This is a genomic window from Lentzea sp. CA-135723 (genome assembly GCF_050936595.1).
Lineage (GTDB): Bacteria > Actinomycetota > Actinomycetes > Mycobacteriales > Pseudonocardiaceae > Lentzea.
This window is the reverse complement of record NZ_JBNJMK010000001.1, coordinates 4,540,543-4,594,511: the sequence shown is the minus strand read 5'-3', so window position 1 is coordinate 4,594,511 and position 53,969 is coordinate 4,540,543. Positions and strand designations below refer to the sequence as shown.

Annotated in this window: 60 protein-coding genes and 1 pseudogene (2 of these 61 only partly in view); 32 read left to right on the top strand and 29 right to left on the bottom strand. The window is 69.8% G+C overall.

Annotation, left to right across the window (positions count from 1 at the left end; all coding sequences use genetic code 11):
- Positions 1-1,030 carry the 5' portion of a PucR family transcriptional regulator gene (locus ACQEU1_RS20690; RefSeq protein ID WP_433204045.1) on the bottom strand. Its footprint begins 179 nt before the window's first position, so the window shows 1,030 of its 1,209 coding nt (coding positions 1-1,030); the start codon lies at positions 1,028-1,030; its stop codon lies beyond the left edge, outside the window.
- A 185-nt stretch (positions 1,031-1,215) separates the two neighbouring features.
- Here ACQEU1_RS20690 and ACQEU1_RS20685 point away from each other — a divergent pair, with 185 nt between their 5' ends.
- The 6 genes from ACQEU1_RS20685 (at position 1,216) to ACQEU1_RS20660 (ending at position 5,722) form a co-directional block, all read left to right on the top strand.
- A complete protein-coding gene (locus ACQEU1_RS20685; RefSeq protein ID WP_433204042.1) occupies positions 1,216-1,512 on the top strand; it encodes a hypothetical protein in 297 nt (98 codons plus the stop codon).
- A 12-nt stretch (positions 1,513-1,524) separates the two neighbouring features.
- Positions 1,525-2,367 carry an NYN domain-containing protein gene (locus ACQEU1_RS20680; RefSeq protein WP_433204039.1) on the top strand — a complete coding sequence of 281 codons (843 nt, stop codon included), beginning with the start codon at positions 1,525-1,527 and terminating at the stop codon, positions 2,365-2,367.
- Positions 2,368-2,437: 70 nt separating this feature from the next.
- Positions 2,438-3,328 carry an ABC transporter ATP-binding protein gene (locus tag ACQEU1_RS20675; protein ID WP_433204036.1) on the top strand — a complete coding sequence of 297 codons (891 nt, stop codon included), beginning with the start codon at positions 2,438-2,440 and terminating at the stop codon, positions 3,326-3,328.
- Positions 3,325-4,062 (top strand): ABC transporter permease, encoded by a 738-nt coding sequence (locus ACQEU1_RS20670; RefSeq protein WP_433204033.1) that lies wholly within the window; start codon positions 3,325-3,327, stop codon positions 4,060-4,062. The genes ACQEU1_RS20675 and ACQEU1_RS20670 overlap by 4 nt, the downstream gene beginning before the upstream one ends.
- Positions 4,059-5,123: a sensor histidine kinase gene (locus tag ACQEU1_RS20665; protein WP_433204030.1), complete on the top strand. Its 1,065-nt coding sequence runs from the start codon at positions 4,059-4,061 to the stop codon at positions 5,121-5,123. Before ACQEU1_RS20670 ends, ACQEU1_RS20665 begins: the two co-directional genes overlap by 4 nt.
- Positions 5,120-5,722: a response regulator gene (locus tag ACQEU1_RS20660; protein WP_433204027.1), complete on the top strand. Its 603-nt coding sequence runs from the start codon at positions 5,120-5,122 to the stop codon at positions 5,720-5,722. Before ACQEU1_RS20665 ends, ACQEU1_RS20660 begins: the two co-directional genes overlap by 4 nt.
- An 8-nt stretch (positions 5,723-5,730) precedes the next feature.
- Here ACQEU1_RS20660 and ACQEU1_RS20655 read toward each other — a convergent pair whose 3' ends face one another.
- Together ACQEU1_RS20655 and ACQEU1_RS20650 are read right to left on the bottom strand one after the other, a co-directional pair.
- The gene (locus ACQEU1_RS20655; protein WP_433204024.1) at positions 5,731-6,396 is read right to left on the bottom strand and encodes a DNA alkylation repair protein; all 666 of its coding nucleotides are present in this window, start codon (positions 6,394-6,396) and stop codon (positions 5,731-5,733) included.
- A 69-nt stretch (positions 6,397-6,465) separates the two neighbouring features.
- Positions 6,466-6,987: an RICIN domain-containing protein gene (locus ACQEU1_RS20650; protein WP_433204021.1), complete on the bottom strand. Its 522-nt coding sequence runs from the start codon at positions 6,985-6,987 to the stop codon at positions 6,466-6,468.
- 125 nt (positions 6,988-7,112) lie between these two features.
- On the opposite strand from ACQEU1_RS20650, the gene ACQEU1_RS20645 reads away from it, so the two are divergent.
- Complete coding sequence (locus ACQEU1_RS20645; protein ID WP_433204018.1) at positions 7,113-8,753, top strand: BTAD domain-containing putative transcriptional regulator; 1,641 nt, start codon at positions 7,113-7,115, stop codon at positions 8,751-8,753.
- Here ACQEU1_RS20645 and ACQEU1_RS20640 read toward each other — a convergent pair.
- Positions 8,641-9,366 carry a leucine-rich repeat domain-containing protein gene (locus ACQEU1_RS20640; protein WP_433204015.1) on the bottom strand — a complete coding sequence of 242 codons (726 nt, stop codon included), beginning with the start codon at positions 9,364-9,366 and terminating at the stop codon, positions 8,641-8,643. The genes ACQEU1_RS20645 and ACQEU1_RS20640 overlap by 113 nt on opposite strands.
- Positions 9,367-9,420: 54 nt before the next feature.
- Between ACQEU1_RS20640 and ACQEU1_RS20635 the strand changes: the two genes are divergently transcribed.
- Complete coding sequence (locus ACQEU1_RS20635) at positions 9,421-10,161, top strand: hypothetical protein (protein ID WP_433204012.1); 741 nt, start codon at positions 9,421-9,423, stop codon at positions 10,159-10,161.
- 30 nt (positions 10,162-10,191) lie between these two features.
- Here the strand turns inward: ACQEU1_RS20635 and ACQEU1_RS20630 are convergent, their stop codons facing one another.
- Entirely contained in the window at positions 10,192-10,410 is a 219-nt protein-coding gene (locus tag ACQEU1_RS20630) for a hypothetical protein (protein ID WP_433204009.1), read from the bottom strand.
- Between the two features lie 265 nt (positions 10,411-10,675).
- Here ACQEU1_RS20630 and ACQEU1_RS20625 point away from each other — a divergent pair, with 265 nt between their 5' ends.
- Together ACQEU1_RS20625 and ACQEU1_RS20620 are read left to right on the top strand one after the other, a co-directional pair.
- Positions 10,676-13,390, top strand: a complete 2,715-nt coding sequence (locus tag ACQEU1_RS20625; RefSeq protein WP_433204006.1) for an ATP-binding protein — start codon at positions 10,676-10,678, stop codon at positions 13,388-13,390.
- A gap of 183 nt (positions 13,391-13,573) precedes the next feature.
- Positions 13,574-14,146 carry a dihydrofolate reductase family protein gene (locus ACQEU1_RS20620; protein WP_433204003.1) on the top strand — a complete coding sequence of 191 codons (573 nt, stop codon included), beginning with the start codon at positions 13,574-13,576 and terminating at the stop codon, positions 14,144-14,146.
- Here the strand turns inward: ACQEU1_RS20620 and ACQEU1_RS20615 are convergent.
- Genes ACQEU1_RS20615 through ACQEU1_RS20590 form a run of 6 tightly spaced genes read right to left on the bottom strand, consistent with a single transcriptional unit; the run spans position 14,128 to position 21,400 of the window.
- On the bottom strand, positions 14,128-15,036 hold the full coding sequence (locus ACQEU1_RS20615) for an EamA family transporter (protein WP_433204000.1): 909 nt from the start codon (positions 15,034-15,036) through the stop codon (positions 14,128-14,130). The two genes, ACQEU1_RS20620 and ACQEU1_RS20615, sit on opposite strands and share 19 nt — an antisense overlap.
- Before the next feature lie 13 nt (positions 15,037-15,049).
- The gene (gene upp, locus ACQEU1_RS20610) at positions 15,050-15,715 is read right to left on the bottom strand and encodes a uracil phosphoribosyltransferase (protein WP_433203997.1); all 666 of its coding nucleotides are present in this window, start codon (positions 15,713-15,715) and stop codon (positions 15,050-15,052) included.
- Positions 15,712-16,377: an HAD family hydrolase gene (locus ACQEU1_RS20605; RefSeq protein ID WP_433203994.1), complete on the bottom strand. Its 666-nt coding sequence runs from the start codon at positions 16,375-16,377 to the stop codon at positions 15,712-15,714. Before ACQEU1_RS20605 ends, upp begins: the two co-directional genes overlap by 4 nt.
- Positions 16,374-17,294, bottom strand: a complete 921-nt coding sequence (locus ACQEU1_RS20600; RefSeq protein WP_433203991.1) for a pseudouridine-5'-phosphate glycosidase — start codon at positions 17,292-17,294, stop codon at positions 16,374-16,376. Before ACQEU1_RS20600 ends, ACQEU1_RS20605 begins: the two co-directional genes overlap by 4 nt.
- Positions 17,295-17,301: 7 nt before the next feature.
- Positions 17,302-17,526, bottom strand: coding sequence for a tautomerase PptA (gene pptA, locus ACQEU1_RS20595; RefSeq protein WP_433203988.1), 225 nt, complete (start codon positions 17,524-17,526; stop codon positions 17,302-17,304).
- Between the two features lie 10 nt (positions 17,527-17,536).
- Complete coding sequence (locus ACQEU1_RS20590) at positions 17,537-21,400, bottom strand: amino acid adenylation domain-containing protein (RefSeq protein WP_433203985.1); 3,864 nt, start codon at positions 21,398-21,400, stop codon at positions 17,537-17,539.
- A 252-nt stretch (positions 21,401-21,652) separates the two neighbouring features.
- On the opposite strand from ACQEU1_RS20590, the gene ACQEU1_RS20585 reads away from it, so the two are divergent.
- From ACQEU1_RS20585 to ACQEU1_RS20570, 4 genes are read left to right on the top strand one after another with little or no spacing between them, the layout of a single operon-like run.
- Positions 21,653-22,300 (top strand): ABC transporter permease, encoded by a 648-nt coding sequence (locus ACQEU1_RS20585; RefSeq protein ID WP_433211623.1) that lies wholly within the window; start codon positions 21,653-21,655, stop codon positions 22,298-22,300.
- Positions 22,293-23,408, top strand: a complete 1,116-nt coding sequence (locus ACQEU1_RS20580) for an ABC transporter ATP-binding protein (protein ID WP_433203982.1) — start codon at positions 22,293-22,295, stop codon at positions 23,406-23,408. The genes ACQEU1_RS20585 and ACQEU1_RS20580 overlap by 8 nt, the downstream gene beginning before the upstream one ends.
- Entirely contained in the window at positions 23,405-24,139 is a 735-nt protein-coding gene (locus tag ACQEU1_RS20575; protein WP_433203979.1) for an ABC transporter permease, read from the top strand. The genes ACQEU1_RS20580 and ACQEU1_RS20575 overlap by 4 nt, the downstream gene beginning before the upstream one ends.
- Positions 24,136-25,089, top strand: a complete 954-nt coding sequence (locus ACQEU1_RS20570; RefSeq protein WP_433203976.1) for a glycine betaine ABC transporter substrate-binding protein — start codon at positions 24,136-24,138, stop codon at positions 25,087-25,089. The genes ACQEU1_RS20575 and ACQEU1_RS20570 overlap by 4 nt, the downstream gene beginning before the upstream one ends.
- Here ACQEU1_RS20570 and ACQEU1_RS20565 read toward each other — a convergent pair.
- Positions 25,073-25,498 carry an acyl-CoA thioesterase gene (locus tag ACQEU1_RS20565; RefSeq protein WP_433203973.1) on the bottom strand — a complete coding sequence of 142 codons (426 nt, stop codon included), beginning with the start codon at positions 25,496-25,498 and terminating at the stop codon, positions 25,073-25,075. The genes ACQEU1_RS20570 and ACQEU1_RS20565 overlap by 17 nt on opposite strands.
- Entirely contained in the window at positions 25,495-26,034 is a 540-nt protein-coding gene (locus ACQEU1_RS20560; protein WP_433203970.1) for a hypothetical protein, read from the bottom strand. Before ACQEU1_RS20560 ends, ACQEU1_RS20565 begins: the two co-directional genes overlap by 4 nt.
- 142 nt (positions 26,035-26,176) lie before the next feature.
- On the opposite strand from ACQEU1_RS20560, the gene ACQEU1_RS20555 reads away from it, so the two are divergent.
- Entirely contained in the window at positions 26,177-26,356 is a 180-nt protein-coding gene (locus ACQEU1_RS20555; RefSeq protein WP_433203967.1) for a hypothetical protein, read from the top strand.
- On the opposite strand, the gene ACQEU1_RS20550 is transcribed toward ACQEU1_RS20555, so the two are convergent.
- Positions 26,342-26,635, bottom strand: coding sequence for a SelT/SelW/SelH family protein (locus tag ACQEU1_RS20550; protein WP_433203964.1), 294 nt, complete (start codon positions 26,633-26,635; stop codon positions 26,342-26,344). The two genes, ACQEU1_RS20555 and ACQEU1_RS20550, sit on opposite strands and share 15 nt — an antisense overlap.
- Positions 26,632-27,510 carry a helix-turn-helix domain-containing protein gene (locus tag ACQEU1_RS20545; RefSeq protein WP_433203961.1) on the bottom strand — a complete coding sequence of 293 codons (879 nt, stop codon included), beginning with the start codon at positions 27,508-27,510 and terminating at the stop codon, positions 26,632-26,634. Before ACQEU1_RS20545 ends, ACQEU1_RS20550 begins: the two co-directional genes overlap by 4 nt.
- A gap of 140 nt (positions 27,511-27,650) precedes the next feature.
- Here ACQEU1_RS20545 and ACQEU1_RS20540 point away from each other — a divergent pair, with 140 nt between their 5' ends.
- The gene (locus ACQEU1_RS20540) at positions 27,651-28,691 is read left to right on the top strand and encodes an NAD(P)-dependent alcohol dehydrogenase (protein WP_433203958.1); all 1,041 of its coding nucleotides are present in this window, start codon (positions 27,651-27,653) and stop codon (positions 28,689-28,691) included.
- A 22-nt stretch (positions 28,692-28,713) separates the two neighbouring features.
- Here ACQEU1_RS20540 and ACQEU1_RS20535 read toward each other — a convergent pair whose 3' ends face one another.
- The gene (locus ACQEU1_RS20535; RefSeq protein WP_433203955.1) at positions 28,714-29,088 is read right to left on the bottom strand and encodes a MerR family transcriptional regulator; all 375 of its coding nucleotides are present in this window, start codon (positions 29,086-29,088) and stop codon (positions 28,714-28,716) included.
- A gap of 59 nt (positions 29,089-29,147) precedes the next feature.
- On the opposite strand from ACQEU1_RS20535, the gene ACQEU1_RS20530 reads away from it, so the two are divergent.
- On the top strand, positions 29,148-30,191 hold the full coding sequence (locus ACQEU1_RS20530; protein WP_433203952.1) for an alkene reductase: 1,044 nt from the start codon (positions 29,148-29,150) through the stop codon (positions 30,189-30,191).
- On the opposite strand, the gene ACQEU1_RS20525 is transcribed toward ACQEU1_RS20530, so the two are convergent.
- Positions 30,182-30,769 (bottom strand): TetR/AcrR family transcriptional regulator, encoded by a 588-nt coding sequence (locus ACQEU1_RS20525; RefSeq protein WP_433203949.1) that lies wholly within the window; start codon positions 30,767-30,769, stop codon positions 30,182-30,184. The two genes, ACQEU1_RS20530 and ACQEU1_RS20525, sit on opposite strands and share 10 nt — an antisense overlap.
- A 94-nt stretch (positions 30,770-30,863) precedes the next feature.
- Here ACQEU1_RS20525 and ACQEU1_RS20520 point away from each other — a divergent pair, with 94 nt between their 5' ends.
- Both ACQEU1_RS20520 and ACQEU1_RS20515 read left to right on the top strand, forming a co-directional pair.
- The gene (locus ACQEU1_RS20520; RefSeq protein WP_433203946.1) at positions 30,864-31,241 is read left to right on the top strand and encodes a nuclear transport factor 2 family protein; all 378 of its coding nucleotides are present in this window, start codon (positions 30,864-30,866) and stop codon (positions 31,239-31,241) included.
- Positions 31,238-32,041, top strand: coding sequence for an ergot alkaloid biosynthesis protein (locus ACQEU1_RS20515; protein WP_433203943.1), 804 nt, complete (start codon positions 31,238-31,240; stop codon positions 32,039-32,041). Before ACQEU1_RS20520 ends, ACQEU1_RS20515 begins: the two co-directional genes overlap by 4 nt.
- Here ACQEU1_RS20515 and ACQEU1_RS20510 read toward each other — a convergent pair.
- Together ACQEU1_RS20510 and ACQEU1_RS20505 are read right to left on the bottom strand one after the other, a co-directional pair.
- Complete coding sequence (locus ACQEU1_RS20510; protein WP_433203940.1) at positions 32,013-33,329, bottom strand: hypothetical protein; 1,317 nt, start codon at positions 33,327-33,329, stop codon at positions 32,013-32,015. The genes ACQEU1_RS20515 and ACQEU1_RS20510 overlap by 29 nt on opposite strands.
- A gap of 50 nt (positions 33,330-33,379) precedes the next feature.
- Entirely contained in the window at positions 33,380-34,882 is a 1,503-nt protein-coding gene (locus ACQEU1_RS20505) for a beta-xylosidase (protein WP_433203937.1), read from the bottom strand.
- A gap of 160 nt (positions 34,883-35,042) precedes the next feature.
- Here ACQEU1_RS20505 and ACQEU1_RS20500 point away from each other — a divergent pair.
- Positions 35,043-35,393 (top strand): annotated as a pseudogene (locus ACQEU1_RS20500) (hypothetical protein); the annotation flags it as partial.
- Between the two features lie 40 nt (positions 35,394-35,433).
- On the opposite strand, the gene ACQEU1_RS20495 reads toward ACQEU1_RS20500, so the two are convergent.
- Genes ACQEU1_RS20495 through ACQEU1_RS20485 form a run of 3 tightly spaced genes read right to left on the bottom strand, consistent with a single transcriptional unit; the run spans position 35,434 to position 37,999 of the window.
- Complete coding sequence (locus tag ACQEU1_RS20495) at positions 35,434-36,222, bottom strand: phosphotransferase (protein WP_433203934.1); 789 nt, start codon at positions 36,220-36,222, stop codon at positions 35,434-35,436.
- A 17-nt stretch (positions 36,223-36,239) separates the two neighbouring features.
- The gene (locus ACQEU1_RS20490) at positions 36,240-36,884 is read right to left on the bottom strand and encodes a response regulator (protein WP_433203931.1); all 645 of its coding nucleotides are present in this window, start codon (positions 36,882-36,884) and stop codon (positions 36,240-36,242) included.
- Positions 36,875-37,999, bottom strand: coding sequence for a sensor histidine kinase (locus tag ACQEU1_RS20485; protein ID WP_433203928.1), 1,125 nt, complete (start codon positions 37,997-37,999; stop codon positions 36,875-36,877). Before ACQEU1_RS20485 ends, ACQEU1_RS20490 begins: the two co-directional genes overlap by 10 nt.
- 163 nt (positions 38,000-38,162) lie before the next feature.
- On the opposite strand from ACQEU1_RS20485, the gene ACQEU1_RS20480 reads away from it, so the two are divergent.
- Positions 38,163-38,804, top strand: coding sequence for a DedA family protein (locus ACQEU1_RS20480; protein ID WP_433203925.1), 642 nt, complete (start codon positions 38,163-38,165; stop codon positions 38,802-38,804).
- A gap of 655 nt (positions 38,805-39,459) precedes the next feature.
- On the opposite strand, the gene katG is transcribed toward ACQEU1_RS20480, so the two are convergent.
- The 3 genes from katG to ACQEU1_RS20465 all read right to left on the bottom strand — a co-directional run bounded on the left by katG (position 39,460) and on the right by ACQEU1_RS20465 (position 43,606).
- A complete protein-coding gene (gene katG / locus ACQEU1_RS20475; protein ID WP_433203922.1) occupies positions 39,460-41,691 on the bottom strand; it encodes a catalase/peroxidase HPI in 2,232 nt (743 codons plus the stop codon).
- 18 nt (positions 41,692-41,709) lie between these two features.
- Positions 41,710-42,144 (bottom strand): Fur family transcriptional regulator, encoded by a 435-nt coding sequence (locus ACQEU1_RS20470; protein WP_090068208.1) that lies wholly within the window; start codon positions 42,142-42,144, stop codon positions 41,710-41,712.
- A 67-nt stretch (positions 42,145-42,211) separates the two neighbouring features.
- Positions 42,212-43,606, bottom strand: a complete 1,395-nt coding sequence (locus tag ACQEU1_RS20465; RefSeq protein WP_433203918.1) for a PLP-dependent aminotransferase family protein — start codon at positions 43,604-43,606, stop codon at positions 42,212-42,214.
- A gap of 22 nt (positions 43,607-43,628) precedes the next feature.
- Here ACQEU1_RS20465 and ACQEU1_RS20460 point away from each other — a divergent pair, with 22 nt between their 5' ends.
- From ACQEU1_RS20460 to ACQEU1_RS20445, 4 genes are all read left to right on the top strand, one after another.
- Positions 43,629-44,519 carry a DMT family transporter gene (locus ACQEU1_RS20460; RefSeq protein WP_433203915.1) on the top strand — a complete coding sequence of 297 codons (891 nt, stop codon included), beginning with the start codon at positions 43,629-43,631 and terminating at the stop codon, positions 44,517-44,519.
- A gap of 85 nt (positions 44,520-44,604) precedes the next feature.
- On the top strand, positions 44,605-45,147 hold the full coding sequence (locus tag ACQEU1_RS20455; RefSeq protein ID WP_433203912.1) for a DUF6939 family protein: 543 nt from the start codon (positions 44,605-44,607) through the stop codon (positions 45,145-45,147).
- Between the two features lie 43 nt (positions 45,148-45,190).
- Positions 45,191-45,538, top strand: coding sequence for an MmcQ/YjbR family DNA-binding protein (locus tag ACQEU1_RS20450; RefSeq protein WP_433203909.1), 348 nt, complete (start codon positions 45,191-45,193; stop codon positions 45,536-45,538).
- A complete protein-coding gene (locus ACQEU1_RS20445) occupies positions 45,535-45,894 on the top strand; it encodes a VOC family protein (protein ID WP_433203906.1) in 360 nt (119 codons plus the stop codon). Before ACQEU1_RS20450 ends, ACQEU1_RS20445 begins: the two co-directional genes overlap by 4 nt.
- A 52-nt stretch (positions 45,895-45,946) precedes the next feature.
- Here the strand turns inward: ACQEU1_RS20445 and ACQEU1_RS20440 are convergent, their stop codons facing one another.
- Positions 45,947-46,813 (bottom strand): tat pathway signal sequence, encoded by an 867-nt coding sequence (locus ACQEU1_RS20440; RefSeq protein WP_433203903.1) that lies wholly within the window; start codon positions 46,811-46,813, stop codon positions 45,947-45,949.
- 148 nt (positions 46,814-46,961) lie between these two features.
- On the opposite strand from ACQEU1_RS20440, the gene ACQEU1_RS20435 reads away from it, so the two are divergent.
- The 3 genes from ACQEU1_RS20435 to ACQEU1_RS20425 are packed head-to-tail and all read left to right on the top strand — an operon-like array spanning position 46,962 to position 48,546.
- Positions 46,962-47,384, top strand: coding sequence for a hypothetical protein (locus tag ACQEU1_RS20435; protein WP_433203900.1), 423 nt, complete (start codon positions 46,962-46,964; stop codon positions 47,382-47,384).
- Positions 47,385-47,437: 53 nt separating this feature from the next.
- On the top strand, positions 47,438-47,605 hold the full coding sequence (locus ACQEU1_RS20430) for a helix-turn-helix transcriptional regulator (RefSeq protein ID WP_433211620.1): 168 nt from the start codon (positions 47,438-47,440) through the stop codon (positions 47,603-47,605).
- Positions 47,602-48,546, top strand: coding sequence for an NAD(P)-dependent alcohol dehydrogenase (locus tag ACQEU1_RS20425; RefSeq protein ID WP_433203897.1), 945 nt, complete (start codon positions 47,602-47,604; stop codon positions 48,544-48,546). Before ACQEU1_RS20430 ends, ACQEU1_RS20425 begins: the two co-directional genes overlap by 4 nt.
- Here ACQEU1_RS20425 and ACQEU1_RS20420 read toward each other — a convergent pair.
- Both ACQEU1_RS20420 and ribA read right to left on the bottom strand, forming a co-directional pair.
- On the bottom strand, positions 48,504-49,685 hold the full coding sequence (locus ACQEU1_RS20420) for an amidohydrolase family protein (protein WP_433203894.1): 1,182 nt from the start codon (positions 49,683-49,685) through the stop codon (positions 48,504-48,506). The genes ACQEU1_RS20425 and ACQEU1_RS20420 overlap by 43 nt on opposite strands.
- Before the next feature lie 38 nt (positions 49,686-49,723).
- The gene (gene ribA, locus ACQEU1_RS20415) at positions 49,724-50,356 is read right to left on the bottom strand and encodes a GTP cyclohydrolase II (protein WP_433203891.1); all 633 of its coding nucleotides are present in this window, start codon (positions 50,354-50,356) and stop codon (positions 49,724-49,726) included.
- A 92-nt stretch (positions 50,357-50,448) separates the two neighbouring features.
- Between ribA and ACQEU1_RS20410 the strand changes: the two genes are divergently transcribed.
- The 4 genes from ACQEU1_RS20410 to ACQEU1_RS20395 are packed head-to-tail and all read left to right on the top strand — an operon-like array spanning position 50,449 to position 53,543.
- Positions 50,449-50,859: a 6-pyruvoyl trahydropterin synthase family protein gene (locus tag ACQEU1_RS20410; RefSeq protein WP_433211617.1), complete on the top strand. Its 411-nt coding sequence runs from the start codon at positions 50,449-50,451 to the stop codon at positions 50,857-50,859.
- The gene (locus ACQEU1_RS20405; protein WP_433203888.1) at positions 50,837-51,808 is read left to right on the top strand and encodes a glycosyltransferase family 4 protein; all 972 of its coding nucleotides are present in this window, start codon (positions 50,837-50,839) and stop codon (positions 51,806-51,808) included. Before ACQEU1_RS20410 ends, ACQEU1_RS20405 begins: the two co-directional genes overlap by 23 nt.
- On the top strand, positions 51,805-52,584 hold the full coding sequence (locus ACQEU1_RS20400; RefSeq protein ID WP_433203885.1) for a class I SAM-dependent methyltransferase: 780 nt from the start codon (positions 51,805-51,807) through the stop codon (positions 52,582-52,584). The genes ACQEU1_RS20405 and ACQEU1_RS20400 overlap by 4 nt, the downstream gene beginning before the upstream one ends.
- A complete protein-coding gene (locus tag ACQEU1_RS20395; protein WP_433203882.1) occupies positions 52,584-53,543 on the top strand; it encodes a lysylphosphatidylglycerol synthase transmembrane domain-containing protein in 960 nt (319 codons plus the stop codon). The genes ACQEU1_RS20400 and ACQEU1_RS20395 overlap by 1 nt, the downstream gene beginning before the upstream one ends.
- Here the strand turns inward: ACQEU1_RS20395 and ACQEU1_RS20390 are convergent.
- A protein-coding gene (locus ACQEU1_RS20390; protein WP_433203879.1) for a creatininase family protein crosses the window boundary here: on the bottom strand, positions 53,460-53,969 show its 3' portion. 183 nt of this gene lie beyond the right edge of the window; the window shows 510 of its 693 coding nt (coding positions 184-693); the start codon falls outside the window, past its right edge — the gene reads right to left on this strand; the stop codon is at positions 53,460-53,462. The genes ACQEU1_RS20395 and ACQEU1_RS20390 overlap by 84 nt on opposite strands.

Below are 53,969 nucleotides of genomic sequence, written 5' to 3'. Positions count from 1 at the left end.
GCAACGTGTGCAGCAGGTCAGGGTGCTCGGACAGGCTGTCCATCACGCGTGCCAAGCGTTTGCGGCCGGGGCCCGGGCGGCAGAGCTGGTACTCCAGCAGCACGTCGTCCAGCACGTACGCGCCGGGCGCGCGGCCCAGTCGTTGGGCGAGCTCGGCGATGTCCGCCGCCTGCCTGGCCGCGGCCGGGATCTCCTCGCGGCTCTCCGCCGCCGCGATGCCGCCGGTCAGGCTGGTGCCGGCAGCGGTGAGGAGGTTGCGGACGAGGTCGGCGGCCGCGTCCATCTCCAGGTCCACGGCATCGGCCGTAGTAGGTAGGAGCACGGTGCCGCCGTCGTGGTCCAACGCCGAGAGGGCGTGCTTGGGCAGTTCGGCTCGTAGGCGTCGCACGAGTCCATGAACGGCCAACCGTGCGTCGGCACCATCGGCAACGGAAGGTGCATCGACCCGTACGGCGACGACGACGTGATGCCCGGACAGCTCCAGCCCGATGCGTTCGGCCAACGGCTCGGCTTCCCGGCCGGTCAGCAACGCCGCCACCAGCGCGCGGCCGGCTTCGCGGCGTTCGGCGTGCAGGGCCTGCTGCTCACCGAGGTACGACCCGGCGACGGCGGGCACCGCGACGCTCAGGTACCGCAGCAGCGCGGGCACGGTCGCCAGCAGGTCGGGGATCTCGTCCGGCTCGGCGACGGCGGCCATCGCCTCCCAGCCCACGGTCGCCGCCACGTGGTACGTGCTGAGCACGATGTCGAGCGGAACGCCCTGCTGAGCGCGCCGCACGGCGGTGGCGATCTGCATGTCCAGCTCCTCCGGTGCGGGCGGCCGCTGTTCCCGCAACGCGCGCAGGAAGACCTGCAGGTGCCTGGTCACGGCCTCGGTGATCTCGCGGTCCACGAGCTGGTGCGGCAGCTGCCGGTAGGTGGCGGAACGCGCGAAGAACGCCTCCAGCACCTTCTCGGCGATGCGCGGGATCTGCGTCGCGGCACGGTCGTAGAGCGGGGCGTCGGGCCTCGGGGCGGGGATGTCGACCACCCGCCAGAGGCTTGCGCATCCGGTGGGTGTGCGCGATAGCCCGTTCCGGTCTGGTTCTCTGCACGAAAGAGGGATGGCCCCGTTGTGCACGTGCCCGAAAGTTTTGACCCTATCGAGTGATACACGGTGGGGTGCACGCCTGCGCCCAGGCAGGATCGACGACTGTGAGCAGCGTCGAGGAATGCATGAAGTTGTTGCTGCGTCGCGGGTTTCAGCGGACGGTCGTGCGTGATCACTTCACCTGCGTCAACGCCGTGATGTTCAGACGGGTGTGGAAGGGCACGAACGAGACGGTGCTCGCGTACTCGGAGTCGGAGGCGCTGGCCTACCGCGTCGCCGAGCAGAACGCGGACCCCGCCGATCCGTTCGTCGTGGACCCCGACCTCGCGATGTGGCAGTGCGGCGGTGAGTTCCTGGACGTCGCGAACCAGCTGCTGGAGCTCCCGGTCGCGCCTGGTCACTCCACCTTCGAGAGGAAGTAGTAATCTCGGCGGGTGGGTGAGACCGTCCGGATCGGAGTGTTCTACGACGGCACGTGGTTCGCCTACCTGAGCGATTTCTACGCCACCGCGCACCCCAGGGGAGCGCGCATCTCTCTTGACGGCCTGCACGACGCGTTGCGCTGGTACGTCCACAAGGAGACGGGTCGTCCGCTGGACGAGTGCGTGGTCGCCGAGGCGCACTACGTCCGCGGCCGCATCGACACCCCGGCGGAGTCGTTCGACCGGGCACTGGCCGCCGCCGGCATCACGCGGCACGACCTGCCGTTGCACAACGGCAAGGAGAAGGGCGTCGACGTCCTGCTCGCGCTGGAGGCGTGGGACCGGGCGATGACCGTGCCACTCGACTGGGTGGTCCTGCTCACGGGTGACTCGGACTTCTCGCCCCTGGCCCAACGGCTGACCGGACGTGGCGTGCACGTGATCGTCCCGGTGGTCGACATCCAGACCATCGAGAAGCCTCCCGCGTGGACTCCGCGCACGGCCGCGCCGCTGCGGGCCGCGACCCCGTTCACGCCCGGCTTCGACTCGCTGTTCGCCCCCGGTGACCAGGCCGACTACCCGCTCAGGCGTGCTTTCGTGCGCTCGTCGCAGGCCGTCGCGTCCCCGGTCGGAGCGCCGCGCGGCCGGCGCAAGGGGACCGTCGCCAGCTGGAAGACCGGGCAGGCGCACGGGTTCATCACGGACAGCCGCGGCGGCTCGTGGTTCGTCTCGCGCGACGAACTGCCGAACGGGCTGACGCTGCTGCTCGCCGGCACGCCCGTGTCGTTCACCGGCTCGCCCGCCCCGATCCCCGGCCGCAAGTACCCGAGGGCGCAGGCCGTCCGTCCCGAATGACATTTGTCATCCGGACCTCGTGACTCCGCTTCACTACTGCGCGAAGGCCGCTGCGACCAGGCTTTGAGCCATGGAAACGGTGCTCGAAGTCAGAGGGGCGCGACACAACTACGGCGCCACCAAAGCGTTGGACGGCGTCGATCTCGACGTCGGCGCGGGGGAGTGCGTGGCGTTGCTCGGGCCCAACGGCGCGGGCAAGACGACGCTGGTGAACCAGATCGTCGGACTGTTGCCGCACCACGGCGAGTCAGTGCGCGTCGGAGGAGGAGACCCGCGTGTCGCGGCGACGCGGCGGCAGCTCGGGGTGGTGCAGCAGTCGCTGGGGTTCCCGACCACGCTGAAGGTGTCCGAACTGGTCACGGGGGCCGCGGTGCGCGCGGGCAGGCCCAGGTCGGCGGCCGGCCCGGTGATGGCCGAGCTCGACCTCACGGACCTCGCCGGACGGCGTGCGGTGAAGCTGTCGGGCGGGCAGAAGCAACGGCTGCAGCTCGCGATGGCGCTGGTCGGCGACCCGCGGCTGCTGGTCCTGGACGAACCGACGGCGGGCCTCGACGTGCCGGCGCGCAAGCGGTTCTGGCAGATCCTCGCCGAACGGCGCGAGCGCGGGGTCGGCGTGCTGCTCACGACCCACCTCATCGAGGAGTCGTCGGCCGTCGCGGACCGCGTGGTCGTGCTCGACCGCGGCCGGGTGATGGCCCAGGGCACGCCGGACGAACTCGTCGCGCGGCTGCCGGACCGCACGGTCATCGCCCGGACGGGGCTGGGCTTGGAACGGCTCCAAGCGTTGCCGGGTGTCGTGTCGCTGCGCACTGACGGCGACCACGTGCACCTCGGCACCCGCACGCCGGAGGCGCTGCTGCGGGTGCTGCTCGTGGAGGATCCCGGACTCACCGACCTGCGGGTCGAGGGTGCCGGGCTGGAGGAAGCGGTGGCGGGACTGATCGAGAGGGGTGCGGCATGACCAGGCAGGTCTTCGGGGTGGAGGTCGCGGACGAGCTGAGGGGTATCGTCCGCGAACCCGCCGCCCTGTTCTTCTCGGTCGTGATGCCGGTGGCGTTCTTCGCGCTCTTCGTGTCGTTGTTCGGGAAGTTCAGCGACGGCGGGCTGTCCGCGGGCACGCAGATGATCGCCACGTTCGGCGCGTTCGGCGTGATCTCGGTGGTGCTGATGAACCCCGGCCTCGGCGTCGCGGCAGACCGGGAACGCGGCTGGCTGCGAGCGAAGCAGGTGTCGTCGGTGCCGATCGGCGTGACGCTGGCGGCGAAGGTGGTGGCAGCGCTGCCTTACGCGGCCGGGGTGCTGGTCGCGATGACGGCCACGGCGGCGTTGAGCGGCTCGTTGAACGCGTCGGCGTTGTCGTTGCTCAGGCTCGGCGCCGTGCTGGTGGTCGGCTCGTTGCCGTTCGCGTTGCTGAGCCTCGCGATCGGGTTCCAGGTCAAGGCGGGCGCGGGGGCTGCCATCCTGAACGCGATCATGATCCCGACGTCCGTCGTGTCCGGACTGTGGATGCCGCTCGACATCATGCCGTCGTTCTTCCGCGACATCGCGGCGTTCCTGCCGAACTACCACCTGGCCGAACTGGCCCGTGCGCAGCTCAACGGCGGTCCGGTGCTCACGCACGTGCTGGTGCTGCTGGCATTCACCGCGGTGGCTGCGGTGGCCGCGGGCGTGTCGTATCGTCATGCGCGGTCATGAGAAAAGTCGTGGGATTCTCGCGCTGGGTGCACCTGATCTACCTGGGGAACCTGCTGTGGGCACCGATCTTCGACCCGGCCACGGACTGGGTGGACTGGGCGCTCGTCGCCGTCGTGGTCGTGGCCTTCGTCCCGATGTACGTGCTGTCGTGGCACCGTCCTGAGCTGATCCGCTGGCGGTGCCTGGTGCCGACGGTGGTGCTCGGCGCGCTGGTCACGCCGTTCAACACCGGTGCCGCCGTGCTCTTCGTCTACGCCGGGGTGTTCGCGGGCCTCGCGGAGTCGCGGCGGGTGGCGATGCGCTGGTTCGTGGCGCTGACGGCGTTGATCTGCCTGTTCGGCGTGGTGTCGACGGTCGAGCTGCCGTACCGGATCTACGGTCTGCTGCCGTCGCTGGTCTTCCTGTGGCTGATCGGCATCGTGCAGGTCGACTGGGCGGAACGCGAGCGCGAGCGGTCGGACCTGCGCATCCGCAACGCCCGGATCGAGCACCTCGCCACCCTCGCCGAACGCGAACGCATCGCCCGCGACCTGCACGACCTGCTCGGCCACACGCTGACCGCGATCATCGTGCGCGCGCAGCTCGTGGCCGCCGATCCCGGTCGCGCGCAGGACGAGGCCGCCGAGATCGAACGGACCGCGCGGGCGGCGCTGGGCGAGATCCGCGACGCCGTCACGGGGTGGCGCACGGCGTCGCTCGACACCGAGCTGGAGGCCGCGCGGGCAGCGCTGGCGAGCCTGGGCGTGGAGGTCGTCGTGCGCCGCGACCCGGACCTGGTGATCGTCGGCTCGACCGAGCACGAGCTCGCCCTGGCGTTGCGGGAGGCCGTCACGAACGTGGCCCGGCATTCCCGCGCCAGGACGTGCCACATCGGGATCGAGGCCCGCGACGGCGAACTGCGGCTGGTGGTCGCGGACGACGGCGTCGGCGGCCATTCGCCGGAGGGCAACGGCCTGACGGGCATGCGCGAACGGATCGCCGCGCTCGGCGGCCTGGTCGCGCGCACCGCGTCGGCAGGCACCACCGTCACCATCGCCGTCCCGCTGAAGGTGGCCACGTGATCAGGGTCGTGCTGGCGGAGGACCAGGCGATGGTGCGCGGCGCGTTCGCGCAGCTGCTGGATCTTCAACCGGACGTCACGGTCGTCGCCACGGCGGGGGACGGCGACGAGGCTCTCGCGGCCGTGGCGGAACACCGCCCGGACGTGCTGCTGACCGACATCGAGATGCCCCGCCGCACCGGCCTCGACGTGGCGGTGGCGTTGAGCGAGCGGGGCGACCGGACGCGGGTCCTGATCATCACGACGTTCGCGCGCAGCGGCTACCTGCGCCGGGCGATGGACGCGGGCGTCGCGGGATATGTCCTGAAGGACGCGCCGATCGCCGAGCTGGTGTCGGCGTTGCGGCGGGTCCACGCGGGCGAGCGGGTGGTGGCGCCGGAGCTCGCGATGGCCGCGTGGGACAGCGCGGACCCGTTGACGCCGCGGGAACGCGAGCTGTTGCAGGAGGTCACGACCGGGGCGAGCAACGCGGACATCGCGGCCAGGCTCAACCTCGCCGAGGGGACGGTCCGGAACTACCTGTCGACGGCGATGGCCAAGCTGGGGGCGCGCAACCGGTCGGAGGCCGCGAACACGGCCCGGGAACGCGGCTGGCTCTAGGTCCGCGGCTATCCCTTGCGCTTCACCATCTCGTTGATCCAGATCGGAGCGAACGGCGACGTGCAGCCGGCCGGCGTCGGGTAGTCCTTCAGCACCTCGAGGCGTTCGCCGATCTCCAGCGCCCGCGCCCGCAACTCCGGCCGCTCGATCCCGATCTGCGCCAGGCAGTGGTTCATCGCCCACTGCAGCCGCTGCGGCGCGTCCTTCATGTCCTTCTCGATCCGGCCGAGCAGTCCGTCGAGGTCGAGCCCCTCCGGCTGCTTCGCCACCCGGTCGACCGTCAACGCCCACCCGGCACTCGCGACCACCGGGTCGTCGTCCGCGAACCACAGCACGCGCAACGCCTCGGTGTGCGGCGACTTCTTGACCACGTAGTTGACCAGCCAGTCGTGCACCTTGGGACTGCTGGCCTCGCGCAGCATGGCGTCCAGATCGGCCTGCGCGAACGCCTTGGGGCGGACGATCAGCAACGCCAGCAGGCGCGCGGCCGTGTCGCCCGTCGCCCAGAGCTCGACCGCGAGGTCCTGCTGGGTCTTCAGCCGCTTGGCGACCGCGCGGAGCTTCGTGAGGTTCACGCCGTGGTCGTCGCCGTGCTTCTCGTTGACCGCGCGCATCCTCGGGTCTTCGAGCGCGGCCAGCTCGGCCATCAGCTCGGCCACCGTCTCGCCTGCCACCGTTCGACCTCCCGTTCGCCACCGGTGCCCGACAGCCTACGAGCCGGACACCGAATGGCGGAGGAGCGGTCAGCCGATGGTGAACTCCTGGGCGCGGTGCGTGGCGCACGTGTTCTGGTGCAGCTTCGACTTGTTGCTGAAGTCGCGGCCCTCGATCTCCAGGCAGAGGCCGCTGTGACGGGCGCGGAACTTCATCGTGCCGGAGGCCGTGGTCTCGACCAGGAACTGCTGGTTCCACTTGGTGGCGCTGCACGTGTACTGCGTGGCGTCGGCGGTCGGGTCCTGGCTCGAGTCCCAGATGTCGACGCACTTGCTGCTGTGGGCCGCCTTGATCCGCACGGCGCCGCTGCCGTCGCCGACCTGCTCCAGCGTCCACTGCTGGTGGCTCTTCGACGCGTCGCAGGAGTACTGGACGATCGCGGCCTTGTTGTCGCGGCTGCCGTCGGCGACGTCGAGGCACTTGGCGCTGTTGGAGTTGCGGAGCAGGTCGTAGGTGACGGCCGCGGACGAGGTCCCCGCGCCGGCGAACGCCAGTGCGGCGGCCGTCATCACGATCACGGCGCCCGCGCGGCGAAGAAGCGTCCTGGACATTGTGCCCTCCGAAGGTCTGCCGACGATCGGATCCCTGCGTCCGATCTGTCGTGGACGAGCATTTCCTCCCGGTGTTCGGCGGGGATTCGGCAATCATGTGATCGGCTGGTCAGGGGGAGTGTGGCGTGGAGTTCGGACTGCTCGGCGACGTCGAGGTCCGGGTCGGCGGAGAACTGGTGGACGCAGGCCACGCCCGGCAGCGCGGCGTGCTGGCGGTGCTGCTGGTCGAGGCGGGCAGGCTGGTGCCGGTCGACGTGCTGGTGGACCGCGTCTGGGGAACGCGGGCGCCGCACCGGGCGCGCAACGCGGTCGCCGGGTACGTGTCGCGGCTGAGACAGGTGCTGACCGACGGCGTGCGGATCGTTGGCAAGCAAGGGGGTTACGTGCTGACCGCCGACCCGATGTCGGTGGACCTGCACCGGTTCGACGCCCTGGTGCGCGAGGCCAGGTCGTCCGCCGACGCCCTGCGCCTGCTCGACGAGGCGCTCGGGCTGTGGCGGGGCGAACCTTTCTCCACTGTGGACACACCCTGGTTGGCGGACGTCCGGGCCGCGGCGGTGGCACGCCGGTTCGCCGCCACGCTCGACCGCAACGATCTGCTTCTGGCGCAGGGGAAGCACGCCGAGCTGCTCGCCGAGCTGGAGGCGACGGCGGCGGCGTTCCCGCTGGACGAACGGGTGGCGGCGCAGGTGATGCTGGCGTTGTACCGCAGCGGCAGGCAGGCCGACGCGTTGCTGCGCTACGACGGCATCCGGGTGCGGCTCGCCGACGAGCTGGGCGCCGATCCCGGACCCGAACTCCGGTCGCTGCACCAGGGGATCCTCACCGCGGACCTGCCGCTGCCCGCCCGCCTGCCGGCCGCGGCGCCGTTCGCCGGACGGGAACGGGAGCTCGCCGCGCTGGACGCCCTGGTGGGAAGGCCGCTCGTGGTGCTGACCGGAACGGCGGGGGCGGGCAAGTCGGCGCTGGCGTTGCACTGGGCGCGGCGGGTGGCGGACTGGTTCCCCGGCGGGCAGCTGCACGTCGACCTGCGCACCTCCGAGGTCTCCGCCTCGGGCGAACGGATGCTCGTCGTGCTGGACAACGCCCGCGACGCCGACCAGGTCCGGCCGTTGTTGCGGCGCTTTCCCCGGTCGCTGGTGCTGGTGACGAGCCGGGACCGGCTGACAGGGCTGGTGGCGGCGGACGGCGCGCACCCGGTCGCCGTGGACCTGCTGTCCACTGAGGACTCCCGAGCGCTGCTGGCCTTGCGTCTCGGCGCGGAACGGCTCACCGACACCGAGGCCGTGGACGAGATCGTCACGCGCTGCGCGGGTCTGCCGCTCGCGCTGACCGCCGTGGCCGCCAGGCTGGCGTGCGGCGGGTTCGAGCCGGGGGAGGTGGCGGCGGAACTGGCGGACGGGCTCGACGCGTTCGACGGCGGCGACTCGACGCTGCGCACGGCGTTCGCCGAGTCCTGCGCCGGACTGAGCGAGGAGGCGGCGCGGTTGTTCCGGCTGCTCGGCCTGGACGCGGACGAGGAGATCACCGCGGCCGGGGCGCCGGGGACCAGGCCGTTGCTCGCGGAACTGGCCCGCGCGCACCTGCTGATCGAACGCCGCCCCGGCCGTTACGTGCTGCACGGGCTGCTGCGGGCCTACGCCGCCGAACTGGTCAGTGGTACGGCTTGGGCTGCCGGACGCCCGGACCGCCTCTGTGCGGTGCGGACGGGTAGTTCTCGCTCGGTGGTGGGAGCGCGGCCACGCACTCGGCGGAGCAGGCGTTGACCAGCAGCGGCAGGTGGTCCGTGGCGACGCGCAGAGTGATCCAGACCTGGTGCGGCTCGGTGACCGGGTTCGTGCACACGCTGCACGAGGTCACGTCACCGGGCGCGTCGCCGGTCGGCGGGAACGGCGGCCGGAACTTGACGTTGCCGTAGAGGGCGCGCGTGCTGACGGTGCTGTCCCGCAACCGGGTGCAGCGGGTGATCTCGTACGGGAACCAGTGCAGCCGGTAGGAGGTGTACGGGTCGAACACCTCCAGGCTCGTCATCGCACCGATCTCCGGCGGGATGCGCACGAGGTTCGACCCGTAGAGCACGAACCGGGTGACGGCCGTCAGCTTCGCGATCTCCGGCGGCAACGTGACGAGCTGAGCCTGTTCGTCCTGGCTCATCTCCCGCAACGGCGCGAACTCGGTCCTGCCGTCGGCGGCCGCCTCGTCGATCAGCTCCAGCATCCTGTGCCAGCCGGGCGCTTCGACGTCCTGCACGTCGTCGTGGAACTCCAGCCGCAGCCGGTTCGGCGGCGTGAAGCAGCGGCAGCCCGGCTTCCCGATCGATCCCATGTCGTGTGCGAACCTGTTCGGGATCACGTGCGGCGTGTTCTCGTTGTCCCCCATGGGCTCAACCCTAACGCTGCTAGCCTGCGCTCTCAGGTGATCAGAGGGAGGCGCGTGACCGGCCAGATCGTCCGCCACGCCGGCCGGGTCGAGGCCGTGCGCCTGCGGTTCGCGGCCGTGCACGAGGCCAGCGCCGTCGTGGTCGGCGACGAGACCGTCTACGGCCGGCTGTGCCGGTGGATCATCCACCCCGTCCTGGAGAAGCACGCCCGGCAGGACGAGCTGGTCGCGTACGTCGAGGAGAACCTCCGCCTGATCGTGGCCGGGCTCTACGACCTCTACGGCGTGCGTGCGCCCGCACCGGACCCGGTCCGCGAGGCGGCGATCCCCTCGCTGGTCGCGCCGGTCGAGGAGGCCACCACCGCCGCGCTGGAGCGGATCGCGCCGCTGCGGGACGTGCTGGACGACCTCACCGGGCTGCCGGACGTGGTCGCCGCACATGCCGTGACCTGGTACAACATCGCGGTCGAGCAGCAGGCCATGGCCGACGAGCTGGAGGAGTTCCTCGAGCTCGACGTGCCGGAGTGGACCGGCGCCGACGAGCACGTCCGGTTGATGAGCCACAACGTCGAGGCCCTGCGCGGGCTGAGCTCGGTGTCGGCGGCGTTCGGCGAGATCACCGAGAGCGTCGGGGTGCTGGTCGCGCAGACCCGGCGGCTCGTGCGGGAGCTCGTGGTCGGCCTCGCCGTGGCGCCGACGGACGCGACGCTGTGGCGGCTGGCGTGCCGGATCGCGGTGTACGGGGTGGCGCTCAACACCACCCTCGACCACATCCGGGCGCGGCTGAACGGCTGAGGCGCGACCCCTGCGGCACGGCCTGGGCGGCTAGGCGGTCGCCCTGCGGGCTCGGCGGTGGGCGAGCTGCGGCAGGAACCACATGTAGACGCCCGTCCCCATCAGGACGAACAGCGGCAGCAACGGCACGTACGACACCCAGATCGCCTCGGCGTTCACGGTGAGCGCGACCGCGGTGAACACCACGGTGGCCATGAAGACCATGCTCACCACGCGGTGGAACTGGCGAATCCCCTTGCTACCGGCCATCTCACTGCCCTCCTCGTCGTCTGGTGAGGACAACGGTAGGAGCACGCGCTCACCCTCGCTTCTCGATTCCTGACCACTGCCGGGGGAGGCGCTGTCCTGCAAGTTCGTCAGGTGAGAGACGCGGGCGAGAGTCCCGGAGACGGTGCCGTCGCGATGCCCTCATACCGGGCGTATTCGGGCGTTGCGGCGGTGCCGTCTCCGGGGCCCTCGCCCGCCGCTGTCGCCCGACGGACTTGCAGGACAGCGCCTAGTACCCTCGGGCGCCATGCAGTCCCCGGTGCTGGTCGGTCGTGACGAGGAGACCTCAGCACTGCGGGCCGCCCTGACACGTGCCGAGCAGCACCACGGCGGCGCGGTGTTCCTGGTGGGCGAGCCTGGCATCGGCAAGTCGCGGCTCGCCTCCGAGACCGCGGCGCAGGCCGTCGCCAGCGGGTTCCGGGTGCTCAGGGGCCGGGCCAGCAGGGCGGTGCCGTTGCGGGCGTTGTGCGAGGCGGTGCTGTCGGCGTTCCGCAAGGTCGCGCCGGACGAACGGCAGCTCGGCGCCTACCTGCCCGTATTGCTGCGGATGACCCCGGACGCGCCGGCCGCGGTGCCGGACCCCACCGTGGTCAGGGCCGAGGCGGTACTGCGGCTGCTCACCGCCGAGAAGACGGTGCTGCTGCTGGAAGATCTGCACGACGCGGACGGTGAGACGCTGGCCGTCGTCGACTACCTGCTCGACAACCTCGCCGGCGAACCCGTGCTGGTCGTCGCCACCCTGCGCCCGCATCCCGATGCCGCGCAACGACTTGCGGACGCGGCGACGGCGAGGCGCGCGGCGATGTCGTTGCGGCTCAACGGGCTGAACGACGACGAGGTCGCCGAGCTCGCCCGGCACTGCCTCGGCGCACCCGCGCCGGACGACGTGCTGCGGCAGCTCGTCAAGGTCTCCGACGGTGTGCCGTTCGTGGTGGAGGAACTGCTCAACGGCGACCTCGGGGCGGTGCCGCCGACGGTCGCCGCGGCCACGTCGCAGCGGGTCGACGCCCTCGGGCCCGAGACAGCGGCGCTGCTCGAAGCCGCCGCGATCTTCGGGCAGACGTTCCCGCTCGACGTCGTCACGGCCCTCGCGGGCTCGACCCCGTTCGACACCGCCGAACGCGCGCAGCTCGTGCACGGCAACCAGTTCCGGCACGCGCTGACCGCCGACGCCATCACGGGCCGGATGACGCCGACCGCCCGCGCCACCCTCGCCAGAAGAGCAGCGCAGGCCACCGAGTCGTTGCGCCCCAACGAACTGGAACTCATCGCCGAGCTGTGGGAGCAGGGCGGCGAGACGGCCAAGGCTGTCCGAACCCTCGCCAGAGCCGCCCAGCACGCCGCCGCGCTCGGCCGCTACGGCACCGCCGTCGAGCTGCTCGAACGCGGCCAGGCCCTGAACACCGACCCCGATCTGACCGCGGACCTGCTGGACGCGCTCGCCGCCGTCCTGCCGCTGGCCGCCGTGGTCGTCCCGGCGGACAACGGCGCACGGGCCTTCGCACTGGGCGAACGCCTCCAGCAGGCCCTCACCGCCGCCAAGGCCCAGCCGGAACGCCGAGCGGCCGTCACGCTGGCCCAGGCCAGGGTCGCCGCCGTCGCCGGTCAGTGGGAGCGCGGACTGGACCTGCTCGCCACCGCCAAGGAGACGTGCGCGGAGATCGATGTCGTCAAGGCGACCCTGCTGCTCGGCCTCAACCAGCTCGACCTGCTGCCCAAGGTCCGCGCCCTGGCCGAACGCGCCGCCGCGACCGGCACCCCGGAGATCGTCTGCGAAGCCCTCGAGGTGCTCACCCGCTGCACCCGAGGGCAGGATCTCGCCGAGGCCCGCCAGCACATCCAACGGTGGCTGAGCACGGCCGAACAGCACGGCCTCGCGGCGTGGCGGCTGCGGGCGTTGCTGGAGCTGGGGATCACCGACAAGTACCTGACCACCGGCGTCGACAGCCTCCTGGCCGCCCGCCAGGCAGCCCTGGACACCGGCGCGATCGTCATCCTGATAGCCGCTGACCTGCACCTCGGCGCCACCTACCTGGTGCGCGGCGAGTACGGGGAGTCCGCGCGGTACGGCGGCAGCGCCAAGGAGGCCGCCGAGAAGCTGGGCCTGCACGCGCTCAGGGCCCTCGCCGTCGCGATCGAGGCAGGCATCGCGGCCATGCACGGCGACCGCAAGGCGACCGACCGGGCGTTGGCGCAGCTGCGCGACCACGGCGGTTCCGAGGAGATCTGGTCGTACAGCACGGCGGTGTGCGCGTTGATGGAGGAGCAGCACGACCGGGCGCTGGCCGAGTTCGACGAGATCGAGAACGCGGTCACCGAGCCGCGCATCCTCCGCGGCACCTTCTACCAGGGGCCGAGGCTGCTCACGAGGGTCGCGCACGGCCTCGCGGGCCGTCCCGAGCACGAACGGCTGGCCGAGTCGCACCTGTCCCAGGTCCAGCTGCACCGCACGTACTTCGCGTGGAGCAACGCGATCCTGCACGGCCGTGAGGGCAACACGGCCCAGGCCAACGCCGCAGCAGCAGAGGCGCTCGAACTCAGCCGAGGCCTCGGCCTGCCGCGCTACCTGGGCCTGCGACTCGCGGGCCCGTGCGCCCTCAAGGACGGCTGGGGCGAGCCGTTGGAGTGGCTGCGCGAGGCCGAGGAGCACTTCCACGCCGAGCAGGTGCCCGCCGTCGCCGCCGCCTGCCGGGCCGTCCTGCGCGAGGCGGGCGCACCTCAGCAACGCCGCCGCCGCGACCACGACAGGGTCCCGGCCGAGCTGCGCAGGGCGGGCGTGACGGTCCGCGAGTACGAGGTGCTGCGGCTGGTCGCCGAACGGTTCGGCAACGCCGAGATCGCCGAGCGGCTGTTCCTCTCGCCGAGGACGGTCGAACGGCACGTCGGGAGCCTCAAGGCGCGGACAGGGTGCGCGAGCCGGGCCGAGCTGATCGCGCACGCCCGTCCGTTAATTGGGGGCTGATCCCCCATGTCAGCGCGCCGACCAGCGGGAAGACTCTCGGACCGGACGGCGGCGCTGGACTCGGTGGGGTGTTCAGCGCCGCCGACACGCGCGCCGGAAAAATCTTCGAGAGCGTTGTCGATTTACGTAGTCTCCCGTTCGACGCACTGATGACAGCAAGCGCGAACATCGAGGAGAACCACCATGCGCACCCTGATCGCCACCGCCTTCATGTCCCTCGACGGCGTCATCGAGGCGCCCGGTGGCGAGCCCGGCTACCGCAGCTCCGGCTGGACGTTCAAGGACATCGAGTTCGACGAGGCCGCCTACGAGCTCAAGGGCCGTGAGCAGGACGAGGCCTCCGCGATGATGATGGGCCGGGTCAGCTACGAGGGCTTCTCCCCGGTGTGGCCGACGCTCGACTACTTCCCCAAGTACAACGTGATGCCGAAGTTCGTCGTGTCCAGCACCCTCGAGGAGGACCAGCTGGTCGACAACTGGGGCGACATCACGATCCTGCGGTCCCTGGACGACGTGGCCGCGCTGAAGGAGACCGAGGGCGGCCCGATCTCCATCCACGGCAGCGCGACGCTCAACCGCAACCTGTCCGACGCCGGCCTGATCGACCGCTACCACCTGCTGGTGTTCCCGGTCATCCTCGGCGCCGGCAAGCGCCTGTTCAGCGAGACCGACAAGGCGAAGCAGCTGCTGAAGGTCGTCGAGAGCGAGACCTACGGCAACGGCATCCAGAAGTTCGTCTACGACGTGGTGCGCTGAAGCTCGCGCACGGGTTCTACCAGCGGTTTCTTCGTCGGCGTGAGCTGCACCAGCAGGATCGCGCCGATGAGGATCGCCGCCCCGACGAGCTGCAGGAACGACAACGTCTCGCCGAGGAACACGAACCCGAGGACCGTGGCGATGATCGGACTGCAGAAGCCGAGGAACGACAACCCGATCGCGGGCACGCGGTCGGTGCCGCGGAACCAGACCGAGTAACCGACGAGCGAGCCGAACACGATCAGGTAGCCGAAGCCGAGCAGGTTGGTGCCGTTGACAGTGCTCGGCAGGCCCTCGAGCAGGAACAACGCGGGCAGCAGCACGAGCCCGCCGGCGGTCAGCTGCCAGCCGGTGAACAGCAGGACGTTCACCCCGGCCGGACGCTGCCACCGCTTCGTGAGCACGACCCCGGACGCCATGCTGACCGCGCCGCCGATCGCGGCGATCACGCCCACGACGTCCAACGCCGCAGTGGCTTTCAGGACCAGCAACGCGACACCGGTGGTGGCGGCGAAGCACGCGAGCACGTGCGGGAGCCGGATCTTGTCCCCGAGCACCAGCGCCGCCAGTCCCAGCATGATCACCGGCTGGACCGAGCCGACCAGCGCCGCGACCCCACCGGGGAGCTTGTAGGCGGCCACGAAGAGCAGGAAGAAGAACGCGCCGATGTTGAGCGTGCCGAGCACGAGGGCGCGCCACCACCAGAGGCCCCTGGGCAGGACCCGGCCGAACAGCAGCAGGATCAGGCCCGCCGGCAGGGCGCGGACGACGGACGCCAGCAACGGCCGGTCAGGCGGTAGCAGCTGGGTCGTGACGATGTAGGTGCTGCCCCAGATCATCGGCGCCAGTGCCGTGATCGCGGAGTCGGCCAGCAGCCGGTTGCCCTTCATGGTGGTGCCCCCGTCAGTCGTCCGTGCCGAAGAACCGATCGCCGAAGTCGCCGATTCCGGGCACCATGTAGGCGTTCTCGTTGAGCCGTTCCTCGATCGCGGACGTCACGATCCGCACGCGCGGGAAGCGCGAGCACACCGCCTCGATGCCCTCGGGCACCGTGATGAAGGTGACGAAGACGATGTTCTCTTCTAACACGCCCCGGTCGAGCAGCACTTGAATCGCCGCGTTGGCCGTGCCGCCGGTGGCGAGCATCGGGTCGAGCAGCAGCACCTGCCGGGACGCGATGTCGTCCGGCAGGTTCGAGTAGTAGAGCTTCGGGAGCTTGGTCTGCTTGTCGCGCTGGATCAGGATCTTGCCGATCCGCGCGCCCCGCACGACCGCGCGCAGCCCGGCCTCCATGCTCTCGCCGGCGCGGATGATCGGGACGCCGACGAGCCTCTCCGCCGCCCGCAACCCGTGGTAGGTCGCGCCGACCGGGGTGGTGACGTCGCGCGGCTCGAACGGCAGCAGGTCGAGGCCCGCCTCGATCAGCAGCCGGTTGATCCGCTCGGTGTAGAAGACGAAGTCCTCACGCGAGACGTCCCGGTCGCGGACGATCGTGTGCAACGCGCGCAGCTGGTTCGTCTGCGGCAGCACGTGGACGTTCTTCTCCAGGTACGCCTCGATGGAGGTCACGAGCACTCCTTGACGGCGGCCACGACTCCGGGGAACGAGTCGACGAGCCAGGTGGGGTTGGCATTGAGCAACTGGTCGACGCTGTGCACGCCGTACGACACGGCGATCGACGCCATACCGGCCCCGTGCGCCATCAGGACGTCGTGCGTGGTGTCGCCGACCATGACCGCGTTCGCCGGCGCCACCCCGAGCTCCCGCAGCACGAGGAACCCGGACTCGGGGTCGGGCTTGGGCTTCGACACCTGGTCGGCGCCGACGACGACGGAGAACTCGTCGCGCAGCCCGGCCGCGGTGAGCAGCGCCTCGGCGTTCACGATGAACTTGCTGGTCGCCACGGCGAGCAGGAAACCCTCTTCCCGCAACGACCTCAGCCCGTCGTAGACGCCGGCGAACACCAGCTGCGTCGCCATCGGCAGCACGATCCGGCGGAACGTCGACTGGTACAGCTCGACGCACTGCGCGACGACCGGCTCGTCCTCGGAGGTCCCGAGCACCTTCGCGAACGCGGCGGGCAACGGGAGCCCGATCGTGCCGCGGATCGCGCCCGAGTCCACCGTGGGCAGATCGAGCTGGGCGAACACGGCGGCGAACGTCGTCACGATGCCACGGGGCGTGTCGACGAGCGTGCCGTCCAGGTCGAAGATCGCACACCGGCGGGTCATGAGGAGAACTCCTTCGCGTGGGCGGCGGCGAGCTCCCCGGCGACCTCGGCGGTGCTGATCAGCACCGCCATGTTGGCCTTCGCGGAACGCCCCTCCGTCGCGCGGTCTACCGCACGCATGAGGTATTTCGTGATGGCCTGTCCCGACACGCCTTCGGTTTCCGCACGCGCGACGGCCTCGGAGATCACCGACTCGACCTCGGCGCCGTCGATCGCGTCCGCCTGCTTGGTCGGCGTCGTGACCAGGAACGAACCGGGGTTGCCGAGCGCCCAGTGGTTCTCGATCGCCTTGGCCAGCACGCTCGGGTCGTCGATCCGGTGCGGTGCGCGCAGACCGCTGGACACGCAGTAGAACGCGGGGAAGTCGTCCGACCGGTAGGCCACGACCGGCACGCAGTGCGTCTCCAGGAACTCCATGGTGAGCCCGAGGTCGAGGATGTTCTTGGCGCCCGCGCACACCACCGCGACCTTGGAGCGGGTGAACTGCACGAGGTCCGACGAGACGTCCATCGTGCGTTCGGCGCCGCGGTGCACCCCGCCGATCCCCGCCGAGGAGAAGAACCTCAGCCCCGCCAGCTCCGCCGCGATCACCGAGGACGCGACGGTGGTCGCGCCCATCCCGCCCCGCGCCAGCACGATCGGCAGGTCGCGGCTGCTCACCTTCGGGATCCCCGGCGTGCGCGCGAACCGCTCGATGTCGGACTCGGTGAGACCGATGAGGATTCGGCCGTTGTCGATGCCGATGGTGGCCGGTACCGAGCCGCTCGCCCGGACCGCGTCCTCGACCCTGCGCGCGGTCTCGGCGTTGTCCGGGTAGTCCAGGCCGTGCGTGATGACGTTGGACTCCAACGCCACCACGGGCTGCCCGGACGTGATCGCCTCGGCCACTTCCTCGCTGTAGACCAGGGGAATGTTCATCGGCACCTCAGTAGCTCGGGGTCTTGTGCAGGAGGTGGTGCCGTTGCACGATCTCCGGCGCGTAGACCTGGTCCTGCCACGTCTCCGGCTCGACCGGTTCGAGGGCGATCGACACGACGTCCTCCTTGCAGCCGAACGCCTTCGTCACCGCCTCGGTGATGGCCGAGACCAGCTCGGACGCCTGCTCCTCGTTGAGCACGGCAGGGAAGTGCTTGATGTTCACGTGTGGCATCGCGTTCCCCCTACTGCTGTCCGCCGGCGATGGCGAGCGTGACGGCCTTCGTGACGGCCGCGATCAGCTCGGCCATCTGCGCGTCGGACAGCAGCACCGGCACCTGGGCGATCTCCTGCCGCACGGTCTCGTTCTGCCGCATGGACGCCAGCAGCTCGTCGATGTCGGGCTCGCGCAGCAGGCTGTAGTGGTCGGCCTCCAGCTCGACGACGGTCGGCTCGGTGATCGAGAAGCCCTCGCTGCCCTCGATGAACGAGTAGTCGTCGCCCTGCGCCTTGAAGATGGTGAGCGGGGCGGTGATCGTGCGCTCGGCCAGCTCGCTGAAGGTGTACTTGAAGGAGAACGTCTCGGTGACGATCCGGATGATCCGCCGCACCAGCTCGCTGTCGAGGTCGCGCATCTCCGCGCTGATGAACGCGGCGAAGCTGTCCTCGTCCCGCGCGATCTCCAGGCACCTGGCGAGCCGCGGGTCGGTGATGCTGCCCGCGAACACCGAGAACAGGATCGTGACGAACGCGCTGTTGGCGTACGAGGCCTCGTCGCTGTCCCGCTCGGAGCGCACCTTCGGCGAGCCCGGCGCGATCAGGTAGAGGTTCTCGACCTGCTCACCGGCCTGTTCGAGCTGGTAGGCCGTCTCGAACGCGACCCGCGCGCCGAAGGAGTAGCCCCACAGCGTGTACGGACCCTCCGGCTGGACCTTCTTGATCGCCTCGATGTCGGCGGCGGCCATCTCGCGGATGGTGCCGTACGGCGTCTCGCCCTCGTTGATGCCGTGCGCCTGCACGCCGTAGAACGGGCGCTCCGAACGACTTGCGAGCGTGCGCAGGTTCATCGGGTAGCCGCCGAGACCTGGCCAGCAGAACACCGGCACGTCGTCACCGTTGGGCTGCAACGGGACCAGCCGGGAGATCGGGCCCTCGTGCAGGCCGTCGACCCTGCGGCTGAGCTGCTCGATCGTCGGCGACTCGAAGAGCACCTGGAGCGGCAGGCTCGTGCCGAAGTCCTTGTTGATGCGGTTGACCAGGCCGACCGCGATCAGCGAGTTGCCGCCGGTCTCGAAGAAGTCGTCGTGCGTCGAGACGGTCTCGCGCTTCATCAGCTTCTTCCACATCTCGCTGATGCGGCGCTCGGTGAGGGTGCGCGGCGCGACGAACGGCCGGTCCTGGTCGTCGACGTTGGTCTTGTTCGACGCCTCCAGGGCCTTGACGTCGATCTTGCCGTTCGCCGACAGCGGCAGCGCGTCCAGGACCACGACCTTGTTCGGGATCATGTAGTCCGGCAGGAAGTTCACCAGGTCGTCCCGGATGAGCTCGGCCGGGCCCTTCATGTGGACGACGTCCTCCTTCATGCCGGGGCTGCGGCGCTGGTCGTAGGAGACCTTGCCGCCCAGGAAGAAGTACGACGGTCCGGGCTCCCGGCCGAGGTCGGTGATGATGCCGTTGATGCGCTTGGCGGACGGCAGGTCGTTCTCCGACTTCGAGCTGTAACCCGACGACATGAAGCCGAGGTCGACGTCGTTGGCGGACAGGCGGTGCATGGTCCGGCCGAGGTCGACGTAACGTCGCCAGTCCTCAGTGGACCTGCTGACGGCGGTGACGCCGAAGCTCGCCCGCTCGTACACCGCCTGGTTGATGGCGATGACGTGCTTGCGCAGCACCAGTTCGTCGGACACCCGCTCGAACTCGCCGTCGGCGTAGAGGTACTGGCCCGCGGGCAGGTTCGTGACGCGGCCGGGGTGCGTCTGGACGTAGACGTCGACCTCGTCGTCGCGGACGCCGGTGTAGGCGCACAGCTCGAACGTGCCGAGGTAGTAGTCCTCGTCGGCGACGTCCAGCCGGTCCTTGGTCTCCGGGGTGTGCTGCGAGGCCTGGATGTCGAGGCCGTAGCCCGGCAGGACCTCCTCGAAGAGCCCGACCATGTGGCCGGTCTCGATCTCCAGGACTTCCTGGATGTTGTTGAGGTACACGGCTTCGATGGCGGCCTTGCGCCCGATGAAGTGCAGCTTGGCCTTGGCCTCGAAGCTCTCCGGCAGCTCCTCGATCAGCACGAGCTGGTGGCGCAGCGGGTGGTAGTAGTACAGCCCGGCCGGCAGCCCCGCGATGTGGTGCAGTTCGAGGTGCAGCTGCGTGGCGTAGAGCGAACCCGGTGACGCGTAGCCGTACTTGGGCAGCAGGCGCTGGTCGCTGAAGTGCGCGCCGAAGTACCGCAGGATCTCGCCCAGCTCGGCGAAGTGGATGCTCTTCGGGTCCTTGGAACCCGCGCCGATCGGTTTGCGCTCCAGCAGCCGGACGAGGTCCGCGTCCGTGACCTGGCCGCCCTCGTAGAAGCGGTAGGACTTGCGGCTGAAGACGACCTTGCGCTGCAGGCAGCTGGCTTCCTCGCCGGGCAGCTCGAAGCTCTGCCGCCCGCCGAGGTCGTCGCGCACGCCGGGGTTCGAGAGCTGCGCCCGCACCTGCAGGCGGCTCGACTTCGACTGGTGGTGCGCGCCCGCGTTGCCCTGGTCCATCAGGGCGGCTTCCTTGGGGTTCAGCTCGACGCACGCGATCAGGTTCTGGAACCCGGTGCGCTCGTCCTCCTTGACGATCACCGCCGCGTTGCGCACCCAGTCGTGCGTCTCGATGGCCAGCCGGATCTCGTCCAGCTCGACCCGGTAGCCGCGCAGCTTCACCTGGCTGTCCGCGCGTCCCGCGAACTGCACGGTGCCGTCGAGGTTCTGCGTGACGAGGTCGCCGGTGCGGAACATGCCGTCCACGAACCGTTCCCGCGTGAGCTCCGGCTGGTGCAGGTAGCCGCGGGCGACCTGGATGCCGCCGATGTACAGCTCACCGATCTCGCCCGGCGTCACCAGGTCCCGGTTCTCGTCGAGCACCAGGTACGTCGTGCTGGCGACCGGGAGCCCGATGGAGATGGACTTCGGGGCCTCTGCGAGCTCCGCCGGGTCCACGACGTGGGACGACGAGTTGATCGTCGTTTCGGTGGGGCCGTAGAGGTTGATGAGCCTGACGTTCGGCATGTCCGCCACGAACGCCTGCGCGAGCGTGCGGGAGAGCGCCTCGCCACCGCTGAAGACCTGCTTCAGCGACGTGACGGTGTGGAACTCCTCGGTGTCGATCAGCGCCTGGAGCAGCGTCGGCACGCACTGCAGCGTGGTGACGCCCTGGTCGCGCATGGTCTCGATGAGCATCTCGGGGTCGCGGTAGATGCCCGGCCGTCCCATCACGACCGTGCTGCCGACGGCCGGGGCGAGGATCTCCCACTGGGCCGCGTCGAAGCTCATCGGCGTCTTCTGGACCACGCGCTTCGTGCCGTCGATGGCGTGCACGTCGTGCAGCCACAGCATCTGGTTGACGATGCTGCGGTGCTCGATCATCACGCCCTTGGGACGGCCCGTGCTGCCCGAGGTGTAGATGATGTAGGCGAGGCTGGTGTGGGACGGGGAGAAGCCGTCGTCGAACGCCTCGTCGCAGTCTTCGAGCGTGACGATCCTCGTGGTGGCCGGCGCCAGTTCCTGCAGGCGCTGCTTGAGTTCGCGCTGGGTGACGACGACCTTCGTGCGCGAGTCCTCGATCATGTACCGGAGGCGCTCCTCCGGGTACTCCGGGCTCAGCGGCAGGTACGCGCCGCCCGCGCAGAGGATGCCCCAGGCGCCGATCACCAGGTCGATGGACGGCTCCACGAACATGCCCACGCAGTCGTCTTCGGTGATGCCGAGTCTGCGGAGGTGGGTGGCGAGGGCGGAGCTTTGTTCGAAGAGCTCGCCGTAGGTGATGCTCTCCGCGCCGAAGACTACGGCCGTGCGATCGGGGTGTTCCTCGACCTGCTTGCGCAGCAGGTCGGGGAGGCATCCGCCGTCCACTTCAGCTTCGTGCGACATCTCAGAAATCCCCCAAGCGGTCAGCAGGCGTGGGTGGGTGCGGGACGCTTCTCGTTTGTTGAAGAACGTATGAGCTTTGGCTCGAAGGCCGGTGGAGCGATCCGGCTGCCGGACGGCCGCTCAGCGCTCACTCGCCGTGATTGCCGGGTTTGAAACTCCGCCATCCGGGGTAAGAGCATTCATGGCAAATGGTTGCCCCACTGTCCACAATGGTGTTGGGTGGACGCCAACTTCGAGGGCGGGGCCACGAGGATGAATTTTCTGGAGTACGTAGCCGATCGCTGGGATCGGCTGTCTTTGCAGGCTTTCCTGCACGTCAGCGCGGTTGTGCAGTGCACGGTTCTGGCGGCGGTGCTCGGTGTGCTGATCGGCGTGCTGGTGTATCGGAGTCCGGCCGGATCGGCGCTGGCCACGGCGTTGGCGAGCACGATTCTGACGGTGCCTTCGTTCGCCTTGCTGGCGTTGCTGATTCCGGTGTTCGGCCTCGGCGCGGACACGACGGTGGTCGCTCTGGTGCTTTACGCGCTGCTGCCGATCGTGCGCAACACCATCGTGGGACTGGCCGGAGTGGATCCCGCGGTGAGCGATGCCGCGAGAGGGATCGGGATGAGCAGAATCGGGGTGCTGACCCGTGTCGAACTGCGGTTGGCGTGGCCCGCGATTCTCGCCGGAATGCGCGTCGCCACACAGATGCTGATGGGCATCGCGGTGATCGCGGCCTATGCGAAGGGACCCGGACTGGGGTCCGAGGTGTTCTCCGGGCTGGCGAACGCCGGCAGCGCGAACTCGATGAACCAGGCGCTCACCGGGACGATCGGCGTGGTGATCCTCGCGCTGGTGCTCGACGGCGTCTACGTGCTGGTCAACCGTTTCACCGTGTCGAGGGGCGTCCGTGGCTGAAAAAGGCATTGAGATCGAGCTCGACCGCGTGACCAAGCGGTACGCGGGCCAGAAGGCCGCGGCGGTCGAGGAGTTCTCCATGGTCGTGCCCGCCGGGCAGATCGTGGTGTTCGTCGGGCCGTCGGGGTGTGGGAAGACGACGACCATGCGGATGATCAACCGGTTGATCGAGCCCACGTCCGGGAAGATCACCATCGGTGGCGAGGACGCGCTGAAGATCGACCCGGACGACCTGCGGCGGCGGGTCGGCTACGCGATCCAGCAGGCCGGGTTGTTCCCCCACTTCACGGTGGCGCAGAACATCGGGATCGTGCCCGGGTTGCTGGGGTGGGACAAGAAGAAGACGGCCGCGCGGGTCGAGGAGATGATGGACCTCGTCGGGCTCGACCCCGGTGAGTTCGGTGACCGGTTCCCCCGGCAGCTCTCCGGCGGGCAGCAGCAACGGGTCGGGGTGGCGCGGGCGCTGGCCGCCGATCCACCGGTGTTGCTGATGGACGAGCCGTTCGGCGCGGTCGACCCGATCACGCGCGGGCACCTGCAGGACGAGCTGCTGAGACTGCAGAGCGAGCTGCGCAAGACGATCGTGTTCGTGACGCACGACTTCGACGAGGCCGTGAAGCTCGGCGACAAGATCGCCGTGCTCGGGGAGCGGTCCACGATCCTGCAGTACGACACGCCGGACGCGATCCTGGCCAACCCGGCGGACGACACGGTGGCCGGGTTCGTCGGTGCCGGGGCGTCGCTCAAGGCGTTGACGCTCATGCGGGTGCGCGATGTCGAGCTGGGACAGGCGGTCACGGTCCGGGCGGACGCCGATCCGTCCACTGTGGAGGCCGGGGACGCGAAGTTCGTGCTGGTGCTCGACCGTCGTGACCGGCCGGTGCGGTGGGTGCGGGTGAACGACCTGCGGCGCGCCACGTCGCTGGAACGCGTCGGGCAGCCGGTGCAGGACCTGGTGTCGCTGCAGTCGACGTTGCGGGACGCGTTGGAGGCCATCGTCAACGAAGGTGGCCGGGCGATCGTCACGGGTGGCCGTGGCGAGTACGTCGGCACGGTCGACCTGTCGACGGTGACCGAGGTCGTGCAGCAGCTGAGGGCCGGCGCATGACGGCGGAGCGGATCCGGTTCTGGGCGCAGCCGCTGGCGGTGCTGCTGATCGTCGGCGGCGTGCTGGCGTGGGTGTTCAGCGGAGAGCTGACCGCGACCGAGAAGAGCACGCTGAACGCCAAGTCGTTGTTCACTGCCCTGTACGACCACCTGATGATGACGGTCGTGGTGACCGCGATCGTGGTGGCCGTGGCGGTGCCGGCGGGCATCCTCGCCACCCGGACGTGGGCGCGCTGGCTGGCGCCGGTGCTGCTGGCGGTCGCGAACGTCGGGCAGGCCGCGCCCGCGCTCGGCGTGCTGGTGCTGTGGTTCCTCGTCACCGGCGCGTCCGGTGGCCTGTGGGTGGCCGCGCTGCCGCTCGCGTTCTACTCGTTGCTCCCCGTGCTGCGCAACACGATCGTCGGCATCCAGCAGGTCGATCCATCCCTTGTGGACGCCGGGCGCGGCATCGGCATGTCGTCCTCCGGCGTGCTGTGGCGCGTCGAGTTCCCGCTCGCCACGCCGTTGATCCTCGCCGGCCTGCGCACGTCGCTGGTGCTGGCGGTCGGCACGGCGACGTTCGGGCTGTTCGTGAACGCGGGCGGGTTCGGGTTGCTGATCGACACGGGCTACAAGCTGAACCTGATGAAGGTCCTGGTGACCGGCTCGGCACTGGCGGTCGGACTCGCGCTGCTCGTCGACTGGGCCGGCGCGGTCATGGAGCACTGGTTCGGTCCCAAGGGGGTCAGGTGAAGAGGCTGCTCTTGGCCGCGTTGCTGGTCCTGTCCGGCTGCGGCCTGGACGTCAACAGCGCGTTGCCGTACGAGGTCCTGCCGGGCTCGATCAAACCGGATCAGGCGTTGCAGGGCGTCGAGATCACCGTGGGGTCCAAGGACTTCACCGAGAACATCCTGCTCGGCTACATGGCCGAGATGGCGTTGTCCGCAGCGGGCGCCGACGTCATCGACCTCACCGACCTCAAGGGCTCGCAGACCGCGCGGCAGGCCCTGGTCAACGCCGAGGTCGACGTCACCTGGGAGTACACCGGCACCGGCTGGATCAACTACCAGGGCAACGAGCTGCCGGTGCCCGGCGGCGAACAGGCGCAGTACGACGCCATCAAGAAGGCGGACCTGGAGAAGTTCGGCATCGAGTGGCTCGCCTACTCGCCGCTGAACGACCAGTACGCGTTCGCCGTCACCGAGGCCTACGGCGAGCAGCACGGCCTCAGGAGCACGTCGGACATGGCCGCGTTCCTCACCCAGAACCCGGACCAGGCGGTGTTCTGCCTGGAGACCGAGTTCACCAGCCGCCAGGACGGTTTCCCGGCCGCGCAACGGGTCTACGGCTTCCCGACCACCGAGGTGAAGAACTTCGGCATCGGCACGATCTACTCGGCCATCGCCGGTGGCACGTGCCCGGTCGGCGAGGTGTTCACGACCGACGGCCGCATCGCCGCGCAGAAGCTCCGCGTGCTGGAGGACGACAAGAAGGCGTTCCCCCAGTACAACGTGGCGCCGACCGTGCGGGCCGAGTTCCTGAAGCGGTACCCGCAGATCCGCGGCCCGCTGGAGCAGGTCAGCGCCGCGCTGACGAACGAGCAGATGATCGAGCTGTGCCGTCAGGTGGACGTGGACGGCAAGGACGCGGGGATGGTCGCCCGCGACTGGATGGTGTCGAAGGGCTTCATCTCGACGGCCTGATCGGGCGCACCTCGCCCAGCATCTCGACGAGCCGGGCGGGGAGCGCGATCGCGCCACGCCCGTCAGCGGACACCGTGGCGTAGACCAGGCCACCGCTGCAGACCGTCTCCCCGTCCCGCCGGAACGCGAAGTCGAGCGTGAAGCTCTTCGTGCCGATCCGGGACGGGCTGACGAGGACCTCGACGACGTCGTGCGGCCGCACGCCCGCGGCGAAGTCGAGGTCCGTGTGCACGACGTGCACGTCGAACCCGAGCGAGCGCCAGTCGTCGTAGGGCAGGCCGCGATCGGTGAAGAACGCCGCCATCGCCTCGTCGGCGTGCCCGAGGTACCACATGTAGAACATCACGCCCTGGCTGTCGATCTCGTAGAACCGGGGCGTGAACGAGTAACCGGACCACACGTCGTTCACCGCATCGCCCGTCCGACCGGCGGCAGCACGGACACCATCGACGCCGCGAGCCACAGCATCAGCGCGATCCCCGGCACGATGATCAGCGTGCCGCCGTGGTTGATCGTCAGCCGCACCACGGCGAACACGTAGTACGCGACCACCAGGAACCCGAGCGCCGCCAGCACCCAGCGCGCGAACCCGAGCCGTGCGAACAGCAGGGCGGCGAACAGCAGCACCACTCCGCCTGCGACGTAGGTGGCGACGATCGCCGGGTCGCCGTTGCCGATGACGTCCCGGCCGAACGCGAGGCCCAGCAACGCGACGGCCGCCTCCGGGGTCTGCCGGACGCCCTTGCCGTCGGCGGAGTTGAGGCCCGCCAGCACGAAGCACAGCACCGCGACGGCGAGCCACAGTCCACCCGCGAGGAACGCCGGAGCGACGCTCGGCCGCAACGGTTGCTGCCCCCAGCCGGGCGGCGGCCCGTACCCCGGCCCGTGTCCCTGCGTCGCCTGCCAACCCTGGTTCGGATGCACGGCCGTCACGATACGAGCCATCAGCCCATGCCGCAGGGAATTCGCAGAAGCCCCGGTGCGACAGGCGTTTTGCCCGATTGACCCCGCGGGTGCGGCACGAGAGGTTGCGGCAAACCGAAGGGGGAGAACCGAATGCGAGCGATCCTGGTGTTCAGCGGGTGTGGTGGCCGGAGCCGGTCCGGCGAACGCGGCGGGGCCGTGCTCCCTCATCGGCACGCGCGCCACCGCGGGCGGTCACGAGGCCCAGTTGCAGTGCTCCAACCCCATCGCGTTCATCGACGGCATCGGCTCCACGGTGACGCAGGCCGACGAGAACGCGCGCCTGGCGTCAGGAATCGGCTGACCCGCGGCGATCGGTGTGGCCCAGCGACCGCTCCGGCGCCACCCGGTCGCGCACCAGCTGCTTGAGCACGGCGAGATCCGGGAAGCCGTCCCGCTCCTTGCGCGACCACAGGGTCTCGCCGTCGAGCCGCACGTCGAACACGCCACCGGTGCCGGGGATCAGCGCGACCTCGCCGAGCTCGGTGGTGAACGTCGTCAGCAGCTCCTGCGCCGTCCAGCCCGCGCGCAGCAGCCAGCGGCACTGCGTGCAGTACTCGATCTCCAGACGCGGTGTTCTCATACCTGAGTACCAGCAGAGATCTGCGTCGCGTCCTTGCCCCAGCTCGCCAGCAGCTGCAACGCCTCGGCGGACGCCGTGCCGGGTTCGGCGTGGTAGGTGCTCAGGAACAGGTCGGGCTCGCTCGGCATCCGCAGCGTCTCGTACGACAACGTCATGTCGCCGACCAGCGGGTGCCGGAACACCTTGGTGCCGAAGGACTTCTCCTTGACATCGTGCTGCGCCCAGAGCTGGCGGAACAGCTCGCTCTTGAGCGACAGCTCGCCGATCAGCTCGGTCAGCTCCGGGTCGTTCTGGAAGCAGCCCGCGTCCATCCGCAGGAAGCCCACGATGTCGGCCGCCTTGCTCTCCCAGTTGACGAAGAGGCTCTGGTAGGAGGGGTTCAAGAAGATCAGCCGCGCCCAGTTGCGTTCGCGCGGCGCCAACTGGCCCCAGTCGCCGAACAGCGCCGCCGCCATCGGGTTCCAGGCGTAGATGTCCGAGCGCCGCCCGCCGACGTACGCGGGCACGGTGATGGTGTCGAGCAGGTTCCGCAGCGCCGGCCGGACCTCGCGGGTGTGGTTCTTGCGCTTCTTCCTGCTGGTCGTGTCGTACGGGCACGCCGTGAGGTTGCGCAAGTGCGTGTACTCGGTGTCGGTGAGCTGCAACGCACGGGCGATCGAGTCCAGCACCTCGTCCGAGACGTTGCGGCCGTTGCCCTGCTCGAGACGCGTGTAGTAGGCCACGGAGACGCCCGCGAGCTGCGCCAGCTCCTCGCGGCGCAGGCCCGGTACGCGGCGCGTGCGGCCGTAGCGCGGCAGGCCGACGTCGTCGGGGGACAGCCGCGCCCGGCGGCTGCGCAGGAACTCGCTCAGCTCGGTGCGCGGGTCTACGTCCATGCCTCCGAGTATCCCCGGACCTGCGGGTCCGTGCCTGCTACTGCCAGTGGTAGGCACGCCAGACGTACGAAAACCAGGTGGCTGGGTAGCGCTCGCGAACGGGAGCAGTGTCGACGTCGACACCGAATCCGAGGAGAACCATGACCACCGTCGCTGCCTACGCCGCTCCCGCACCCAAGGCACCGCTGGAGCGCACGACCATCGAGCGTCGCGCGGTCGGCGCGCACGACGTCCTGATCGACATCAAGTTCGCCGGCATCTGCCACTCCGACATCCACCAGGTCAACGAGGGCTGGGGCGAGGCCACCTTCCCGATGGTCCCCGGCCACGAGATCGCGGGCGTCGTCACCGAGGTCGGCTCCGAGGTGACCAGGTACGCCGTCGGTGACCGCGTCGGCGTCGGCTGCTTCGTCGACTCGTGCCGCGAGTGCGACTACTGCCTGCGCGGCCTGGAGCAGTACTGCGCCAAGGGCAACGTCCAGACCTACAACGCCACCGACTACAACGGCGAGGTCACCTACGGCGGCTACTCGAAGCAGATCGTCGTGGACGAGAACTACGCCGTGCGCATCCCCGACGCGCTGCCGCTCGACGTGGCCGCGCCGCTGCTGTGCGCGGGCATCACGCTGTACTCGCCGCTGAAGAACTGGAACGTCGGCCCCGGCACCAAGGTCGCGATCGTCGGCCTCGGTGGTCTCGGCCACATGGGCGTCAAGATCGCCGTCGCGCTCGGCGCCGAGGTGACCGTGCTGTCGCAGTCGTTGCGCAAGAAGGAAGAGGGCCTCAAGCTCGGCGCCCACGACTACCGCGCGACCAACGACCCGGCGACGTTCGCCGAGCTCGCCGGCAAGTTCGACGTGATCGTCTCGACGGTGTCGGCGCCGCTGAACTTCAGCGCGTACATCTCGCTGCTGCGGACCGAGGGCACGCTGGTCAACGTCGGTGCGCCGGAGGAGCCGATCTCGCTGAACCTGTTCAGCCTGATCTCGCAGCGCAAGACGCTCGCCGGTTCGATGATCGGCGGCATCGCGGAGACCCAGGAGATGCTGGACTTCTGCGCCGAGCACGGCCTGGGCGCCGAGATCGAGCTGATCGACGCCGACCAGATCAACACGGCCTACGACCGCGTGCTGTCGAGCGACGTGCGGTACCGGTTCGTGATCGACACCGCCACGATCTGACGGTGCCCGCCGGTGTGTCCTGTCAGCTCGCCTTGTGACAGGGCACACCGGAGTCGTGCGACGTGACCGCGTAGGCCATCACCGCGTCGAACCGCTGCAGCGTGGCCTGCAGCTCCTCGATCTGCCGCACCACCGACGCCCGGTGCTCGCTCAGCCGCTCCAGCATCTGCGGCGTCGCGATCCCGGTCGCCACGCAGGGCAGCAGCTCCAGGATCGACGCGCTGGTGATGCCCGCGCCGTAGAGCTGCTGGATCAGCAGCACCCGGTCGACCGCGGGCTCGCCGTACTGCCGCTGCCCGCTCCCGCTGCGTTCCGACCCGAGAAGGCCCTGCTCTTCGTAGTAGCGCAACGCGCGCGCGCTCACGCCTGTGCGTTCCGCCAACTCACCGATGCGCATGAGACCTCCGCCACAAAAGCTACCTCTGACGTCAATGTCAGGTTTCTAGCTTAGACGGCATGCTCCTCACCAGCTACCGCCTCGGAAACCTGACTCTGCCGAACCGCCTCGTGATGGCGCCGATGACCCGCGCACGGGCCGTTGACGGCAAACCGACCGCAGAGACGGCCACCTACTACGCCCAGCGCGCCACCGCCGGGCTCATCGTCACCGAAGGCGTGCACCCCAACGCCGTGGGCCAGGCCGGACCGTCCATGCCCGGGGTCCACGACGACGCGCAGGTCGAGGCGTGGCGCGTGGTCACCGACGCCGTGCACGCCAACGGCGGCCGGATCTTCGCCCAGCTCATGCACGGCGGCCGCATCGGGCACGTGGACGTCGCCGGGCACCACCCCGTGGGGCCGTCGGCGATCGCGGCCGGGACCGACGTGTTCACGCCGTCCGGCATGGCGCCGGCACCCGTTCCGCGTGCCCTGACCACCGCGGAGGTCGGTGAGCAGGTCCAGGCGTTCGCCGACGCCGCGCGACGGGCCGTCGACGCCGGGTTCGACGGCGTGGAGCTGCACGGCGCCAACGGGTACCTGATCCAGCAGTTCCTGTCGTCCAGCGCGAACGAGCGGACCGACCGGTACGGCGGTGCCGGCCGGATCCGGTTCGCCGTGGAGGCCGTGGAAGCCGCCGCGGACGCCATCGGGGCCGAGCGCGTCGGCATCCGGCTCTCACCCGGCGGTGAGAGCCAGGGGATCGTCGAGCAGGACGTGCCCGCGCTCTACGGTTCGTTGCTGAAGGCGTTGCCGGACATCGCCTACGTCCACGTGCTGGCCACCACCGACGACGAGACGCTCATGGGGCTGCGCAAGGCGTGGCCGACCGCGTTCATCCTCAACCCCGGCGGGCAGATCGGGCCGGTGGAGAGCACCTTCGAGCAGGGGCAGCGGTGGCTCGCCAACGGCGCCGACCTGATCAGCTACGGCCGTGCCTACCTCGGCAACCCCGACCTGGTCGAACGGTTCCGGCTCGGGCTGCCGCTCGTCAGCACCGAGCGGGAGACGTGGTTCTCCGCGCCCTCCGGGTACGTCGACTACCCCAGCTATCAGCACTGAAGCGCGCGCATCAGGTGGTCGACGAGCCGGTCGAGGTAGTCGGGTTCGATCGCGGCGCGGCGCACGGACAACCGCCAGTAGACGGGGGCCGCGACCAGGTCCAGCGCGATCTCGAAGTCCAGGTCGGCCGGTAGCTCGCCGCGCCGCACCGCGCGTTGGAGGGTCGTGGCGCCGAGTGCGCGCCGGGGTTCGCCGATCGTCGCCGCGATCGCGTCGGACAACGCCGGGTTCCGGACGGCCTCGGCGGTGAGGTCGGGCAGGATCGTGGCGAACCGCGGGTGCGTCAGCCAGTCGTGCACGGCCGTCACGGTCGCGTGCAGGTCGCCGCGCAACGACCCGGTGTCCGGCACCTCGGCCAGCGGCACGGAGAACTCCGACAGGGCCGCGACCACCATGTCCTGCTTGGACGCCCAGCGCCGGTACAGGGCGCTCTTGCCGACCTCCGCGCGTTTCGCGACCGCCTCCATCGACAGCCGCGCGTAGCCGTGCAGGGCGAGCTCCTCGAACACGGCCTCGGTGATCGCCTGCGTCACCTGGGGCTGCAGGACGGCGGCGCCGGTGGGGGTGCGCTTGGTCATGGCGCACATCATAGGACTGGACGAGACGGTCCCGTTCCGTCTAGCTTTGGACGGGACGGGACCGTCTCGTCCAATTCGTTGCGGAGGAGCTTCCGTGGACCTCATCCCGAGGGCACTGCAACTGCTGCTGGACAAGGACATGATCGGGTTCGCCGGCCTGTGGGCCGAGGACGGCGTGATGGAGTTCCCGTTCGCCCCGCCCGGCTGGCCCGCGCGGCTGGAGGGCCGCGCCGCGATCGAGGACTACCTGCGCGACTACCCGAAGATGCTCGACATCAGGGCGTTCCCGAAGCAGGTGGTGCACGAGACCCCGGACGTGTTGGTGGCCGAGTTCGACGCCGAGGGCGTGGTCGTCGCGACCGGAAAGCCTTACCGCGCCTCGTACATCGCGGTGATCACCGTCCGGGACGGCGAGATCGTGAACTACCGCGACTACTGGAACCCGCTGCTCGCCCAGGAGCTGGCGGCGTGAGCGTGCTGATCATCGGCGGCACCGGCACGACCGGCAGCCGGCTCGCGTCCTTGCTGCCGGAAGCCCTGGTCGGCACCAGGAAGCCGAAGCGGGACAACGATGTCAGGTTCGACTGGGACGATCACTCGACGTTTGAAACCGCGCTGGACGGGATAGAGAAGATCTACCTGATCCCCCCGATCGGGGTCGTCGACCCCGTCCCGGTGGTCGAGTCGATGCTCACTCGAGCGCGGCTCGTGCGGCGGGTGGTACTGCTGAGCTCGTCCGCGGTGCCGGAGAGCGCCACGGGGATGGGCGCTCTCCCCGCACTCGTGCGCGCCCTGCCGGAGTGGGCGGTGCTGCGGCCGTCCTGGTTCATGCAGAACTTCACCGGCGACCACCCGGTGGCGGCGGGCGTGCTGGCCGGCGAGATCGTCACGGCCACCGGTGACGGCAGGGTGGGGTTCGTGGACGCCGCCGACATCGCCGCCGTGGCCGCGCGGGCGTTGACCGATCCGGTGCCGCACAACGCCGATCACGTGCTCACCGGGCCGGAGGCGTTGAGCTACGCCGACGCGGCCGCGATCATCGCCGACGTCACCGGCAGGCCCGTGCGGCACCGCTCGGTGAGCACGGCCGAGCTGACCGACCGGATCGCCGCCGGCCTGCCGAGGGACTTCGCGGCGGTGCTGGCCCGGCTGGACGAGGACATCCGCGGTGGCGCGGAGGACCGGGTCACCACGACCGTCGAGGACGTGACGGGCAGGCCGCCGACGTCGTTCCGGGACTTCGTCAGCGAATCGACGCGCACGGAACGATGAAGAACCAGCCTTGAGGCTCGTGCTCCAGCCGTGCTTCCGCCGCCCCGGCGGCACAGCCGGCGCGAGCACGAGCCAGGCTGTCGTCCCACTCGATGCCGGTCAGCACGGTCTGGGGCATCCGGAGGTGGGTGAAGACGCTGACCACCACGAGAAACCCGATCAGGTACCTGCTGCCGGCGACCACCGCGCGTTCCCAGGTCCTCGCCGGGGTCGCGTCCAGCCCGACGAAGATCGCGGTGAACAGGAACAGACACGACGCGATGCTGTACCGCTGGCCCGCCAGCACGACGTCCAGCGCCTGCACCTGCAGGACCTGCGACCAGTTCAGCACCAGGCAGACGGCGATCAGCACGAAGCTGTACGCGCCGGCGACCAGGGCGAGCGTCCGGCCGGCCCGGTCGCCGAACCGCAGTGCCGCCGCGATCGGCACGGCCGCGGCCAGCAGCGCGGCGAGGATCACCAGGTTGCCCTGCGCCGGGTAGAGGTCGCTGACCCGTTCCGAGCCGGTGAACGCCACCACGGGCACCCGCAGCAGGCTCGCCAGCAGCACCTGCACCGGATCGACCGGGTCGTGCGAGTACGGCGTGCGTTCGGCGAACAGCATCGTGACGCCCTGCACGACCGACGCGGCGAGGAACGCGATCGGCACTTCCTTGCGTGACTGGAAAAGCCGCACCAACGCGATCGGCGCCAGGATGAACACCAACGGGCTGGTCAGCGCCGACAGCACCACGAACAACGCGACCGGGACGCGCGGAGCGTTGTGCCACAACAAAGCCCAGAAAACGCCGTACAACAGGAACCAGTGCAGGTTCGTGACGTTGTTCAGCGTCTCGGAGTTGCCCGCCGGCAGCACGATGACGAGCGAGGCGAGCGCGAACCGCATCGGCCCGGACCTCAGGTACGCCTTCGACGCGGCGAACGTGATCAGCGCGACCAGGGCCCGCAGCATCGCGGCACCGATCGCGAAGCCCGCCGCCGCCCACTCGACCGGCAGCAGCGCCACGACCTGCGCGACCAGCCTTGGGAAGGCGTGCAGGTAGCCGCCGTACGGGTTGACGAGGTTCGTGAGCACGGGGGAGCGCACCGCGTCGACCATGAACCGGGCGCCGTCCTCCGCCCACAGGCGGTCGAGGCGGGACCAGCCGGCCGGGATGAGCAGCAGGAACGCCACCGAGGCCACGAACGCGGCGGAGAAGCCCAGCCGGGCCGGTTCGTGCCGCGGTTCGTCCGGCACCGGCACCACGCTGTCCGCGAGCGCACTTGGCCGTTCTGTCGCGATTGTCAACGTTCGGTCCCCCATGTCCGATTTCGACCATCGGGGGAGAACGTATCCGGTCAGCGGCGGGCGAGATCCGGCAGGCGTTCGTACTTGGCCCACTGGTCCGCGGACACCGGCGTGATCTGCGACGAGTTCAGCGTCGCGACCTCCGCCGACCCGACGACCCACAGCTTGCCGCCGAGCAGCAGCCCGACCTCGCCGTCAGGGTTCGTGACGGCGGGAGCGCCGGCCGGGACGGTGACCGCGAGCTTGAGCGAGTCGACGCCCGCCGGCCGGTTGGCGAGCACACCGCGTGCGAACTTCTCGGCCACGGAACGGCGTTCGAACCGCATCACGTTGGCGCCCACGACGACGTCCAGCGTGCGTTCCGGGGACGGCACCGCGTAGCCGCTGAGGACCTTCGCCTCCGCCGCCGTCGCGCAGCCCCTGATGCCGACCGCGTCCATGCCGAAGTGCGCGATGTCCGTCGGACCCGCCGGGCCGTTGACGGTGCCGCGCAGCACGTCCAGCGCGACCCGGCCGCACGGGTCCCTGGGGTCGACCGGCGCGTGACCCTCGGGGGTGCGCAGCAGGCCGGGGCCTTCCTTCCAGGGCCCGGCGATCGTCACGGGCTCGAAGGGGTGCCGGGTGAAGTCCTTGTTCCAGAAGGTGATGGTCGTGCCCGAGTCGGTCTCGTGGGCGATGGCGAACGACGAGACCGCCTCGATCCACATCCAGTCCGCGCTGAACGCCTCGACGACCGACCGGGTGCGCGGCTGGTTGTTCGACGTCACCGGCTTGAAGCCCTGCGGGCTGAGCGCCTCGACGCCCTTGGCGAAGATCGGGTCCCGCGAGCGCAGCACGTACTGGCCGGCGCCGTTCTGGTGCGAGGCGAGGCCGGTGGTGTCGGTGAACATCAGGTACACCCAGCCGTCGACGTACACGGCCGACTGCTGACCGGCGCCGTAGGTGTTCTCGCGGATGTTGTCACCGGCGGGGGCGACGATCGACTGACCGCCGTTCTCCCTGGTCCACGTGACGCCGTCCGTGCTGGACGCGACGCCGACCGAGCTGCCGTTCGCGTGGTTGTCCCGCGCCGCGCCGGTGTAGTAGAGGTAGTACGTGTCGCCGACCTTGATCAGCGACGGGTCGCACGTGTGGATCGCGTCGAAGCTCCCGCCGCTGCCCGAGAACACCGGAACGGCCGTCGTGAACGGTCCACCGACGGCCGGCCCCTCGCTGTAGAGGATGTCGTCCCCACCGGGCGGCGCCGAGCTCAACTGGCTGCACCACCACGCCCGCACCTTGCCGTTGTCGAGCATCACGGCGGGCGCGTAGTTGTACGGCGCGTCCCCCGACCCGGCGAGCACGGTCCCGCCGCTCTGCCGGCCGTTCTCGGTGGTGAGGTTGATCTTGTTCCGGGGCGGCGCCGCAGGTGGCGCCTTCTTCGTCGACGTGGGCTTCTGCTCGTCCAGAGAGGGCCCGACCGGGTCACCGACCGCTGCGTTGGTGCACGCCGTGACCGCACTGACCAGCGCGAGCGCAGCGAGTAACGCGAGAGGTCGACGTCTCAGGGGCACCCACCCATCATAGTGATCAAGTCCTCCGTCCGGGTGAAGTCGTCACGAGGAGTGCGTTCCGAGGCAGGAACGAGAGCCGCCGGACCAGGTCCCGCCGTGGCCTGTGACGGTGAGCACACCGGCGTCGCCCCAGGTGATGGCCGCTGGGCTGCCTGCGCCTGGCCCGGCAGGGATGAGCAACCGATCCTCATGGCCTCTCACCGGCCCGAACCGGACGACACCACGGGTCGAACGACGAATCGTCAAAGCCCGGCTGAACCGCCGACGGGGACCCGCCCGCATCGCCTACCTGCTGGATCTCACCCCGCGCCAGGCGATCTCATGCACGTCGAGATCAAAAGCTGGGCAACATCCCCGACGGCGGAGAGCACCGCGTCCACGGACGCCAGATCGGTGACCGCAACAGCCAGCGCACCCTCACCGCGACGCTTACCGCACAGAAGTACTTCCACAGCACATCACCCACGAACGCACCCGCCCCTACCGGCCACAAACCAACGGCAAGGTCGAACTCCAGCCAGCCGCGTTCCTGACCTCTCAGGCCAGGACACCTAGCCCAGCGGTGGGTGTTCGCGCAGCGTGCAGCGCCGGCGGAACCAGGCGAGGAACCTCGCCGGATCGCCGTCCTGCCGGAGCGCGGACACCGCGCCCGTCAACGGGAACATCGCCGCATGCGTGAGCGCCCGCTCGTACAGGTCGGGCCGCACCCGCCGCACCACCGGCCAGCCGTAGTTCGCGAACGCCGCCGCGTCGAGGGCCGGGTCGCCGGCGCAGGCGAAGTCCCAGTCGATGACCCCGGTGACCTTTCCGTTGTGCCAGCGCAGGTTCACCGGCGCCAGGTCGCCGTGCACGAAGCCCCTGACCGCCGGCAGCTCCGCGAACCGTTGCAGCACCAGGGAAGCCTGCTCGCGTTCGTCGTCCGTCAGCAGCGGGAACACGAGCTCGGTGATCGACTCGGCAGCGGTCCGCCCACCGGCGTGGTGCAGCGGTTCGTCCAGCAGCGCACCGAGTTCGTCGCTCGGCTCGACGCTCTCGAGCGCGTCGAGCACTTCACGGACGGCCTCGTCACTCGCCGTCGCCGACTGCTCGCCCGCCACGTACGAGATGACGACGTGGGCCTCGCCGAGCGGCAGGTCCAGCCGGTCCTCGATCACCTCCGGCACCGCGAACGGCAGGTCCAGCCCGGAGATCAGCCGCAGCGCCCGTGCCCGCCGGCGCGCGTCGGCAAGGCTGTGGCGTGGAAAGCGCGCGACCCACTCTCCGTGCAGCACAACGGCATCGTTGAACAGGCCGCTGGCGAGCTCCGTGCCCGGCCGCGCGAGCAGCTCCTCGACGCTCATCAGCTCCTCGACACCTCTCAGCTGCCCAGGTAGCGGACCACCGCCAGCACCCGGCGGCTCATGCCGGACGACCCGGAGAGACCGAGCTTGTCGAAGATCGCGTTGATGTGCTTCTCGGCGGCGCTCTGCGAGATGTGCAGCTGGGTGGAGATGCGGGCGTTGGTGAGCCCTTGCGCCATCAGTTCCAGGACCTCCTTCTCTCGCGCGGTCAGGGTTTCGAGCGGGTCGACGTGCGTCGTCCTGGACAGCAGCCTGCGCACGACCTCGGGGTCGAACGCCGCGCCACCGGACGCGACCCTCTCCAGGGCCTCCAGGAACTCGTCCACCTGCGCGACCCTGTCCTTGAGCAGGTAGCCGACCTTGCCGCCGGTGCTGGTGATCAGCTCGGTGGCGTAGCGGTTCTCGATGTACTGCGACAGCACCAGCACGCTGACCTCGGGCCACCGCTCGCGGATCTCGAGCGCGGCCCGCATGCCGTCGTCCTTGTGACCGGGTGGCATCCGGACGTCGGTGACCACGATGTCCGGCCGGTGGTCCTCGGTGGCCCTGAGCAGCTCCGGTGCCGTGCCGACGGCGGCCACGACCTCGTGCCCCTCCTCGGCCAGCAACCGGATCAGGCCTTCGCGCAACAACGTCGAGTCCTCGGCCAGGATCACGCGCACGGCAGCCTCGCGCAGATCGTGGTGGGACCGCCGGCCGGACTGAGCACGTCGAACGCCCCGTCCACCGCCTTGACCCTCCTGGCGAGCCCGGACAACCCGGACCCGGTGCGGTCCGCACCGCCGACCCCGTCGTCCTTCACCAGGACGGCGACCTCGGAGCTGCTCGACCACACGGAGATCTCGACCACCGACGGATCGGCGTGCTTGGCCGCGTTGGTGACGGCCTCGGACGCCACGAAGTAGATCACCGCCTCCAGCGCCTTGCCCGGCGCCTTCGTGAGCGCGGTGCTGATGTCGACGCGCACGCTCGCCCGTTCCGCCAGCGCCTCCAGCGCCGCCTCCAGACCGGAGTCGTCCAGCACCGCCGGGTAGACCCGCGTCGCGACCTCGCGCAGCTCGTCGATGGCCTCGCCCGCGGTGTCGTGCGCCTGCTGCAACAACTCCTGCAGGTGCTCCTCGTTCCTCGCCCGCCTGGCCCGGCCGATCAGCATGCCGAGCGCGACGAGACGCTGCTGAACTCCGTCGTGCAGGTCGCGTTCGATGCGCCTCCGTTCGTCGTCGATCGCCTCGATGACATCGGCCCTGGTGCTCGTCAGCTCGGCGACGCGCTGCCGCAGCAACGTCTGCTGACTGGTCCCGAGCAACGCCGTGGCGAGCCACCTGTCCAGCGCCGCGACGCCCATGACACCGACCGTCGTCACGAAGATGACCAGCAGGCCCGGCAGCAGGACCAGCAGGATCAACCCCAGCGGGACGCGGTTGTCTTCCTCAATGAACCCCCAATCACCTCCTAAGAGCCATGCCGACACCATCGAGCCGGCGACGACGTACCAGAACGCCAGCATGCAGATCACTCCGGCGCCGAGCGCGCCGACCAGCCACCGCACCGCGAGGTATCTGCGACATCCCTTCCGCGTCAAGGGATTCGTGTGCGCCGCCTGGTCGAAACGCTCGATCCTGCCCAGCTCGTACCCGGCCAGCCTGACCACGCCGACATCGCCCGCCGCGGCCACGAGCCCGGCCAGCCCGGTCAGGGACCCGATCAAGAGCCCGAGGAGCACCCTGAACCAGCGCCGCACCAACGAACCCGCACTGAGCTGCCCTTCCTGATGCACATTCGCCACCGTACTGGCACCCCAGCGCCCCGGCATTGCGGTTTACCACAGTATTGCCCTGCGGCTTTCCCCACGATTCTCGACGGACAACCACATGGTCCTCACCCCTCCCCGTTCCTAGCGTGAATCCCAACAGATCTCACCACCACTCGAGGGGTAAACAATGCTGGCTGAATGGGCCGTCTCGCTGATGGAGTCGCTGGGAGGCGTGGGCGCCGCGGTGGTAGTCGGCCTGGACAACCTCTTCCCGCCCATCCCGAGCGAGCTGGTGCTCCCGCTGGCGGGCTTCTCCGCGAGCAAAGGCGTGTTCAGCCTGCAGGCGGCGCTCTTCTGGACCACCCTGGGCTCCGTGGCGGGAGCCGTCATCGTCTACCTGGCGGGCATGCTCCTGGGCCGCACCAGAACCCGAGCCCTCGTAGCGCGCATTCCCCTGGTCCGCGTCACCGACTTCGACAAAACCGAGGCCTGGTTCACCCGCCACGGCACCAAAGCGGTGTTCTTAGGTCGAATGATTCCGCTGTTCCGCAGCTTCATCTCCTTACCCGCGGGCGTGGAACGCATGAACTTCCCGAAATTCCTGGTGCTCACCACCCTGGGCAGCCTGATCTGGAACATCGTGTTCGTGGTGGCCGGCTACCAGCTGGGCGAGAACTGGCACCGAGTCGAGTCCTACGCGGGCGTCTTCCAGAAGCTGGTGATAGCCGCGGTGGCCCTGGCGGTGACCCTGTTCGTGGTCACCCGCGTACGCCAGCGCCGCCAGGACGACGCGGACCAGACGGAGGTGCTACCGCGAATCAACCGCTGACCGCGCCGAAGTGTCCTGGATCGGTTCTGCGTCAGAGAACTCGCCGTCGACCGGACCGGGCATGCAGGGCTACTTGCGCACGGGCCGCTCGGCGCCGCACAGCCTGCGATCGCCGATCACCTCACCCAAGCCTGTCTCGGCCCAGGCGCATACGGGCACAAGCACGGCGCCCCCGACCGGCGCACATCGGCAATGACGGCCCGCTTCGCAGCAAGCCTGCCACGCTCGACTCCCGGCTCTTGGTCGCCACGCAGTGACGTTGCCGCACAAGATGATCCGGCTCGGTCGTGTCAGCGCAGACGTGCCCTGGACCGGGTCTGAGTCAGAGGCGAGCACGTCGGAGAAACTTGGCGTCGACCAGGCCAGGCAAACCGAGGCACTTGCGCGCGGACCGCACGGTGCCGCCGATGGCCGCCTCCACCGGCACGTCTGCCCTGGGCGGGCAGGAGGCCTCACGACCCATCAGGCCGCACAGCCTGCGGGCAGCCACGAGCCAGAGTCCTGAGTGGACGATCCGGGCATCGAAGTGGTTGCTGGAGAACAGGAGGGAGACATGGTCTTGCGAAGGCAGAGCCGGGTGCGCGCCGCACACCCCCGTGAAGACGCCGGTACCCCAGGCCGGGGGAATGGCCTGGGGTACCGGGATCGAGCTGGATCAGACGTCGTAGCGGTCCGCGTTCATGACCTTGTTCCACGCCGCGACGAAGTCCTGGACGAACTTCTCGGAGGCGTCGTCACTCGCGTAGACCTCGGTGATGGCGCGGAGCTCGGAGTTCGAGCCGAACACCAGGTCGTTGCGGGTCGCGGTCCAGCGGACGGCGCCGGTGGCGCGGTCGCGGCCCTCGAAGTTCTCCTGGTCCTCGGTGACCGACTTCCACTCCGTGTCCATGTCGAGCAGGTTCACGAAGAAGTCGTTGGTCAGCGTCTCCGGCTTGGCCGTGAGCACGCCCGCCGCCGAACCGCCGTGGTTGGCGCCCAGCACGCGCAGGCCGCCGACCAGCACGGTCAGCTCCGGGGCGGAGAGGCCGAGCAGGTTCGCCTTGTCGACGAGCAGGTACTCCGAGGGGAGCGGGTGGCCCTTGCCGCGGTAGTTGCGGAAGCCGTCGGTCGTGGGCTCCAGGACGGCGAACGACTCGGCGTCCGTCTGCTCCTGGGTGGCGTCGGCGCGGCCCGCGAGGAACGGCACCTCGACGTCGTGGCCCGCGGCCTTGGCGGCCTGCTCGATCGCCGCGCTGCCGCCGAGGACGATCAGGTCGGCGAGCGAGACCTTCTTGCCGCCGGACTGCGCCGCGTTGAAGGCCTCCTGCACGCCTTCGAGGGTGCGCAGGACCTGGGCGAGCTGGTCGGGCTCGTTGACCTCCCAGCCGCGCTGCGGCTCGAGGCGGATGCGGGCACCGTTGGCGCCACCGCGCTTGTCGCTCTGGCGGAACGACGAGGCCGAGGCCCACGCGGTCTTGACGAGCTGCGAGACCGAGAGGCCCGTCTCGAGGATCTTGGCCTTGAGCGCCGCGACGTCGTCGGCGGAGACGACCTCGTGGTCGACGACCGGCAGGCGGTCCTGCCAGATCAGCTCCTCCTGCGGCACCTGCGGGCCGAGGTAGCGCTGGATCGGGCCCATGTCGCGGTGGGTCAGCTTGAACCACGCCCGCGCGAACGCGTCGGAGAACGCGGCGTGGTCCTCGGCGAAGCGGCGCGAGATCGGCTCGTAGACCGGGTCGATGCGCAGCGCGAGGTCGGTCGTCAGCATCTCCGGCGTGCGGTTGAGCGTGCCGTCCTCGGGGTCGGGCACGGTGTTGGCGCCCGCGCCGTCCTTCGGCTTCCACTGGTGCGCGCCCGCAGGGGACTTGGTGAGCTCCCACTCGAACTCGAACAGGTTCTTGAAGAACAGGTTCGTCCACTTGGTGGGCTGCTGGGTCCAGGTCACCTCCAGGCCGGAGGTGATGGCGTCGCGGCCCTTGCCGGAGCCGTGCGTGCTGATCCAGCCGAAGCCCTGCGCGTCGATCGTCGCGCCCTCGGGCTCCGCGCCGACCAGGTCCGGGTCACCGGCGCCGTGCGCCTTGCCGAAGGTGTGGCCACCGGCGATGAGGGCGACGGTCTCCTCGTCGTTCATGCCCATGCGGCCGAACGTCTCGCGGATGTCGCGGGCGGCGGCCAGCGGGTCCGGGGTGCCGTTGGGGCCCTCGGGGTTGACGTAGATCAGGCCCATCTGGACGGCCGCGAGCGGCGACTCCAGGTCGCGCTCACCGCTGTAGCGGGCGTCGCCGCCGAGCCACGTGGTCTCCGGGCCCCAGTAGACGTCCTCGTCCGGCTCCCACACGTCGTTGCGGCCGCCGGCGAAACCGAAGGTCTCGAAGCCCATGGTCTCCAGGGCGCGGTTGCCCGTGAAGATCATGAGGTCCGCCCAGGAGACGTTCTTGCCCCACTTCTTCTTGACCGGCCACAGCAGACGACGGGCCTTGTCCAGGTTGCCGTTGTCCGGCCAGCTGTTGAGCGGCGCGAAGCGCTGCATGCCCGCGCCGGCGCCACCGCGGCCGTCGTGGGTGCGGTAGGTGCCCGCGCTGTGCCACGCCATGCGGATCATGAAGGGGCCGTAGTGGCCGAAGTCTGCGGGCCACCAGTCCTTCGACTCGGTCAGGACGGCGTCGACGTCGCGTGCCAGCTCGTCGAGGTCGACGGTCTGGAACGCCTTGCCGTAGTCGAACTCGCCGCCGAACGGGTCGGCCTGGACGGGGTGCTTGCGGAGGATCCGGAGGTTGAGCTGGTTGGGCCACCAGTCTCGGTTGCTGCCGCCCTCGCTGGGGTGGCTGATGCGACCATGCGCGACCGGGCAGCCGCCGGCCTCCTCCACGTTCAGATCGGCCAGCTTGGCGTCAGTGCTGTCGGACACGGGAATCCTTCCGGGTGTTCAGGAACTTTTCGCGGCGGTCGTGCACTCGGGGCAGGAGCCCCAGTAGATGACCTCGGCCTCGTCGATGACGAACCCGTGGTCGTCGGATGCGTCCAGGCATGGCGCGTGGCCGACCGCGCAGTCGACGTCGGCGATGGCGCCGCAGGATCTGCAGACGACGTGGTGGTGGTTGTCCCCGACGCGCGCCTCGTAGCGGGCGACCGAGCCCTGGGGTTCGATCTTCCGCAGCAGGCCGGCTCCGGTCAGCGCGCGGAGCACGTCGTACACGGCCTGGTGGGAGACCGCGCCGAGGTTCTGACGCACGACGCCGATGATCGAGTCCGTGTCGGCGTGCGGGTGGGAGTGCACCGCGGACAGCACGGCTATCCGCGGAGCCGTCACCCGAAGAGACGCTCCACGCAACAGGCGCTCGAAGTCGGAAGCCGTGGGCACGGGGGCCACCCTGCCGTCTTTTCTGGACTGAGTCAAGTTAACGAGCGGTGCAGTTCACCCGAAGTAGTCATCTCCGCACAGTGGACACGGCGTGGGCGAGACGCCGGACTCCTTCTGCGAGCACGTGTTCCGGTGCGCCGCCATAGGTCAAACGGAGAAAGCTGCCCGGCGGTTCAGCGGCGAACCACGACCGTCCCGGAACGACGACCACGTCGCGGGCCGCGGCGGCCGTCGTCAGCTCGAGATCGTCCACACCGTCCGGCAACGTGGCCCACAGGTGCAGGCCGCCGGTCGACCTGGCGATCTCGAACTCGGGCAGGTGCTCGGCGACCGCGCGCGCCAGAGCCTCGCGCCTCGACCTCAAGGACTGCTGGAGCGTGCGCAGGTGCCGCCGCCAGACCGGGGACGTCACGAAGTCGATCGCCGCCTCCTGCAACGGCCCGGCGACGTACAGGTCCTGCCGGGACCGGGTGTTCTTGAGCCTCGTGCCCGCGGGGCCGCGGGCGCCGATCGCGGCGACGCGCAGACCGGGTGCGGCGATCTTGGTGAGCGAGCGGACGTAGACGACGTGGCCGTCGGTGTCCTGCGAGACGAGCGTCGGAGGGGCGGTGCCGTCGATCGTGAAGCCGCGCGCCCAGTCGTCCTCGACCAGGAACGCGCCCGCCCCGCGGACGATCCGCATGACCTCCGTGCGGCGGTCGTCGGACAGCACGGCGCCGTGCGGGTTCGCGTGCAACGGCTGGCAGTAGAAGACCTTCGCGCCGGTGCGTTCGAACGCGGCCCGGAGCAGGTCGGGACGCACGCCGTCCTGGTCGGCGGGCACGGGGACGACCTTGAGCCCCGCGTCGCGCGCGGCCGCGATCGCGCCGAGGTAGGTGGGCGACTCGACGAGCACCGCGTCACCGCGCTCGCCGAGGCCGCGGAACACGGTCGCGAGTGCTTCCTGGGCACCCGCGCAGACCGTGATGTCGCCTGCCCTGAGCTCGCCGCCCGCCTCTTTGGCGAACCACGCGCGCAGCTCCTCCTTGCCCTCGACCGGCACGCGTCCCCAGCTCGCGGGTCGGCGTGCGGCACGGCTGAGCGCTGCGCCGAGCGCGTCGGTCGGCTGCAGATCGGGGTCGAGGTAGCCGCTGGTCAGCGGGATGGCCTCGGGCTTGGGCACGGCGACGAGGTTCGCCACGAGGTCCTCACCGGGCCTGCCCTCGCCTAGTGCGACGGCCTGCCACGACAGGTCGTGGCTCGGCGTCGTGGCGCGCTGGGCGACGTAGCTGCCCCGGCCGGGCCGCACCTCGACGAGGCCTTCGGCGGCGACGCGCTGGATGGCCTGCTGGACCGTCGCGGGGGAGGCGCGGTGCCGTGCCATCAGGTCGCGCACCGAGGGCATCCGGTCGCCGGCGTGCCCGGCACGTGCCGTCGCTCTCAGGTCCTCGATAACGCGGATGGCTGCGTTATCCTCATTCATGAGAGCCAAGAGTAACGTTATCGTGCCAGCGGGGGTAACACTCGGCGCGCTCGGCGTGCTGGGTTTCAGCTTCTCCCTGCCCGCGACCCGGCTGGCAGTGGCAGGCCTGGACGCGTGGTTCGTCGCGTTCGGACGCGCGTTCGTCGCCGGCCTCCTGGCGATCGCCTACCTGGCGTTATCGCGAGCGCCGCGACCGTCGGTAACGCAGGTCCGTCGCCTGCTCGTCGTCGCTCTCGGCATCGTGATCGGCTTCCCGCTCTTCACCTCTCTCGCCCTCACCACGCAGACCTCGGCCCACGGCGCCGTCGTGATCGCCGTGCTGCCGATGTCCACGGCGATCTGGGCCGTCGTGCGGGCGGGAGAGCGCCCGCCGCTCGCGTTCTGGCTCGCCAGCGGCGCCGGTCTGCTCGCGGTGCTGGCGTTCGTGGCCACCGGCGGCGGGTTCTCCGGTTCGCTGAGCCTGGCCGACGCGTACCTGCTGATCGCCGTCGTGCTGTGCGGCCTGGGCTACGCCGAGGGCGGCGCGCTCGCCCGTGAACTGGGCGGCGCGCGCACGGTCTGCTGGGCACTGGTCGTCTCGTTGCCGGTGACCATCCCGGTCTCCCTGTACACAGCGGACTTCTCGCGCGCCGACACCGTCGTGTGGCTCAGTTTCGCTTACGTGGCCCTGATCTCGATGTTCCTGGGCTTCTTCGCCTGGTACGCCGGCCTGGCCGCGGGCGGCGTCGCCAAGATCGGCCAGATCCAGCTGGCCCAGCCGGTCCTGACGTTGCTGTGGTCCGCTCTGGTGCTGGGCGAACCGGTCGGCTGGCCTGCCCTCGCCACCGCGGCCGTCGTGCTCGTCTGCGTCGTGCTGACCCAGCGCAGCCGTGTCACACCGACGAAGGTCGCGCTGGATCAACCGGTTCGCTGAACGGCGACGCGACGAACGGCCTCGCAGAACGCCAGGCTGCTCCGCGGCGCCGAAAATTGTCAGACCCTCCTGCCATCCTCGACCCATGCCGATCGAAGTCGCGAGCAAGCGGCGCAAGGTGCAGCGCCCCGGCGCGGTGGTCGTCGACGTGACCTCCCGCGGCCCCGACCCGTGGGTGCGCTTCAGCCCGTTCTACCCGCACGGCCAGATCCCGGTGCCGCTGTCGCCGGGCGTGACGAGCGAGTCCGTCGAAGGTCTTTGGCAGGCGTTGAAGGTCTTCGACGGCGCCGACGTCGACCCGCCCAAGCTCGCCGTCACCTCGATGAAGGGCTTGAAGCGCACGGTTCGCCGCTTCGGTCCGGTGCGCGGGCATCGCGCGGGGCTGGGTGGCGAGGGGCTGCTCGACTACCGGTCGGCCCGGCTGGAGATCTACTTACCGGCCTACCGCTGGGTTCTGGAGCACCGGCTGGCGGCGGAGGTGGCTCGGTTGCGCGAGCTGGCCGAGACCGCCGACGTCGTGCTGCTCGACTACACGACCAACGGTGACGTCGAGGACCTCGGCACACCGCTGTCGCACGCCGCCCTGGTCGCCGATCACGTGAGGAGGATTGCCGCTCCCGCGTCCTGAAAGCCGGATTTATACTTTCCGCCTTCGGCTTTGGGGGTCGGTAGTGGCGACGACGAACAAACAGCTCTTCAAGATCGTGGACGGGCTCGCCGAGGCGACTCGGTCCTCCGGGCAGCAGCACGACACGTTCCGCGTGCGGGGCAAGGTGTTCGGGTACTACTGGCCGCGCACGCAGACGGTCGGGCTGAAGCAGACGTTGTCCGAGCAGCTGGCGCTGGTGTCGGAACGGCCCGACGTGTTCGAGGTGCAGTTCACGGCCGGCGGGTTCGGCTGGGTCGTGGTCTACCTCGAGGGTGTCGAGGCCGACGAGGTGAACGAGCTCGTGTTCGAGGCGTGGCGCTTGTCGGCGCCGGAGGAGCTCGTCGCCCAGGTGCCGGACCTCGCGCGATGAGGCGGGTCAAGTTCGAGGTGCCGGCCGACGACCTCGAGCGGGCCACGGCCTTCTACCACGACGTGTTCGGGTGGTCGGCGCAGCGGTTGCCGTTCGACTACGTGCTGGTCGACGCCAGCGGTGAGCCGGTGGACGTGCAGGACGCGGACGGTGGGATCTCGCCGCGCACCGAGTTCGTGCGCGGGCCGGTGCTGATCATCGACGTGGACAGCGTCGAGGAGACCGCGCGCAAGGTCGTGGCGGCCGGTGGTGAGCTGCTCAACGACAGGGAGCAGGTGGGGGAGTTCGGGTTCTCGCAGTACGTCAAGGACAGCGAGGGCTCGGTGCTCTGCCTGTGGGAGTCGCTCGGGTCCTGAGTGGACGCTTTCGGGACGGAGTGGGCGCCGCCGGGCGGACCGATCCGGAGGGCTAGCGGAAGAGGATCCGGGTGATCTCCGTGTCCGTGGCGCGGCCCTCGTCGTAGGCGCCCTCGCCCTTGAGGTTGTTCATGATGGCCAGCGTGTAGCGGGCGTCGGGGCCCACGAAGCCGACCGAGTTCATCACCCAGCCGCCGTCTTCCTCCGACCAGCCGTTCTTCGCGCCCGCGTCCGGTCCCCAGACGCCCCACTGCTGTTCGGGGCCCACCTGGCGCATCTGGCCGGTGATGTAGTCGCGGTCGTCGGCGGGCACCTCGTCGAGGACGTAGTTGATCAGGCGGTCGAGGTCGTCGGCCGTGCACTTCTCGAAGCCCCAGTAGGGGAACGCCGAGGAGTAGCCGCGCTGCGGGACCAGGCCGGTCATGCCGTACTTGCCGAACGCGGCGTTGAAGGTGGCGCCGCCGTAGCGCTTCCACAGCGTGTCGGCCGCGTTGTCGTCCGAGCTGTGCAGCATCGCGGTCATCAGCTTGCGGTCGTCGGTGGTGAGCTTGATGGCGCCGGCGCGGTGGCGTTCCAGCAGGTTCACGACCATGGCGAGCTTGATGGTGGACGCGGTCCACGTCATCTCGCCGGCGTGGGTGTTGCGCCAGACCGCGCCCGTCTTGCGGTCGCGCAGGACGAAGCCGACCGATCCCGGCCTGGTCTCGGCGTAGTCGACCGCCGCCTTCAGGCGCTTCTGGACGTCGCACTCGAAGCCGCTGTCGGGCAGCGGGCAGACCTCGGGCGTCGCGACCAGGGGTGCGGCGGCCGGGGTGTGCGACGGGGGCTGCGTGCGTGCGGCGGCGGGTGGTTCCGCCGACACCGCGTGGCCGCAGGCCGTGAGGGCGAGCGCGCACGCAACGAGGATCGGACGGAGCATGCGCCGCACGCTAATGGGTCCGATCGGAGGTAGTCGACCGCCATCTGGCCGCGCCGATCAAGGGTGCGCAAGTCAAAGATGTTTGACACGGTGTCCAAGTAGCTTTACCTTGGCGATGTCAGGTTTCTTTGACATCGGGAGCGGGACCATGGCGTTCGAGGAGAAGCGGGCGTGGGCCTTGGCGGTCATCGCCCTGGTCGGATATGGCGTGTACGTCGTGCTTGTCCTGACCGGCAGGGCGGGCGGCGATTTGAGTGACGCGCCTTACATCGGCGCCCTGCTGTGGACGATCCTGTTCGGGATCGTCGCCGGCATCGTGTCGGGCATCTGGTTCGGCATCGCCTCCCGCAACGACGGGCTGCAGGCCGACGAACGGGACCAGCAGATCGCCCGGTTCGGCGACCACGTCGGGCAGTCGTTCGTCGTCATCGGCGGCGTCTCCGCGATGGGGCTCGCGATGCTCGAAGCGCCCTACTTCTGGATCGCCAACGTCCTCTACCTGTGCTTCGTGCTGTCCGCGGTGATCGGGTCGATGGCGAAGATCGCGCTCTACCGGCGGGGAACGCTGTGAAGCCCACGAAAGTCACGAACTCCATCCGCGCGCTGCGGTTCGCGCACGACGAGATGAAGCAGGCCGATCTCGCCGCGGCCATCGGCGTGACGCGGCAGACGTTGATCGCCATCGAGCAGGGCAAGTACTCGCCCTCGCTGGAGGTCGCCTTCAAGATCGCGCGGGTGTTTCAGGTGTCGCTCGAAGACGTGTTCCAGTACCCGGAGGAGGAAGAGCTGTGAAGGCTGTCGTGCAACGAAGATACGGATCGGCGGTGCTCGGTGACCTCGATGTGCCTGTGCCTGGGAACGGCGAGGTTCTGCTGGAGGTGCGGGCGGCGGGCGTCGACATGGGCGTCTGGCACCTGCTCACCGGGAAGCCGTACCTGGTGCGGTTCATCGGGTTCGGGGTCCGCGGACCGAAGTCACCGGTACCGGGACGCGACGTCGCGGGCGTCGTGCGGGAGATCGGGCCCGGCGTGACGGAGTTCGCCGTCGGCGACGAGGTGTTCGGCACGTGCGAGGGGTCGTTCGCCGAACACGCCGTCGCTCCGGTCACGAGGCTCGCCCGCAAGCCGCAGGGCCTCTCGTTCTCCGAGGCCGCCGCGCTGCCGATCTCGGGCGGTACGGCACTGCAGGGCCTGCGCGGAGTCCAGCCGGGGCAACGGGTCCTGGTGCTCGGCGCGGGCGGGGGAGTCGGGTCGTACGGCGTGCAGATCGCGAAGGCGATGGGTGCGCACGTAACGGCCGTGTGCAGCACACGCAAGGTCGAGCTGGCCAGGAACCTGGGCGCTGACGAGGTCTTCGACTACACGGTCGCGGACTTCACCGGCACGTACGACCTGATCCTCGACTGCGGTGGCGGCAGGCCGTTCTCCCTGCTGCGCAAGGCGACCAACGACCGGGGCCGGATCGTGCTCGTGGGCGCCGAAACCGGCGGAACGATCACCGGCGGCTTCCACAAGATGATGGCCGCACCGCTGCTGAACCTCTTCTCCTCCAGGAAGCTCGTCCCGCTGATGTCGGCGGAACGCGCCGACGTCTTCGACGAGCTGCGCGTGCTCGCCGAGTCAGGCAAGGTCAAGCCCGCGGTGGACAAGGTCTTCCCGCTCTCCGAGGCGCTGAAAGCGGTGGACCACGTCTACTCGCGACGGTCGGTCGGCAAGACGGTCGTCGCGATCTGACCACCGATCACCACGGTGCCCACGTGGTGCAACGCCGTGATGTCCCGCATGGGATCTCCTCGCACGGCGATCACATCAGCGTCCCAACCGGGTCGCAGCATCCCCTTGCTCACGCCCAACGCCCGCGCCGCCTGACTCGTGGCGCTCGCGAGCACCGCAGCGTTCGGCATGCCGGCATCGACCATGTCGCCGAGGGCGTGGGCGGAAATCCCGTGCGCCTTGCCAGGACTGATGCCGCCGTCGGTCCCGGAGACGGCGCGCACGCCGTGGTCGAACATGCGGCCGACCGCGGCGATCTTCGCGGCCACGCTCATCCCCGCGCGTTCGAACGCCTCCCTGATGTGGGGAGGCGGGGGAACCGTCGACCCGAGCGTGTGGCACACGGCGATGTCGGCCTCCGCCAACGCGTCCATCAGCTCGACGGGGATCACCATGGCCCCGCCGGACAGGCACGTGCAGTGCTCGATGCCGTCGACGCCCGCGGCCATGGCGTGCTGCACGGCCGTGAGGCTGTGGGCGTGGGCGGTCACCGGGAGGCCGAGCGAATGGGCCTCCTCGACCACCACGCGCAGTTCGTGCTCGGTGAACTGGCAGTCGTCGACGATCGTGCCGGGGGTGGCGAACCCACCGCTGGCCATGACCTTGACGATGTCGACCCGGCGGTCCGCCCGTTCGCGCACGGCACGGCGGAGCGCCTCGTCGCCCTCCGCCTCCCCGCCCATCGACCAGCAGTGGCCGCGCGGGCTCGTGATGGGAGGCCCGGAGGCGAGGACGCGCTGCCGGTGGCGGTCGCGCTGGTCCGTCACAGCCCAGGAGCGGTCCCCGAGGTCGCGCACGGTGGTGACGCCGGCACGGAGGTGGCGGTCGAGGCCGTCCTCGATCACCGCGTCCAGGTGTTCCGCCGTGAACGACGGCAACCGGTCGAGGGCGTCGACGCCGTTGTCCCCGCACAGGTGGACGTGGGTGTCGATCAGTCCCGGTAGGACGGTGGCGGTGCCGAGGTCGACCACCTCGGCACCGGCGACGTCGGGACGGCCCTGCTCGACGGCCTTGATCTTCCCGTTCTCGGTGACGACCGTGACGGGGCCGGCGATCGACCTCTCCCCGTCGAACGCACGCGCGGCACGCAGCGCCAGCATCGGCACATTCTGTGCTTCACGTGCCGTGAAAGCAACGGTCAGCGGGCGTGCGGCAACGTGAAGGAGTCGACCTGCGGCAGGTCGTGACCGAGCCGGTCCCGCTTGGCCGTCAGGTACGCGATGTTGTGCTGGTTCGGCGTCATCAACGACGGCACGCGCGCCGTCACCGGAATGCCGTTGGACTCCAAAGCGGCGATCTTGTCGGGGTTGTTGGACATCAGCCGTACGGACTGCACGCGCAGATGCTTCAGCACGCGCGCTGCGGGTGTGTAGTCACGCACGTCGACGGGCAGGCCGAGCGAGGTCGCCGAGTCCAACGTGTCCAGTCCCTCGTCCTGGAGCACGTGCGTCCGGATTTTCGCCACCAGGCCGATGCCGCGGCCTTCGTGCCCGCGCAGGTACACGAGGATGCCGCTGCCCTCGCGCACGATGGTGTTCAACGCCGCGTCGAGCTGCTCGCCGCACTCGCACCGCATCGCCGCGAAGATGTCGCCCGTCATGCACTCGGAGTGGATGCGCACGAGGACGTTCTCGCGCAGCTTCGTCTTGCCGTAAACAAGAGCCATGTGCTCGTGGCCGTCCGCGCGGAACGCGACTGCGCGGAAGGTGCCACGGCGGGTCACCAGGTCGGACTCCGCCACGTCTTCGTCACTGAAGGCCTGTTCGAACATCTACGGTCCCCTTGTCACCTGGCGCCTTCCGAACGTGCAGCTACGCTCGGATGGAGGTCGCACCGTAACCCGACCGCACAGCGGAGGTCATCCTGTTCAGCATCACCGTCCGCGATCACGTGATGATCGCGCACAGTTTCCGCGGCGAGGTCTTCGGTCCAGCACAACGTCTGCATGGAGCAACGTTCCTGGTGGACGCAACGTTCAAACGGGCTGAGCTCGATTCGGACAACATCGTCGTCGACATCGGACTCGCCACCCAGGAGCTGAACAAGGTCCTGGCCGTCTTCAACTACCGCAACCTGGATGAAGAACCCCAGTTCGCGGGCACCAACACGTCCACGGAATGGCTCGCGAAGCACATCGCCGACCAGCTGGCGGACAAGATCGCCGAAGGCGCTCTCGGTGAGGGCGCTCACGGGATCGATGCGATCGCCGTCACACTCCACGAGTCGCACGTGGCGTGGGCCGGTTACGAACGTGCACTTCGTCCTTCCGGCTGACGTCGAGGATCCGGGCAGTCCCAGCGGCGGCAACGTCTACGACCTGCGCGTGAGCGCCGGCATGACCCGTGTGACCGTCGCTGGTGACTGGCCGCGTCCAGCCGACCCCACCGCGTTGGAGCAAGCGCTTGCGGCGATTCCGCACGGAGACGTCGTGCTCCTCGACGGTCTCGTGAGCTGCGGACTACCCGAGATCGTGGTCCCTCACACACGTCGGTTGGAAATCGCGGTCCTCGTCCACCTGCCGCTGGCCGACGAGACGGGCCTCGACCCCGCGACCGCCGCCCTCCTGAACGACTGCGAAGGGCAGGTCCTGAGGGCCGCGAGTGCGGTCATCGCGACGAGTCCGACGGCCGCCGGGAACATCGCCGAACGGCACGGCCTCAGCGAGGTCCACGTCGTCGTTCCCGGCACCGATCCGGCCCCGCTCGCGCGCGGCACGGACGGCGTCCACCACCTGCTCTGCGTCGCGTCCATCACACCCCGCAAAGGCCACGACCTGCTGGTCAGAGCGTTGCGGAGGATCGAACGCGACTGGCGGCTGACGTGCGTCGGCCCGCACCGGCCGTTCCTGCGCGAACTCCCGCGCGACGACCGCGTCAGCTACCCCGGACCCCTCGCCGGCGAGGCTCTGACCAGCGCGTACACCACCGCCGACCTCTTCGTGCTGGCCTCGCGCAACGAGACGTACGGCATGGTCGTCACCGAGGCCCTCGCGCACGGTCTGCCGGTCATCGCGAGCGCCGTTCCCGATGCGCTCGCAGACGGCGGCCTGCTGATTCCGGCCGGGGACGAAAATGCATTGGAAGCTGCACTAACGGGCTGGTTTCAAGATCGGGATCTGAGGTCCGAACTGCGGTCCAGGGCGCTCGCCAGGCGGGCCGTTCTGTCCACTTGGGACGAATCCACAGAGGACCTGCGGAGGGTGCTGGCTACGCTCCGGCCATGACCTTCGCCCCGGAATGGCTGGCACTGCGGGAAAACGCCGACGCACAGGCACGCTCGACCGACCTCGCGGAGACCGTCCGCGAAACTCTGGTGAACCGAAACCCCCTGACGATCCGTGACCTCGGTTGTGGCACGGGATCGATGGGACGATGGCTCGCCGGGAGGCTCGGCGGCGCGCAGCACTGGGTGCTGCACGACCGCGACCCCCGGCTGCTCGGGCTGGCGGAGGCCGGCATGAGCGCGCTGCCGAACGTCACCGCCGAAACGCGTGAGGGCGACCTCACGTCCCTGAGAGCCGCCGACCTCGCGGGTGCTGACCTGGTCACTTGCTCAGCACTGCTCGACTTGCTCACTGCTGACGAGATGAACGCTCTGGCGGTTGCATGCGTAGAAGCACATGTGCCCGCTCTGTTCACGCTCTCGGTGGCAGGCCGGATCGACATCGATCCGGCCGAGCCGCTCGACGCCGCCTTCCAGGACGCGTTCAACGCTCACCAGCGCCGCGTCGTGGACGGGCGCCGTCTGCTCGGACCTGATGCACCAGCTGCTGCCGAGAAGGCATTCGTGGCAGCGGGCGCTTCGGTTCGGACGGCTTCGAGCCCCTGGCGCATGAACGGCGACGCGCTTCAGCAGGAATGGCTGAAGGGCTGGGTCGGTGCCGCGGTGGAGCAGGAACCCGCACTCGCCTCCGAGGCCTCCGAGTACCTGCGCCGCAGGTCAACAGCCTCCGCGGTGGTCCACCACGTCGACCTGCTGGCACTACCGGGAGCTGTGTGATGAAGAAGTTCTGGCCGTGGCTTCGCCTCCTGCTGGCGGTGGGCATCCTGGTTGCTCTGGGCGTTCGCCTGGGCACCGGGGCGTTCCTCGACGGACTGCGCGCGATCGACGCGTTCTCCGTCGCCGCCGCGCTGGCGATCGGGCTCGTGACGACGGTGCTCAGCGCGGGTCGCTGGGTCCTCGTCGCGCACCGCCTCGGCCTGCCGCTGACCATGAAGACCGCGGTCGGCGACTACTACCGCGCCCAGCTCGTCAACGCCGTGCTGCCCGCCGGCGTGCTAGGCGACGTGCACCGCGCGGTCAACCACGGCCGGGAGTCGGGCGACGTCGGACGGGGCGTGCGCGCCGTGTTCTTCGAGCGGATGGCCGGCCAGGTCGTGCTCATCGGGATCGGGCTCGCGGTGCTGCTCACGCACCCCGCGCCCGGCCTCGACCTCACGCTCAGCGGCACCACCGTCGCCGCGATCCTCGCCGGTCTCGCCCTCGCCGCGGTGATCGGCTGGAACATCCGCCCGGTGCGGAAGGCCCTGGTCAACACCCTGGCCGACGGCATCAGGCTGCTGTCGTTCAAGACCTGGCCCGCGGTCATCGGACTGTCGGCCGCGACGGTCGCCGGGTACGTGGCGATGTTCCTGGTGGCCGCCCGCGCCGCCGGGTCGGACGCCACGGTCACCCAGCTCGCACCGGTGGTCGTGCTGGCGCTGCTGATCATGGCGATCCCGGTCAACATCGGCGGGTTCGGCCCGCGCGAGGCGTTCCTCGCGGTGGCGTTCGGAGCCGCCGGCCTGGGTGCCGCACAGGGCTTCACCACGGGCATCGTCTACGGCGTGCTGGCGCTCATCGCCGCGTTGCCCGGCGCGGTCGTGCTCTTCGTGTCACGCCGAAAGGCCGAAAAGGTCCAGGTAGTGGCGGAACGAGTCGACCAGTCCCGCGAGCAGGAGCTCGCCCTTGCGCGCTGACGCGAGCGACGGACGTCCGATGACACCGGAGGACGTGTACGGAGCCAGACCGAGGGTGAGCATGTGCCGCCGGTCCTCCGCCAGGTGGTCAGCGGTTTCGTAGCCAGGACGGATCAGATCGGGGTGGGCGTGCAGCAGGATCGAGGTCTCCAGCTCACCCGCGTGCATGTCGCTGTACGCCGAGGTCTCGATGCCGGCCTTCTCCCGCGCGAACGCCCAGTCGTCCCTGCCGGGGAAGAGCGCGAGCCCCTCGCCCTCCTGCACGACGTTCGACAGCACGTAGTTGCCGCCGTGGCCGTTGACCAGCACGACGTGCTCGACCCCGTTGTGCCGCAAGGACTCCGCGATGTCGCCGACCACTGAGACCAGGGTGCGCGCGGAGATGCTGACGGTCCCCGGCCAGGCGGTGTGCTCCTGCGAGCACGA

Excerpts from the sequence above, each read along its gene's own strand:
- ACQEU1_RS20540 (WP_433203958.1), top strand. The coding sequence starts at position 27,651 with ATGACCACCGTCGCTGCCTACGCCGCTCCCGCACCCAAGGCACCGCTG.
- ribA (WP_433203891.1), bottom strand. The coding sequence starts at position 50,356 with ATGTTCGAACAGGCCTTCAGTGACGAAGACGTGGCGGAGTCCGACCTG.
- ACQEU1_RS20400 (WP_433203885.1), top strand. The coding sequence starts at position 51,805 with ATGACCTTCGCCCCGGAATGGCTGGCACTGCGGGAAAACGCCGACGCA.
- ACQEU1_RS20420 (WP_433203894.1), bottom strand. The coding sequence starts at position 49,685 with ATGCTGGCGCTGCGTGCCGCGCGTGCGTTCGACGGGGAGAGGTCGATC.
- ACQEU1_RS20590 (WP_433203985.1), bottom strand. The coding sequence starts at position 21,400 with ATGTCGCACGAAGCTGAAGTGGACGGCGGATGCCTCCCCGACCTGCTG.
- ACQEU1_RS20560 (WP_433203970.1), bottom strand. The coding sequence starts at position 26,034 with ATGGCTCGTATCGTGACGGCCGTGCATCCGAACCAGGGTTGGCAGGCG.
- ACQEU1_RS20440 (WP_433203903.1), bottom strand. The coding sequence starts at position 46,813 with ATGCTCCGTCCGATCCTCGTTGCGTGCGCGCTCGCCCTCACGGCCTGC.
- ACQEU1_RS20650 (WP_433204021.1), bottom strand. The coding sequence starts at position 6,987 with ATGTCCAGGACGCTTCTTCGCCGCGCGGGCGCCGTGATCGTGATGACG.
- ACQEU1_RS20525 (WP_433203949.1), bottom strand. The coding sequence starts at position 30,769 with ATGACCAAGCGCACCCCCACCGGCGCCGCCGTCCTGCAGCCCCAGGTG.
- ACQEU1_RS20465 (WP_433203918.1), bottom strand. The coding sequence starts at position 43,606 with ATGAATGAGGATAACGCAGCCATCCGCGTTATCGAGGACCTGAGAGCG.
- ACQEU1_RS20665 (WP_433204030.1), top strand. The coding sequence starts at position 4,059 with ATGAGAAAAGTCGTGGGATTCTCGCGCTGGGTGCACCTGATCTACCTG.
- ACQEU1_RS20545 (WP_433203961.1), bottom strand. The coding sequence starts at position 27,510 with ATGGACGTAGACCCGCGCACCGAGCTGAGCGAGTTCCTGCGCAGCCGC.
- ACQEU1_RS20685 (WP_433204042.1), top strand. The coding sequence starts at position 1,216 with ATGAAGTTGTTGCTGCGTCGCGGGTTTCAGCGGACGGTCGTGCGTGAT.
- ACQEU1_RS20640 (WP_433204015.1), bottom strand. The coding sequence starts at position 9,366 with ATGGGGGACAACGAGAACACGCCGCACGTGATCCCGAACAGGTTCGCA.
- ACQEU1_RS20495 (WP_433203934.1), bottom strand. The coding sequence starts at position 36,222 with ATGAGCGTCGAGGAGCTGCTCGCGCGGCCGGGCACGGAGCTCGCCAGC.
- ACQEU1_RS20675 (WP_433204036.1), top strand. The coding sequence starts at position 2,438 with ATGGAAACGGTGCTCGAAGTCAGAGGGGCGCGACACAACTACGGCGCC.
- ACQEU1_RS20630 (WP_433204009.1), bottom strand. The coding sequence starts at position 10,410 with ATGGCCGGTAGCAAGGGGATTCGCCAGTTCCACCGCGTGGTGAGCATG.
- ACQEU1_RS20430 (WP_433211620.1), top strand. The coding sequence starts at position 47,438 with ATGAAGCAGGCCGATCTCGCCGCGGCCATCGGCGTGACGCGGCAGACG.
- ACQEU1_RS20445 (WP_433203906.1), top strand. The coding sequence starts at position 45,535 with ATGAGGCGGGTCAAGTTCGAGGTGCCGGCCGACGACCTCGAGCGGGCC.
- ACQEU1_RS20535 (WP_433203955.1), bottom strand. The coding sequence starts at position 29,088 with ATGCGCATCGGTGAGTTGGCGGAACGCACAGGCGTGAGCGCGCGCGCG.
- ACQEU1_RS20615 (WP_433204000.1), bottom strand. The coding sequence starts at position 15,036 with ATGAAGGGCAACCGGCTGCTGGCCGACTCCGCGATCACGGCACTGGCG.
- ACQEU1_RS20530 (WP_433203952.1), top strand. The coding sequence starts at position 29,148 with ATGCTCCTCACCAGCTACCGCCTCGGAAACCTGACTCTGCCGAACCGC.
- ACQEU1_RS20585 (WP_433211623.1), top strand. The coding sequence starts at position 21,653 with ATGAATTTTCTGGAGTACGTAGCCGATCGCTGGGATCGGCTGTCTTTG.
- ACQEU1_RS20575 (WP_433203979.1), top strand. The coding sequence starts at position 23,405 with ATGACGGCGGAGCGGATCCGGTTCTGGGCGCAGCCGCTGGCGGTGCTG.
- ACQEU1_RS20550 (WP_433203964.1), bottom strand. The coding sequence starts at position 26,635 with ATGAGAACACCGCGTCTGGAGATCGAGTACTGCACGCAGTGCCGCTGG.
- ACQEU1_RS20600 (WP_433203991.1), bottom strand. The coding sequence starts at position 17,294 with ATGAACATTCCCCTGGTCTACAGCGAGGAAGTGGCCGAGGCGATCACG.
- ACQEU1_RS20395 (WP_433203882.1), top strand. The coding sequence starts at position 52,584 with ATGAAGAAGTTCTGGCCGTGGCTTCGCCTCCTGCTGGCGGTGGGCATC.
- ACQEU1_RS20455 (WP_433203912.1), top strand. The coding sequence starts at position 44,605 with ATGCCGATCGAAGTCGCGAGCAAGCGGCGCAAGGTGCAGCGCCCCGGC.
- ACQEU1_RS20620 (WP_433204003.1), top strand. The coding sequence starts at position 13,574 with ATGCGCACCCTGATCGCCACCGCCTTCATGTCCCTCGACGGCGTCATC.
- ACQEU1_RS20480 (WP_433203925.1), top strand. The coding sequence starts at position 38,163 with ATGCTGGCTGAATGGGCCGTCTCGCTGATGGAGTCGCTGGGAGGCGTG.
- ACQEU1_RS20625 (WP_433204006.1), top strand. The coding sequence starts at position 10,676 with ATGCAGTCCCCGGTGCTGGTCGGTCGTGACGAGGAGACCTCAGCACTG.
- ACQEU1_RS20435 (WP_433203900.1), top strand. The coding sequence starts at position 46,962 with ATGGCGTTCGAGGAGAAGCGGGCGTGGGCCTTGGCGGTCATCGCCCTG.
- ACQEU1_RS20605 (WP_433203994.1), bottom strand. The coding sequence starts at position 16,377 with ATGACCCGCCGGTGTGCGATCTTCGACCTGGACGGCACGCTCGTCGAC.
- ACQEU1_RS20670 (WP_433204033.1), top strand. The coding sequence starts at position 3,325 with ATGACCAGGCAGGTCTTCGGGGTGGAGGTCGCGGACGAGCTGAGGGGT.
- pptA (WP_433203988.1), bottom strand. The coding sequence starts at position 17,526 with ATGCCACACGTGAACATCAAGCACTTCCCTGCCGTGCTCAACGAGGAG.